Below are 41,201 nucleotides of genomic sequence, written 5' to 3'. Positions count from 1 at the left end.
GGGTCCACGGCCACCGGCCGGGAGCCGTCCCTCCCGGCCGGAGTCCGGCGGTGGCTCAGCCCTGGCCCGCGATGCGTGCCAGGCGCCGGGCCTCGTCCCGCGTGGTGCGGGCGACGGCGTCCTCGTCGACGTGCAGCAGACGGCCGTTCTCGACGACGGGCTCACCGTTCACGAGAGAGAGCGTGACCGGGGCCGCGGCGCCGAGGACCAGCGCGGCGACCGGGTCCGCGATCGAGGCGTGGGCCAGCGTGTCGAGCTTCCACAGCACCAGGTCGGCGAGCTTGCCCGGCTCCAGGGAGCCGATCTCCGCGGCGCGGCCCAGGACCTGGGCACCGCCGTAGGTGCCGAGACGCAGCGCCTGACGAGTGGTCAGGGCCGCCTCGCGATGGGTGCCCAGACGGTTGATCAGGAGCGCGTTGCGCAGTTCGGTGTGGAGCTCGCCGGACTCGTTGGACGCCGTGCCGTCGACGCCGAGGCCGACCGGGACGCCGGCCGCGAGCATGTCCGGGACCCGGGCGATACCGGCCGCCAGGCGGGCGTTGGACGACGGGCAGTGGGCGACGCCCGTCCGCGTACGGGCGAAGGCGGCGATGTCGGAGTCGTTCATGTGGACGCAGTGCGCCATCCAGACGTCCTCGCCGAGCCAACCGGTGGACTCGAAGTAGTCCGTGGGCCCCATCCCGAACAACTCGTGGCAGAACTTCTCCTCCTCCACCGTCTCCGAGCCGTGGGTGTGCAGCCGCACACCCTTGCGTCGCGCCAACTTAGCGCCCTGCCTGAGGAGTTCGGTGGAGACCGAGAACGGGGAGCAGGGGGCCACGGCCACCTGGGTCATGGCTTCGAAGGAGGCGTCGTGGTGCTCGTCGATCGTCGCCTCGGTGGCGGCCAGCGCGCCGTCCAGGGTCTCGACCGCGAAGTCCGGCGGCAGTCCGCCGTCCTTCTTGCTGCGGTCCATGGAGCCGCGCGCCAGGGTGAAGCGGACGCCCGTCTCGCGGGCGGCCCGGACGATGGCGCCGGACAGGTCGCCGGAGCCCTGCGGGTAGACGTAGTGGTGGTCCATGGCACAGGTCACGCCACCGCGGGCCATCATGGCCAGCGAGCCCTGCGCGGCGGCGTACACCATCTCCTCGTCGATGCGCGCCCAGGTCGGGTACAGCGCGACAAGCCAATCGAAGAGGTTGTGGTCCGTGGCGATGCCCCGGGTGATCCACTGGTAGAAGTGGTGGTGCGTGTTGACCAGGCCCGGCGTGACGAGGTGGCCGGAGGCGTCGATACGGCGTACGACGTTCTCCAGGCCCTCGGGGGCTGCTCCCGCGCCGACCGCCTCGATGCGGTTCCCCCCGACGACGACATGGCCCGAGGCGTACTCGGTGTCGTCCGCGTCCACGGTCGCGATCGCACAGTTCTCGATGACGATGCGCCGGTCTGCTGCCATGGTGCGTCCTTTTCGCTCTGTGGAGAGGGCACGGCAGGACCCCGGAGGTTTGAGTGCCGCGGCCCGGCGGCCACGGGTGCCGAAGGAGGACGGGTGCCCCCGGCGGACCGGGAGCACCCGGCGCGTCAGAGGTTGGTGAGGTCGACGGGGATCCGCGCCTCGCACCCGTCCCGCAGCACGGTGGCCTCGATCAGGCCGTACGGGCGGTCGGCGGCGAAGTACACCTCGTTGTCGTTCTTCAGCCCGAACGGCTCGAGGTCGACCAGGAAGTGGTGCTTGTTCGGCAGCGAGAAGCGGACCTCGTCGATCTCGCCACGGTTGTCGATGATACGCGCGCCCATCTCGTAGAGCGTCTGCTGCAGTGACAGGGAGTAGGTCTCGGCGAAGGCCTGCAGCATGTGCTGCTTGGTCTGCTCGTAGGACGTCTCCCAGTCGGGCGCCGGCTGGTCGTCCTCGCTCCAGCCGAACCGCCAGCGGCCGGAGACCTCGGTGGCCAGGATGCGGTCGTACGCCTCCGGGAGCGTCGTGTACTTGTCCTTGACGTAGCCCCAGAACTCGGAGTCGGTCGTGTTCATCACGACGAGGTCCTTGAGGCCCGAGACGACCTCCCACTTCTGCCCGTCGTACGTGATCTGGGTCAGCCGGGTCTCCCGGCCCCTGCGGACGAAGGAGTGCCCGGCCTCACCGGCGGCGGACTTCGAGCCGGCACCGGAGGTCCCGATCCGGTCCCACGCGTACTCCTCGATGCGGATGCGGGCCCGGTGGATGGGTTCCTGCGAGGTCACGAAGTGCCGGGCGAGGTGGATACCGAACTGCTCGGCGCACTCGATGCCGTGCTCCTTGGCGAACGCGTACACCGTGTTCTTCGTGGTGTCGGTCGGCAGGACATGGGCGTTGGAGCCGGAGTAGTGGACCTCGTCCATGTCGCCGGAGAGCGACACCGACACGTTCAGGTCCTTGATGTGGTGGGTGGCGCCGTCCCGCACGATCCTGACGACGCGGTTCTCTGCTTTCCCGTACTGGTTCTGGCCGAGCATCGTGGGCATCTTCTGCTAGCTCCCTCGGTATACGGAGTAGCCGAACGGGTTGAGCAGCAGCGGTACGTGGTAGTGCTCGCCCGGCACGACGGCGAAGGTGACCGCCACCTCCGGGAAGAACGCTCCGGCCGCACCGCTGTCCCGATTCGCGGGGGCGTCCTGCTGCGCCTCGGCTTGTTTCTTCGCAGTGCTTTCGAGGTACGGCTCGACCTCGAAGTCGAGCCGCACATGGGTCGTGCCCTGAGGCGGCACCGGGAGGTCCTTGCACCGGCCGTCCGCGTCGGTCGCCGAGCCGCCGACCGCGTGCCAGTCGGCGCTCCGGCCGGAGCGGGCGGAGAGGCGGACCGGGACGCCTTCGGCGGGGCGGCCGGCGCTGGTGTCCAGGATGTGTGTGGACACGGAGGCGGTGGTCTCGGTGCTCATTAGAGGACCATCCTTTCTGCAGCCCTCATGAGTAGGGTTGTGACCTCTCGGTCCCGGTGGGTGCATGGCCATTGGTGCGCGCCGTTCGACGGCCTGCATGAGTTCCGCCAGCCCCGCCGGGCCGAGGCCGTCTGATCGGCTTCAGGGACACGCCCCGCAGAGGGCCGATTAATGAGCTCCCGGCAGACGACCTCACCACCGGGCAGGTGCTCCTCGAACCGCCTTGGAGTACGACGCACGTGTTCATCGGATGGGACTGGGCGACCGAGACCCATGACGTGACCGTCATGGACGCCACCGCAAAGCGCATCGACCGCTGGGAACTCGCCCACACCGAGGAAGGTTTCGCCAAGACCCTGGCCAGGCAGCGTAAGTACGGAGACCCGGCCGATCTGCCCGTGGCCATCGAGACCAGCCGCGGTCTGGCCGTCGACCGACTGCTGGCAGCCGGCCACCCCGTCGTGCCGGTGCACCCGAACGCCTTCAACGCGATGCGGGCCCGCTGGGGCGCCTCCAAAGCCAAGACCGACGCCGGCGACAGCATGAAGCTCGCCGACTACCTGCGCACGGACGGCCATCTGCTGCCCCGGCTGGAGCCCACCGAGCAAGCCACCCTCGACCTTCAGGCCCTCACCCGGCAGCGGGCAGACCACATCGAGGCCAAGGTGGCCGCCGTCAACCAGCTCGCCGCACTGCTGGATGCGCACTGGCCCGGCGGCAAGACGGTCTTCGCCGATCTCGACAGCGACATCGCCATGGCCTTCCTGGAGCGATACCCCACCCCAGCCTCCGCCGCCAAGCTCACCGCCGGGCGCATCGAAGCCTGGTGCAAGCGCCGGGGCTACTCCGGCAAAAAGTCCGGCAGCACCCTGATCGAGCGCCTGCGTGCCGCCCCGAAGGCGGCCTCCCGGCTCAGCGAGGCCGTCGCCGGACAGCTCGTCCGCGTCCAGGTCCAGCTCGTGCAGGGCATACGCGCGACGATCCGCACGCTGGACAAGGTCATCGCCGAAGCCGCTGCAACCCATCCCTACGCGCCGCTGTTTGCCGCCATGCCACGCATCGGCACGGTCAGCCTCGGCCAGGTCATCGGCGAGATCGGTCCGATCTTGGAACGGGCCCAGACCTGCGAACAGCTCATCGCCGAAGCTGGCGTCGTCCCGGTCACCCGCGCCTCGGGCAAGGCCCGCACGGTCGCCTTCCGCTTCGCGACCAACCGTAGAGCCCGCGTCGCCCTGACCACCTTCGCCGACAACAGCCGGCACGGCAGCGACTGGGCCGCCAAGATCTACAACGACGCCCGGGCCCGCAAGAAGAGACACCCGCACGCCATCCGCATCCTGGCCCGCGCCTGGCTGCGGGTGATGTGGGCCTGCTGGCGCGACGGTGTCTGCTACGACCCCGCCATCCACCAAACCAACAGCAAGATCAACGCGCCCGCCGACGAGCCTGTGGCGGCATAGAGGTTGACTCAGGGAACTCATGCGGTTTCCTCTTCGAGCAGTCGGGCGAGCCGGATGCGGTTGATCTTTCCCAGCTCGGTGCGGACGATCTCCCGCTCCCGCTCCGGCGGGTTGCCGATCCGCTCCTTGACCGCGTCGCGCATCTGCTCGCCGCTCCTCCCGGTCGCGCAGATGAGGAAGACATGGCCGAACTTCTCCTGGTAGGCCAGGTTCAGTTCGAGCATCTCCGCCTTGAGTTCCGCGGAGGCGCCGGCCATGCCGCGCTGTTCCCGGGCCGAGGTGGGGTCCCCGGCCTTGGGCCGGCCAATCGGCGGGTGCCCGGCCATCGCCTCCTGAAGGTCCGCCGTGGTCAGCTCCGCCATGGCGGTGTCGTTGGCGGCGTAGAGCTCCTCGGCGCTGGCGTAGGGGCGCGCGGCGAGCAGCCGTCCGGCCCACGCCGTGGAGGCGCACGCCTCGAGGAGGGCGGCCAGGGCCGCGTGCTCCCCCAGGGCGTTGAACCGGGTGAGGCCCGGCGGCGTGGAAGTCGACGTCACATGGGCCTCCGTGGCCTGTGTGCTGACTGGGCTGCGAACAGCTAACGCCCCCCGCCGAGGCGAGGTCAACACTTTGTTGAAAAATCGGGGTGACGAAATCCTCGTACGGAAGTCCGCCGCCCGAAGGCCGGACGGCGGCTCGTCACGGGAGGCGGAGGAAGGACCTCGGGTCCGGCGGCCACTGCCGGGGAGGCAACGTCCGGGCCGGTCAGGCCCCCTTCTCACGGTTCAGGTAGTTGTAGACGGTGAAGCGGCTCACGCCCAGGGCGCTCGCGACGGTCTCCACCCCATGGCGCACGGAGAAGGCACCGCGCGCCTCCAGTATCCGCACGACCTCCTGCTTGGCCTTGCGGTCCAGTTCGGCCAGCGGCTTGCCCTGCTTGCGCTCCATCGCGGCCAGGATGTGGTCGAGTGAGTCGGCGAGCTGCGGCAGGCGTACGGCGACGACGTCCGCGCCCTCCCAGGCGAGCACGACGTCGTCGGGGCCGGCCTGGTCCGGGGACAGCATCTCGCCCCCCATGGCGTCGACCAGCGGCTTGACGGCCGTGATGAAGGGCTCGTCCCCGACACCGGTCACTTGCCCTCCTCCAGCACGTTGACCTGCAGCGTGACTCGGGTGGCGCCGGCTTCCAGGGTCTTGCGCAGCAGCGCGTCGACGGCGGTGAGCACCGTGTCGGCGCCGCCCTCGGCGGTGTTGCCGAACGGGCCGACGTCCACGGCGTCCAGCTCGGCCGCCCCGATGACCTCACGGGCGACGAGCGCGTGCGCGGGCGCCTCGTCGAGGTCGAAGGGCTCGGTCGTGAACTCCACTCTCAAACGCATCGCGTGCCCCCAGAACGGTCGGCGACGGAGCCGCTCCGATCGCCACGATGCGACCCTAACCGACGCCGCCCCCCCGGCTCCCGAGCGCCTTCCTCGTACCGGAACGCCGGCTGCGGCCGGACCGGGCGCAGCGCCTCCCGTGGAACGGGCCCTCTGTCCCGCGACGGACACGCCGTCCGTCCGCGTAGAGCAGGGGACGGAACGTTCACACGGAGGGACGGCACAGTGGCAGGGCGACAGTTCAAGGTCCGGCTCGCAAGGGCCAGGGGTACGGCCGTCGCGGCGGCGGCCATGGCGGCGCTCACCGCCTCGCAGGCGCCGGGTGTGGTGGCGGCGCGGGCGTCGGAGCCCGCGCGGCCGGGGGTGCCCGCCGAGCTCGGCCCGAGCGTCTCAGGCGACACCCCGTACCGCACCGCGCTCCCGCCGCTGCGGACGGCGGAACCAGAGCGCGGCAGGGTGCCGGAGCCGATGGGTGGCGCCCTGCCCGCTGGCGTGTTCGCCGCGTACCGGCGCGCCGAGGCGCAGCTCGCGCGCACCGCGCCCGGCTGCCGGCTGCGCTGGCAGCTGCTGGCCGCGATCGGCCAGGTGGAGTCCGGGCAGGCACGGGGCGGCCGATTGACCGCGGACGGTACGACCGCGACACCGATCCTCGGGCCCCGGCTGACCGGCGGCGCCTTCGCCGTCGTCCGGGACACCGACGGCGGTGTGTACGACGGGGATACGGTGTACGACCGCGCGGTCGGCCCGATGCAGTTCATCCCCTCGACCTGGGCCCGGTGGGGAGCGGACGGCAACGGCGACGGGCGGGCCGACCCGGACAACGTGTTCGACGCGGCGCTCGCCGCCGGGCGCTATCTGTGCGCGGGCGGACGGGACCTCTCGGACCCCGCCGGCCTGGACCGGGCGATCCTCGGCTACAACCACTCGGACGCCTATCTGCGCACGGTCAGGGCCTGGTACGCGTACTTCCTGGAGGGACACCTGGTGGTGCCGGACCTGCCCGCCTCGTCCCGGGACCGCCCGGCACCGTCCCGCCCGAGCACGCCGAAACCCTCGCCGACGCCATCCCACCGCCGCCCGGGCCTCAACCCGTCCCGTACCCCGAAGCCGACGCCGACGCCTGCCGCGCCCTCCCCCGGTCCGTCCGCCTCGGCGGGCGCCGCGCCGGGCACGCATGCGCCGGCGCTGCCCTTGCCGACCCCGAGCATCGGGCTGCCCACAGGGCTGCTGCCCACCGGTCCGCTGACGGGCGGCGGCAGGAATTCGTCGGGTTCCTCCCCCTCCCCAACCGCGACTACCGGGCGGTAATGTCGCCATCCACCGGGTAGTAGAAGCGGTGGGTAAAGCGCAAAGGGGCCCTCATGGCGACGGAGCCTGCGAAGGCGGAGACGGCCACGCCCGCGGAGATACAGGCGGCCCACGACCGGTGGGAGCGCATGTGGAGCCACCGCGAGCAACTGCTCAAGGTGGCCCGGCGCAGATCGGTGAGCCTCGAGGACGCCGAGGACGCGGTGCACGAGGCGATGCTGCGCGCGGCGGAGCGCCCGGATCTCGACGATGAACGTCTCGGCGCCTGGCTGACGACGGTGACCATGCGGCTGTGCGTCGACCGCCACCGGCAGGTCAACCGGGAGGCCGAGGTGCACCGCAGCCCCACGCTGATCGCCCCGGGCCCCGTGCCCGTCGACGAGGCGGTGTGCGACCGGGCCGAGGCCAAGTGGCTGGCCGTGCGCAGCGGGGAGCTGCCCGGCCGTCAGGCGGAGGCGCTGCGGCTCAAGTCCGAGGACCTGGATGTCGGACAGGTCGCCGTGCGCATGGGGCTGAGCTACCGCACCGTCGAATCGCTGCTGGCCCGCGCCCGCCGGACGCTGCGCGCGTCGCTGGCCGGGACGCTCGGGTTCGTGCTGTTCCTGCTGGGGCGCGGCCGGCACGGCCTGGGCGGCAAGGCGCAGGCGGTGGCCGTCACCTCGACGGCGGCGACTCTGGTGGTGGCCGGATTCGTACTGCCGAACGCACTTGAGTCCAGCGAAGGCACACACGGTCCGGCTCCGCGGCCGTCCCCGTCGATCAGCGCGCAGTCGCCCCGGCCGGGCAGCAGCCACGACTTGCGTACCCCGTGGGTGCGCGGACCCGCCCCCACCGCGGCGCACCCCGCTCGGGGGGCGACGGAACCGCCTTCCGGCGGATCGTCCGCGCCACAGTCCGTCCCGTCCCCGCCGGACGGCACGTCGGTCCCCGCTGCTGAGCTCTCGGCGCCCGAGGTCCCGCAGGTGGCCGGCGTCACCGGGGTGAGACTGCCGGCCGTGCCGGACCTGCCGGTCAAGGTCAGCGTGCCCCCCGTTCCGTCGGTCCCGGCCACCTCCGCCCTGCCGTCCCTCTCCCTCCCCACGCCGGGCACGCCGCCGGTGAAGCTGCCGTAGACCCGCCCGTAAACCCGTCCGAAAAAATCAGGCCAACGCCGCGACGGACGCCCCGTCCCTCCCCGTAGAGCAGGTGTCGGAGCTGCTCACGCGGGCGAAGGGTGAACGGGATGGGTGTCGAGATCTGTGTGGAAGGGCTGACCAAGTCCTTCGGCCACCAGGTCATCTGGCAGGACGTCTCGCTGACGCTGCCCGCCGGCGAGGTCTCGGTCATGCTCGGCCCCTCGGGAACGGGCAAGTCGGTGTTCCTCAAGACGCTCGTGGGGCTGCTCAAGCCTGACCGCGGTTCGGTCAAGGTGGCGGGCCGGGACATAACCAAGCTGCGCGAGCACGACCTGTACGAGGTGCGGAAGCTGTTCGGGGTGCTGTTCCAGGACGGCGCGCTGTTCGGCTCGATGAGCCTGTACGACAACATCGCCTTCCCGCTGCGCGAGCACACCCGCAAGTCCGAGAGCGAGATCCGGCGGATCGTGCTGGAGAAGATGGACATGGTCGGGCTGATCGGCGCCGAGGGGAAGCTGCCCGGCGAGATCTCCGGGGGTATGCGCAAGCGGGCCGGTCTCGCCCGGGCGCTGGTGCTCGACCCGGAGATCATCCTCTTCGACGAGCCGGACTCAGGTCTCGACCCGGTACGCGTGGCGTATCTCAATCAGCTGATCGTCGACCTCAACGCGCAGATCGACGCCACCTTCCTGATCGTCACCCACGACATCGCCTCGGCCCGCCAGGTGCCCGACAACATCGGGCTGCTGTTCCGGCGCGAGCTGGTGATGTTCGGGCCCCGGGAGCAGTTGCTGACCAGTGACGAGCCCGTCGTACGCCAGTTCCTGAACGGGCGGATGCAAGGACCGATCGGCATGGCGGAGGAGAAGGACGCCGCGCAGGTCGAGCAGGAGCTCGCACAGCTCGGCGACGGCGGACACACGAAGAGTCCCGGCAAGCGGGAACTGACTCCCCGCCTGCTACCCGGGCCAGGCATCATCCGCCCGCCCCGCTGGGAGGCGATCGCGAGACGGGAGGCCGAGCTGCGCCGGAAGGAGGTGGCACAGGCATGAGCCTGTCGCCGACCGGAGCGCTGCGGCACTCGGGCAACCTGTTCGCGATGGCGCTGGACGTCGTGCGGACCCTGCCCCGACGGCCGTTCCAGGCGCGGGAGTTCATCCAACAGGCGTGGTTCGTCGCGAGCGTCACGATTCTGCCCACCGCCCTCGTCTCGATCCCCTTCGGGGCGGTCATCGCGCTGCAGATCGGCAGCCTGACGCGGCAGCTCGGTGCCCAGTCGTTCTCCGGTGCCGCCTCAGTGCTCGCGGTGCTGCGCGAGGCGTCGCCGATCGTCACCGCGCTGCTCATCGCGGGCGCCGGCGGCACGGCGATCTGCGCGGACCTCGGGGCGCGCAAGATCCGGGACGAGATCGACGCGATGCAGGTGCTCGGCATCGATCCGATCCACCGGCTCGTCGTACCGCGCGTGCTGGCCTCGATGGTGGTGGCCGTGCTGCTCAACGGCCTGGTGTCGGTCGTCGGCGTCGCCGGCGGCTATTTCTTCAACGTGATCCTCCAGAACGGCACGCCCGGCGCGTACCTGGCCTCCTTCACGACCCTCGCCCAGCTGTCCGACCTGTGGGCGGCCGAGGTGAAGGCGCTGGTGTTCGGAGCGATCGCCGCGATCGTCGCCTCCTACAAGGGGCTGAACGCCAAGGGCGGCCCCAAGGGCGTGGGCGACGCGGTCAACCAGTCAGTGGTGATCACCTTCATGTTGCTGTTCGTGACGAACTTCGTGATGACCGCGGTGTACTTCCAGGTCGTCCCGCAGAGGGGTTAGCCGATGCGACCTCAGAGATTCCTCGACCGCCCACTGCGCTCGCTCGAAGAACTCGGCACCCAACTCTCCTTCTACGGACGCTCGCTGACGTGGACGGGCCGCACCCTGCGCCGCTACAAGAAGGAGATCCTGCGGCTGCTCGCCGAGGTGAGCTTCGGCCGTGGCGCGCTCGCCGTCGTGGGCGGCACGGTCGGTGTGATCGCCTTCCTGTCGTTCTTCACCGGCACCGAGGTCGGCCTCCAGGGCTACGCGGCCCTCAACCAGCTCGGCACCTCCAACTTCGTGGCGTTCCTGTCGGCGTACTTCAACACCCGGGAGATCGCCCCGCTGGTGGCCGGGCTCGCCCTGTCCGCCACGGTCGGCGCCGGCTTCACCGCACAACTCGGTGCGATGCGGATCAGCGAGGAGACCGACGCGCTGGAGGTGATGGGCGTCCCCTCGCTGCCGTTCCTGGTGACGACCCGGATGATCGCCGGGTTCGTCGCGGTGATCCCGCTGTACGTGATCGGGCTGCTGTCGTCGTACCTGGCCGCCCGCACCATCACGACCGGCTACTACGGGCAGTCGACGGGCACCTACGACCACTACTTCCACCAGTACCTGCCGCCCGTCGACGTGCTGTGGTCCTTCGGCAAGGTGATCGTCTTCGCAGTACTGATCATCCTGGTGCACTGCTACTACGGCTACCACGCGAGCGGCGGACCGGCCGGCGTCGGCGTCGCGGTGGGCCGCGCGGTGCGCACCTCGATCGTCGCCGTCAACGTCCTGGACTTCTTCCTGAGCCTCGCGATCTGGGGCGCTAACACGACCGTACGGATCGCGGGATGAGACCTATGAGAGTGCTGAGACTCAGGTTGTACGGCATCGTCTTCCTCGCCGTACTGGCGCTGCTGCTGTCGCTGGCCGTGGCCGTCTACCGGCAGGCGTTCACCCCCGTCGTGCGCATCACGCTCCAGGCCGACAGCCTCGGCAACCAGCTCGATCCGCGTGCCGACGTCAAGTTGCGCGGGCTGCTGGTCGGCGAGGTGCGCGCGGTGCACTCCGACGGCGCGAAGGCGACACTCGACATCGCGCTCAAGCCGGACTACGTCACATACATCCCCTCGGACGTGCACGCCCGGCTGCTGCCCAAGACGCTGTTCGGCGAGAAGTACGTCGACCTCATCGCCCCCGCCCGGTCCACGGCCCGGCCAATCCGTGCCGGGGACGTCATCACCCAGGACCGTACGAGGGTCGGCATTGAGCTTCAGCAGTTGATGAACGACCTGCTTCCGCTGCTGCGCACGGTCAGGCCCGGTGAACTGAACGCCACCCTCTCGGCGTTCGCGACCGCCCTGGAGGGCCGCGGCGACAGGATCGGCGACAACCTCACCCGGGTCGAGGGGTATCTGCGCCGCCTCAACCCGCATCTGCCGTCCCTCAAGGAGGACATCTCACGCTTCGCCGACGTCGCCGAGGTGTACGGCGACGCCGCACCCGACCTCATGCGGACGCTGCGCAACACCGTCACCACCAGCCGCACCATCGTCGAGAAGAAGGACCGGCTGGCCGCTGCGTTGCGCACGACCGCGACGGTCGCGGACACCGGGCGGGACTTCCTCGACAAGAACGGCGACCGGCTGATCACCCTCGGCCGGGTCTCCCGCCCCACGCTGGAGCTCTTCGCCCGCTACTCCCCCGAGTACCCCTGCCTGCTGAACGGCCTGGTCCGGCAGGAACAGGCGTCACAGGACGCGTTCCGCGGCGGCGAGATGCGGATCACCCTCGAGGCCGTCCGCCCGCAAAGCGCGTACCGGCCCGGTGAGGAGCCGCGTTACGCCGAGCGGTCGGGTCCGAGCTGCCGGGGCATGCCCCATCCGCAAGTGCCCGGACCGAAACCAAAACTCAACGACGGTACGTCGTCGGACAGTACGGACGGCGCGCTGCCCGGAGGTGTCGACGTGTCCTCCACCGCGGCCGAACAGCGGGCCGTCGGCTCGCTCGTGGCCCCCGTCCTGGGCGTGTCCGCGGACGACGTGCCGCCCGTCGCGACCCTGTTGTTCGGACCGCTGGCGCGCGGGACGGCGGTGAGCGTCGCGTGAGGACGACACAAGCCCGCCGGACCGCGGCACCGCTGATCAAGTTCAGCCTGTTCGCGCTGGTGACGATCACGGCGACGGCCCTGCTCGCCGCCACCATCGGGGGCGTCTCCCTCACCCCGAAGCACACGTACCACGCGGTGTTCAGCGACGTCACCGGTCTCGAGGACGGCGACGACATCCGGGTGGCGGGGGTGCGGGTCGGCGAGGTCGAAGGCATCCGGATCACGGATCGGACGCTGGCGGAGGTCACCTTCACCGTCGCCGCCGACCGCCCGCTGCTCACCGGCACCCACGCGGTCGTGCGCTACCGCAACCTGGTGGGGCAGCGCTACGTCGCGCTGACCGAGGGCCCGGGCGAGGGCACCCGGCTGCGGCCCGGCGGCACCATCCCACTGTCCCGGACCCAGCCGGCGCTGGACCTGAACGCGCTGCTGAACGGCTTCAAGCCGCTGTTCGCCGCGCTCAGCCCGAACGACGTCAACCAGCTCGCCACCGAGATCATCCGGACCCTGCAGGGCGAGGGCGGAACCGTGAACAGCCTGCTCGCACACACGGCGTCGCTGACCACGACCCTCGCGGGGCGGGACAAGCTGATCGGTTCCGTGATCGACAACCTCAACACCGTGCTGGAGACGCTCGACAAGCGCGGTGCCCGGTTCTCCGGGCTGATCACCCAACTGCGGCGGGTGATCTCCGGGCTGTCCGCCGACCGCAAGCCCATCGGGGAGTCTCTGGTGAGCATCGGCGACCTCACCGACGCCACCTCGGGGCTACTGAAGGACGCACGTCCGCCGCTGAAGGACGACATCGCCGGGCTGACCGATCTGACCGGAACCCTGAACAAGAACGAGAAGACCGTGGAGGGCGTGCTGAAGCGGCTGCCGAACAAGCTCAACGAGCTGACGGGGACGGCGTCCTACGGCTCGTGGTTCAACTTCTACCTGTGCGACTTCGACGGCCGCATCGTGCTGCCGAAGACGAAGCAGGTGCTGACCCCCGAGATGCACGTGGCGCAGGCGAGGTGCGGGGGATGAGCAAGCGCATCGTGCCGGGCAGAACCCGGCGCCGCCGTCCCGAGCCCCTGGTCAAGGTGCGTGTCCTGCCCCCGAAGCTGCCGGGGATCCGGCCGCCGCGCAGGAACGGGCCCCGGCGCCCCGAACCGGGGGTGAAGGTACGGGTCCTGCCGCCGAAGCCGCCGAGGCCAGGGCTCCTTCCGCGCAGAGGCCGCAGCCGCCGCCCCGAACCATTGGTGAAGGTGCATGTCCTGCCGCCGAAGCTGCCCCAGCTCCGCCTGCGCAGGCCTCGGCTGAAGCCGTTCCGGGAGCGGAACCCCGTCGTGGTCGGCGCGGTCGGCCTCACCGTCCTCGCCCTGCTGACCGTCGCCGCGTTCAACGCCGACAGCCTGCCGCTGATCGGCGACGGCCGGACGTACAGCGCCGCCTTCTCGGAGGCGGGAGGACTCAAGCCGGGCGACGAGGTGCGGATCGCCGGCGTCAAGGTCGGCAAGGTCGAGGGTGTCGATCTGGAGGGCGACCACGTGAAGGTCACCTTCAAGGTCAAGGGCGACCCGGAGATGGGCACCACGACCGGCGCCTCGATCCGGGTGAAGACGATCCTCGGCGCCAAGTATCTGGCGCTGCACCCGAAGGGGCCGGGCCGGCTGAAGCCGGGCAGAGAGATCCCGCTGGGGCGGACGGTCTCGGCGTACGACGTCGTCCAGGCGTTCAGCGATCTGACCACCACGACGGAGGAGGTCGACACCCAGCAACTCGCCAAGGCGCTGGACACCATCTCCACCACCTTCCAGGACTCCCCCGAAGAAGTGCGGGCGTCCATCCAGGGGCTGTCGAGGATCTCTCGGACGGTCGCCTCGCGCGACGAGGCCCTGCGCGGGCTCCTGCAGCACGCGAACGGGGTCACCGGGGTGCTGGCCGACCACACGAAGGACGTCTCCGCACTGGTGAAGGACGGCGACGAACTGTTCAAGGAGATCAGCAGGCGGCGCGCGGCGATCCACACCCTGCTCAAGAGCTCCGCCCTGCTGGGCATCGAGCTGTCGGGTCTGGTCGAGGACAACCGCAAGGAGATTGGACCCGCGCTCAGCAACCTCAACACGTTCGTCAGGATGCTGGAACGCAACCAGGCGAGCCTCGACCGGAGCGTCAAGCTGCTCGCGCCCTACATCCGGGTCTTCACCAACACCCTCGGCAACGGACGCTGGTTCGACTCCTACGTCCAGAACCTGGTCGCCGCCCCGGTGGTGCCGCGAACGGGAGGTTCGCGATGACCGGCCGCTTCTCCGTCCGGCGCGCCCTGGTGCTGCTCACCGCGCTCGCCGTCGTCGCCGCGCTCACCGTCGCGCTGTGGCCGCGCTCCCGCACCGTCCGCGTCACGGCGTACTTCCCGCGCACGGTAGGCATCTACCCCGGCTCCGACGTCCGCGTCCTCGGCGTGCGCGTCGGCGAGGTCGAGAAGATCACCCCGGAGGGCGGCCGGGTGCGGGTGGATCTGGAGTTCGACGAGGGCCGCAAGGTACCCGCGGACGCCCGGGCCGCGATCATCAACTCCTCGGTGGTCAGCGACCGCTACGTCCAGCTGCTGCCGGTGTACCGCAAGGGCCCGGTGCTGCGCAGCGGCGACGTGATCCCCGAGTCGCGCACGGCCGTCCCCGTCGAGCTGGACCGCATCTACGACAGCCTGCACACCACGGCCGATGCGCTCGGCCCGAAGGGCGCGAACAAGGACGGCTCCTTGTCTCGGCTGCTCGGGGTGAGCGCGGACAACCTCAAGGGCCAGGGCGCGAACCTCAACCGGGCGGTCGACGACCTCTCACAGGCGCTCACCACGCTCTCCGACGGCCGGGGCGACCTGTTCGGCACCGTGCGCAACCTTCAGGTGTTCACGGCCGCGCTGGCGGCCGACGACAAGAGCGTTCGGTCCTTCAACGACGACCTCGCCCAGGTGGCGGAGCAGCTCGCAGGGGAGCGCGAGGACCTGGCGGTGGCACTGAAGCACCTGGGTACGGCGCTCGGCGACGTGTCCGACTTCGTGAAGAACAACAAGAAATCACTCACGTCGAACGTCGAGGGCCTCAGCAAGGTCACCAAGGTCCTCGTCACCGAACGGGCCGCATTGGAGGAGCTCTTGGACGTCGCTCCCACGGGTCTGTCGAACCTGGAGAACGCCTACAACGCGTCCGCCGGCACCCTCGACACCCGCAACAACGCGCAGAGCCCGCAGGACCCGGCGTCCCTGCTGTGCTCCCTGCTGAGGACGACCGGGGACACGGGTGGCAAGAACCCCGACTGCAAGGAGCTGCACAAGCTCTTCGACTCGCTGCCCGACCTTCCCGCTGCCCCGCCGGCGACGGGCAGCGTCGACCGGACCCTCGGCGGAATCCTGGGGGCGGGGGCATGAGCGTGCTGCGCACGGGCCGGGCGGTCGCCTGGACGGCGGCCGGTTCCCTGCTGCTGTCCGGGTGCGACTTCAACGGCTGGTACGACGTCCCGCTGCCCGGCGGCGCCGCCGCGGACGGTCACGCCTACCACGTCACGGTCGAGTTCAGGGACGTACTCGATCTCGTGCCGCAGTCGGCGGTCAAGGTCAACGACGTCACCGTGGGGGCCGTCGAGAGGGTGGAGCTGGACGGCTGGCACGCGCGGGTGCGGCTGCGCGTGGCCGACTCGGTGAAACTGCCCGCCAACGCGGTCGCCGACCTGCGCCAGACCAGCATGCTCGGCGAGAAGTACGTGGCGCTGTCCGCGCCGGCCGGCACCCCGCCCGTCGGACGGCTCCACGACGGCGATGTGATCCCGCTGTCCCGCAGCGGGCGCAACGCGGAGATCGAGGAGGTGCTGTCCGCGCTGTCCGCCCTTCTCAACGGCGGCGGTGTGGCACAGCTCAAGACGATCACCGTGGAGCTGAACAAGGCCCTGGAGGGCCGCGAGAACCGGGTCGCGTCCCTGCTCAAGGAGCTCGACACGTTCCTCGGCGGCCTGGACGAGCAGCGCGCGCAGATCGTCCGCGCGCTGGAGGGCCTCGACCGGCTGGCGAAGCGGCTCGGGACGGAGAAGAAGACGATCGCGCAGGCCGTCGACGCGATACCGCCCGCCCTGAAGGTCCTCGCCGACCAGCGCCGCGACCTGACGAAGATGCTCACCGCGCTGTCGAAGCTGGGCACGGCCGGCACCAAGGTCGTCAACGCCTCGCGGGACGACACCGTCGCCAACCTGAAGCAGCTGCGGCCGATCCTGCAGCAGTTGAACAAGGCGGGCGACGATCTGCCCAACTCCCTGGAATTGCTGACGACATACCCGTTCCCCCGCAACGCGACGGACGCCGTGAAGGGCGACTACGTCAACCTCAAGATCACCGCCGACCTCGACCTGGCGGGCATCTACGGCAACCTCACCAAGAAGCCCGGCAACGGCAAGGGCGGCGGCGGATCGGGCAAGCCGGGGACCCCGAGCGTTCCCCCGCTTCCCGGTGTGCCGACCATTCCGGTGCCCACGGCACTGCCCAGCGTCCCCGGCCTCCCCAAGGCACCCTCGGCACCCACCCCGCCCTCCCCTCCGGCGGGCGGCGGCGATGTGCTGTGCCCACCGGTGTGCACCGCCGCCTACGGCGCCGAAGGGGACACACGGGGCCTCCCGCCGGGGATCGACCTCGCCCTGGCCGAGCTCATGCTGAAGGGGATACAGCCGTGATCACACGTACGATCAAGGCCCAGCTGCTCGCCTTCGCCACCGTCACCGCCGTCGGGGTGTCGTACGTGGGCGCCGAGTACACCGGCCTTGCCGACGACCTCCTCGGCCGGGGCTACACGGTGACGGCCGACTTCGCGGAGTCCGGGGGCATCTTCCCCGGCGCCGAGGTCACCTATCGCGGGGTCCCGGTGGGCCGCGTGGGCGATCTGCGTCTGAACGGCTCCGGGGTTTCGGTACCTCTGGAGATCGAGGACGGTGCACCACGGATCCCTGCCGACACCCTGGCGGTGGTCGCCGACCGTTCCGCGGTGGGCGAGCAGTACGTCGACCTGCAGCCGCGACGGTCCGACGGCCCCTATCTGATGGACGGCAGCCCCATCCCGCGCAGCCGGACCCGGGTACCGCTGCCCGTCACCGACCTCGTCCTCAGCCTGGACCGGCTGGTGAACTCGGTCGGCAAGGACGATCTGCGCACCACCGTCGACGAGTTGGGCAAGGCCTTCTCCGGCACCGGGCCGCGGCTGAGCCGTCTGGTGGACTCCGGCAACGAGCTCGTGGAGTCGGCGACCGACTCGCTCCCGCAGACGGTGTCGCTGATCGAGGACTCGCGGAAGGTGCTCAAGACGCAAGCCGACGAGGGCTCGGCCATCAAGTCGTTCTCGCGCGATCTGGCCGCGCTCACCGACCGGTTGAAGTCCAGCGACGGTGACCTGCGCCGGCTGATCGGCAACACGGCGCCCGCCGCGCAGCAGGTCGACTCCCTGCTGAAGTCCACCCGGCTGGATCTGCCGGTCCTGCTGGCCAACCTCATCAGCGGCGGCCAGGTCACCGTGGCGCGGCTGCCCGGCGTGGAGCAGGCCCTGGTCACCTTCCCGGTGGTGGTCGCGGGCAGCTACACCGTCGTCCCGGGCGACGGCACCACCCACTTCGGGCTCGTCGTGAACGTGGACGATCCGCCCGCCTGCACCCAGGGCTACGGAACGCGGCGACGTGACCCCGCCGACACCAGCACACGCCCGGCAAACACCGGCGCCCGCTGCACGGCGCCGCGTGGAAGCAAGACCTCGGTGCGCGGCGCGCAGAACGCCCCTGGTGCGTCGTCCGGTTCGGGCAGCGCGAACCAGTCCGCGTACGTCACCCCGTACGACCCGGAGACCGGCACCGCCACCGGCCCGGACGGAACGCCCGTCGAGATCGGCTCGACGGGCGGCGAACAGACCGTCTTCGGAAAGGAGTCGTGGCAATGGCTGCTCGTGGGACCGATGGCATGAGCGGGGGCGGCCGCAGGGCGCTGTCCGCGGGACTCGTCGCCGTGACCGTGCTGACCGTCGCGCTGTCGGCCTGGCTGGGCGTGCGCCTCGCCGACCAGCGCGGGGTGGAGCAGCGCAGACAGGACATCCTGGCGGCGGCCCGCCAGTCGGCGCTGAACTTCACCTCGCTCGACTACCGGCACTACCGCGAGGACAGCGGGAACGTGCTCGACGGCGCCACCGGCGACTTCAAGAAGCAGTTCGCCGCGCAGACGGGGGAATTGACGAAGCTCGTCGCGCAGAACAAGTCGGTGTCCGAGGGGCAGGTCCTCGAGGCGGGGATCGTGCGCTCGGACGACCGCTCGGCCCGGGTCCTGGTCGTCGCCGACAGCAAGGTGACCAACACCGCCGCGCCCCAGGGACAAGCGCGCACCTACCGGCTGCAGCTCGACCTCGTGCGCGAGCGCGGCCGCTGGCTGACCTCCGACGTCGCGTTCGTGGGCTGAGCAGGCCGTCTCGCGATCCGCCAGGCCATATCAGTGAGGAGAGACACCGTGGCGAACCCGAGCTCCCGAGTCCGCGGCGCCGGCTCACCGGCCCGCCGCACCATGTCCGCGGCCGCCCGCGCGGCGGCCAAGCGCGCCGGACGGCCGGCGCGCCCGGAACAGCACGGTGCCCTCGGGGCGGAAGGCCCCGCCGACGAGGCACCGCGGGCCGAGGAGCGGCGCTCCGGGCGCACCCTGCTCATCGAGGCCCCGTCGAACGGCTGGGCGGACCCGCCGGAGCCGTCGCAGGAATCCGCCGAGGAGAGGCCGGAGGAGGGCACGCCCGCCCGGTGGTCCGGTACCGGGCTGCTCACCGTGGCGCTCTGCGTGCTGCTGGTGGCGGGCCTGGTGGCCGCCGCCGTCCTCGGTTGGCAGTACCGGGAGGGCCGACAGGCCGAACGGGCACGCGAGGAGGCTCTCGCGGCCGCGCAGAAGGCGGCACCGGTCGTGCTGTCGTACGACTACCGGCATCTGGACCGGGACTTCGCGCGCGCCCGCGCCTGCCTGACCGGCGCCTTCCGCGACCAGTACCTCAAGACCACGACGACGGTGGTCGGACCGACCGCGACGAAGTACCACGGAGTGGTGAAGGCGACGGTGGCGGCGCCCACGGGCGGTGCCCCCGCGGCCTCCGTGGTGTCGGCCGCACCGGACCGGGTCGTGGTGCTGCTGTTCGTCAACCAGGTCACCCGGAGCACCCAGGTGTCGGGGTCCCGCCTCGACCTGAACCGGGTGCGGATGACGCTCACCCGTACCTCCGGGGGCTGGAAGGTGAGTGCCGTGGACGCGCTCTGACCCACGCCGGCAGGCCCTCGCCTCCGCACACGGCGGTGCCCTCGCGCAGTTCGCGCGGGGGCACTTTTCGTGAGCTCTCTTGACACTTACCCCTCACCGGAGGCAGTCTTCCACTAAGCAGAAATCTTCTTCCGTAATACGGAATAACAGTGATCCTGGGCTTCAGCACGGAAGCACCGCTGGAGGGAAGGGAGCCCCGCCCCGATGGGATTCGCAGACCAGCGCTTCACCGTCAACCTGTCGATCCTCTTCACGGAACTCCCGCTCCTGGAGCGGCCCGCGGCCGCCGCCGCGGCCGGCTTCACCGCGGCCGAGCTGTGGTGGCCCTGGACCGACTCACCCACCCCGGAGCGCTCGGAACTCGACGCCCTGAGGAAGGCGATCGAGGACGCGGGCGTCCTGCTCACGGGCCTCAACTTCTACGCGGGACAGCTGCCGGGCCCCGACCGCGGCGCCCTGTCGGTCCCCGGCGAGGAGTCGGAGAAGTTCCGCGCCAACATCGATGTGGCGGCGGACTTCGCCGAGGCGCTGGGCTGCCGGGCGCTCAACGCGCTGTACGGCAACCGCGTCGACGGCGCCGACCCGGCCGAGCAGGACGCGCTCGCTCTGGAGAACCTGGTCCTCGCGGCCCGCGCCGCCGACCGGATCGGGGCGGTCCTGCTGATCGAGGCGCTGAACAGGCCCGAGTCGCCCCGTTATCCGCTGGTGTCGGCCCCGGCCGCCGTTGCGATCGCCGACCAGGTCGATGAGGCCACAGGCCTCGGCAACGCGCGGTTCCTGATGGACCTTTACCACCTGTCCATGAACGGCGAGGACCTCCCGTCGGTGATCGAGCGGTACGCGTCCAGGACCGGCCACGTCCAGATCGCCGACAACCCCGGTCGCGGCGCCCCCGGCACGGGTTCGCTCCCGCTGGAGGACCTCCTCGACCAGCTCGCGAAGTCCGGCTACACGGGCCGGGTCGGCCTGGAGTACAAGCCGGGGGACAAGCCGAGCACCGAGACCTTCGCGTGGCTGCCGGTCGAGGCCCGCTCCTCCCGCTGAGCGCCACCCCACTGAGACACCAGAGCAGTCAGAGAGGCCCCCTCATGACCAGCACCCTCCCCAAGATCGCCTGGATCGGCCTCGGCATCATGGGCTCCCCCATGTCGGAGAACCTGATCAAGGCGGGTTACCACGTCACCGGCTACACCCTGGAACAGGAGAAGCTTGACCGGCTGACCGCCGCCGGCGGCACCGCGGCGGGTTCGATCGCCGAGGCCGTGCGGGACGCCGACGTGGTGATCACGATGGTGCCCGCCTCGCCACAGGTCGAGGCCGTCGCGTACGGCCCGGACGGCATCCTCGAGAACGCGCGGCCCGGCGCCCTGCTGATCGACATGTCCTCGATCACTCCGCAGACCTCGATCGACCTCGCCGCGGCCGCCCGGGACAAGAACATCCGTGTCCTCGACGCCCCGGTCTCCGGTGGCGAGGCCGGCGCGGTCGAGGCCGTGCTGTCCATCATGGTCGGCGGTGAACAGGCCGACTTCGACGCGGCCCGGCCGGTCTTCGAGGCGCTCGGCAAGACTGTCGTCCTGTGCGGACCGCACGGCTCGGGCCAGACGGTGAAGGCCGCGAACCAGCTGATCGTCGCCGTCAACATCCAGGCGTGCGCCGAGGCCGTGGTGTTCCTGGAGAAGTCGGGCGTGGACCTGAGGGCCGCCCTGGAGGTCCTGGGCGGCGGGCTGGCGGGCTCCACTGTGCTGGCCCGGAAGAAGGACAACTTCCTGAACCGCGACTTCAAGCCGGGCTTCCGTATCGACCTGCACCACAAGGACATGGGCATCGTCACGGACGCGGCCCGCTCCGTGGGTGCGGTCCTGCCGGTGGGCGCCGTGGTCGCCCAGCTGGTCGCCGCTCTGCGTGCACAGGGCGACGGCGGGCTCGACCACTCGGCCCTGCTGCGGGCGGTGGAACGTCTCTCCGGCACACAGGCCTGATCCCTCCAAGACCCCGGGCCGCGCCGGCGCCGACACCTGTCCTGTCGCGCCCAGGCGCCGCCGCGGCCCGGAACCAGCCGCCGCACGGCACGACCGTCGCCGGCGGCCCCACGCAGGCCGCCCGCGACCACGGCCGTCTCCTGACGAGGGGTCAGGAGACGGGTGCGAGACCCGCCACCACCGAGCGACCCGGATGAGGGGTGGTCGCCCGGATCGGCGGAGAGCGGGACCGGGACCGCGGTGGCGTGCGAGCCAGTGCGGTGGCGAAGGCCCCGGGCGTCTTGCTCCCGACCAGAGGGAGGCAGGCCCCCGGGACCGTCGCGCCCGCCGCGGTCCCGGCCCGCGTACGACCGAGAGCGCCGGATGCACGATGTCCCGTATCCGGCGCTCTCGGTGTGCCCGGGTGCGGATCCGGCCCGGTGGCAGGAGGCTGAAGGCATGGAGCAGCCAACGGAATTTCCGCACATCGTGGTGCACCCCCCGGCCCTCGACGGATCGCGGCGGGTCACCGAGGGCGACGTGACGCTCGGGATCGCCAGCCACCTGGACGACGTCGTCGAGATCCTGCGCATGGCCGATCTGGACCGCATCGAGGTCGAGGAGGGCGACCTCATCGACTGGCAGGGCGGAGGACCCGACGACTGGCCGGGACTGTCGGACCTCGACGCCGAATGAGAGCGCTTACGCCTGCGTGCGTACTCCGGCTACGCAATCCTCAAATCAACCTCTGAACACTGTTCAAAAGGCTTCAACTACCCCAGTCCGAGGGCACATTCTCGGCACACGGGGCCCGCCGGCACGGGGGCGGCGGGCCCCGACTCGTTCGGGGGACCCTATGGACACCACGTCGACGATCCGGTTGGAGCCGCACGAGATCGCGTTTCTACGGGGTGGTCCCCGCGCCGCCGTCACGGTCGCCGTGCTCACGCTGCACCTGCGGGGCGCCGTCGGACCCGGGCGGCCCGCGACGATGCGGACCACGGGGGCCCTCAACGACCCGGAGCAGGCCGTTCCGGCACTGACGAAGGCCGTGCACTCCGCGCTCTACCGGACCGCGGGGATGGGGCAGTTGCTGGACCGGCGGGGCGTGCGAAGCGCGCTGACCGAGGTGCGCCGCGGACTCAGGGAAGCCGGACTGCTGCGCGCCTTCCCGCCCGGCCCCACATGGACGGCACGGCGCACTCTGCGGTCCCTGCGCGCCCGGGACCCGCTTCCCGAGTCCAGGACGGGGCTCACGAACGACGAACTGCTGCTCGCCGTCGCGCTGTACGGCGACCAGGCACTGACCTCGCTCGTGCCGCGCTTCGCCCGTGCGGCAGGGCTCGTCGGGCGCGCCGGGACCACCGAGCTGGAGCTCCGGCCGGGATGGGGCTCAACGGGCGGCAGCGGGGACAGCGGCGGCTGCGGGATGGCATGAGGACAGCCGTGCGGGGCGGCCGGTCGTACACCCCGGCCGCCCCTTGCGGCGATCCGATCAGACCTTCAGCGTCTTGATGGAGGTCGGCGCGTGGCCGGGCTCGGTCGCGATCTCCTCGAACTCGACCACCTGGCTGATGTCGTTGGTGGTCGACATCGAGATGTTGGTGACGCGCTCGAGGATCGCCTCGACGACGACCGGCACCCGGTACTCGGCGGCGAGCTTCTTGGCGTGCTCGAAGGCGGCACCCAGTTCGTTCGGGTCGGTCACCCGGATCGCCTTGCAGCCGAGGCCCTCGGCGACCTTCACATGATCGACGCCGTAGACGCCCAACTCCGGCGCATTGACGTTCTCGAACTCCAGGCTCACCTGGAAGTCGATCTCGAACGCCCGCTGCGCCTGGCGGATCAGGCCGAGGTAGGCGTTGTTCACCAGGACATGGATGTACGGGATCCTGTGCTGGGCCCCGACGGCGAGCTCCTCGATCATGAACTGGAAGTCGTAGTCGCCGGAGAGGGCGACCACGGACGCTTCCGGGTCGGCCTTGGCGACGCCGAGGGCGGCGGGGACGGTCCAGCCGAGGGGGCCCGCCTGACCGCAGTTGATCCAGTGGCGCGGCCGGAAGACGTGCAGCATCTGGGCGCCGGCGATCTGTGAGAGACCGATGGTGGAGACATACCGGGTCTCGGGGCCGAAGGCCTTGTTCATCTCCTCGTAGACGCGCTGCGGTTTGATCGGGATGTCGTCGAAGTGCGTACGGCGCTGGAGCCTTGCCCTCTTCTCCTGCGCGGCGGCCGCCCAGGCCGAGCGGTCGGGCAGTTCGCCAGCGGCCTTCGACTCCCGGGCCGCCACGACGAACAGCTCCAGGGCCGCCTTGGCGTCGGAGGCGATGCCGTAGTCGGGGGCGAAGATCCTGCCGATCTGGGTGGGCTCGATGTCGACGTGGACGAACGTACGGCCCGCCGTGTAGACGTCGAGCCGGCCGGTGTGCCGGTTGGCCCAGCGGTTGCCGATGCCGAGGACGAAGTCGGACTCCAGGAACGTCGCGTTGCCGTAGCGGTGCGAGGTCTGCAGGCCGACCATTCCGGCGTTCAGGTCGTGGTCGTCGGGGATGACGCCCCATCCCATCAGGGTCGGCACGACCGGAACACCCGTCAGTTCCGCGAACTCGACGAGCAGTTCGGCGGCGTCGGCGTTGATGACCCCGCCACCGGCCACGACGAGCGGGCGCTCGGAGGCGTTGAGCAGCGCCATCGCCTTCTCGATCTGGGCGCGGGTCGCCGCGGGCTTGTAGACCGGCAGCGGCTCGTACGTCTCCGGGTCGAACTCGATCTCGGTGAGCTGGACATCGAGCGGGAGGTCGATGAGGACGGGGCCCGGCCGGCCCGAGCGCATCAGATGGAAGGCCTGCTGGAAGACGCCCGGGACCTGCGCCGCCTCCAGGACGGTGACGGCCATCTTCGTGACCGGCGCCGCGATCGACGCGATGTCGACGGCCTGGAAGTCCTCCTTGTGGATGACGGCGGTCGGCGCCTGCCCGGTGATGCAGAGGATCGGGATCGAGTCACCGGTCGCGGAGTACAGGCCGGTGATCATGTCGGTCCCGGCCGGACCCGAAGTGCCGACGCAGACGCCGATGTTGCCCGGGCGCGTCCGGGTGTAGCCCTCCGCCATGTGGGAGGCGCCCTCGACATGGCGGGCCAGGGTGTGGCGGATGCCGTCGGAAGCCTTGAGGGCCGCGTAGAAGGGGTTGATCGCCGCACCCGGGACCCCGAAGGCGTCGCTGACGCCCTCGCGCTTGAGGATCTCGACTGCCGCTCGGGCAGCGGTCATACGAGCCATTGAGTACTCCTGCTTCGGCTGTCGGACTCGCGCTCCCGTCACGCCCCGCGGTGAGCACTTCCGTAATGCGGAAATTTAATTCTACTATCTGGAATCAATGTAGGTGGGAGGCAGAAGACCGTCAAGAGAGGGTGACCGGGACGGTCACCGACCCGGCGAAGCGGCCGAAGCCCAGGACAAAAAGGGCTGTGCAGGAGCACGATGGGAGCGCTGTCCCGATCGCCTTGGAGTGGGCCATGCCCGAGAGCGTGCCGGTGCACTGTCCGGCCTGCCGACGCGAGCACCTCTACACCGCGCCGGCCTATCCCTGCCCCTGCGGCGCACCCGTGGCACCGCCGCTGAGCCGCTGTTCCACGCCCTTCGTGATCACTCACCGCACATGGGACGAGGAATGGGTCACGGTCCGCTGCGCCAGGTGCGCCCGCGAGGACCAGTGGCCGCAGCCGGAACTGGGCTGCCCGTGCGGAGCGGTCCTGCGGATTCCGCTGCACGGGGGGCCGCGACCGGCCGACCCCTCGGCCCGGTCGCATCCGGACGACGTCCCGGACCCGGGTCTTCGGTCCCAGAGGAGCAGCATCACAACGCAACACGGCACCGGGCGGGAGTCGTCCCCGACCGGCTTCCGGCCCGTCGCCATCCGCACCCCGCGGGACGCCGTCACCGCCACCGCGCTCTATCTGCGCAGGCTCGGCTACCGGGACGTCCGGCGCGCCGCCCAGCGGCCGCCCAACGGGATAGGACTCGCGGCACGCGGAATCCTGGCGCAGGTGGACCCGACGCCGCGCCCGGCCGCACCGCGGGACGTGGAGTGCCTGTGGCTGACCGCCATGTCGGAGTCGGTCCGCTGCGCGTACTTCTCCCTCGCCGGATACGACGACGACGCGCGCAGCGTCGCGAACCGCCTCGGCGTAGCCCTGTTCGTCCTCGATCTCACGGGCACGCCGCAGCCGGTGAACAGCCCGGCCGACGAACTGGCCGCCGGCCGCGGCTGATCACCCCGAGGCCGGCCGCACATCCGGCGCGCCGAGCGCCGGCTCACTCGCCGTAGGTCTCGCGCAGCTCGATCTTGCGCACCTTGCCCGAGACCGTCATCGGGAAGGAGTCGAGGATCTGCACCCTGCTCGGGATCTTGTAGTGCGCGAGCTGTTCGTCGCAGTAGGCCCGCAGCTCCTCCAGAGTGGGCGGATCGGCCGGGTCGCGCGGGATGACACAGGCGAGGACCTCCTCCCCGTACCGCTCGTGGGGGACACCGACCACCTGGACGTCGGCGATCTTCGGATGCGCGTACAGGAACTCCTCGATCTCACGCGGGTAGATGTTCTCCCCACCACGAATGATCATGTCCTTGATGCGGCCGACGATCTCGACGTAGCCGTCCTCGCGCATCATCGCGAGGTCACCGGTGTGCATCCAGCGGCCGGAGTCGACGGCCTCCGCGGTCTTCTCGGGCTCGTTCCAGTAGCCGAGCATCACGCTGTAGCCGCGGGTGCACAGTTCGCCCGCCGAGCCGCGCGGCAGGGTCACACCGGTCACCGGGTCGACGATCTTGACTTCGATGTGCGGCAGGACCCGGCCGACCGTTCCGGTGCGGTGCTCCAGGTCGTCGTCCATCCGCGTCTGCAGGGACACCGGCGAGGTCTCCGTCATGCCGTAGCAGATGGACACCTCCTCCATGTGCATCTCGGCGACCACCCGCTTCATCACCTCGACCGGGCACGGGGAGCCCGCCATGATGCCGGTGCGCAGGGACGACAGGTCGTACGACGTGAAGTCGGGCAGGTTCAGCTCCGCGATGAACATCGTCGGCACCCCGTACAGAGACGTGCAGCGCTCCTGCTGCACCGCCCGCAGCGTGGCCGCCGGCTCGAAGGACGGCGCCGGGATGACGATGCACGCGCCGTGCGAGGTGGCGCCGAGGTTGCCCATCACCATGCCGAAGCAGTGGTAGAAGGGCACGGGAAGACACACCCGGTCCTGCTCGGTGTAGCCGACCGTACGGCCCACCCAGTAGCCGTTGTTCAGGATGTTGTGGTGCGAGAGCGTGGCGCCCTTGGGGAACCCGGTGGTGCCCGAGGTGTACTGGATGTTGACCGGCTCGTCGCAGCTCAACCCGTCCGCCGCGGACACGAGTCGTTCGCGCGGCACCGAAGCCGCGCCGGCGGTCAGCACCTCCCAGGACGGGTCGTCGATGTAGACCGTCTCGCGCAACTCGGGGCAGCGGCCGCGGACCTGGTCCACCAGGACGCGGTAGTCGCTGGTGCGGTGGGCCAGGGAGGCGACCAGCAGCGAGACCCCGGACTGCCTGAGCACATACTCCAGCTCGTGGGCCCGGTAGGCGGGGTTGATGTTCACCATGATCGCGCCTATGCGCGCGGTGGCGTACTGGACCAGCACCCACTCGGGGCAGTTGACCGCCCATATGCCGACCCGGTCCCCCTTGCCGACACCCTTGGCGAGCAGCCCGAGGGCCACCTCGTCGACGGCGGCGCCGAACTCCGCGTAAGTCCAGCGACGTCCGGACGGCACGTCCACAAGGGCCTCGCGGTCGGGGTGGGCGGCGATCGCACGGTCGAGGTTGGCGCCGATGGTGTTGCCGAGCAGCGGCGTGGTGCTGGTCCCGTGCGTGTACGACAGCTCCGTCACCGGAAGTCCTCCTCGCGGTACTCGTGTGCCGAGCCCGCCGCGGTGGCCTCGCGCAGCTCGATCCGGCGGATCTTGCCGGAGACGGTCTTGGGCAGTTCTCCGAACTCCAGACGCCGGATGCGCTTGTAGGGGGCGAGGACCTCACGCGAGTGCTCGAAGAGGACCTTCGCGGCGTCCGGGCCCGCCTCCCAGCCGGCGGCGAGCACGACGTAGGCCTTGGGAACGGCGAGCCGCAGCTCGTCCGGCGCGGGCACCACGGCCGCCTCGGCCACCGCCTCGTGCTCGAGCAGCGCGCTCTCCAGCTCGAAGGGGGAGATCTTGTAGTCGGAGGCCTTGAAGACATCGTCCGCGCGCCCGATATAGGTGATGTACCCTTCTTCGTCCCGCGAGCCGATGTCCCCCGTCCGGTAGAAGCCGCCCGCCATGGCCTCCGCCGTGCGGTCGGGGTCGCCGTGGTAGCCGGTCATCACACCGACGGGATCGGCGGACAGGTCGATCGCGATCTCGCCCTCCTGCGCGCCCGGCACCCCGGTCACCGGGTCCAGCAGTTCCACGCGGAATCCCGGGCTGGGACGGCCCATGGAGCCGGTCTTCAGCGCCTGGCCGGGGCTGTTGGACACCTGCACGGCCGTCTCCGTCTGGCCGAAGCCGTCCCGGATGGTCACGTCCCAGGCGCGCCGCACCTGCTCGATGACCTCGGGGTTGAGCGGCTCTCCTGCGGCGACCGCCTCGCGCGGCGGGGTGCGCAGCTGGGTGAGGTCGGCCTGGATGAGCATGCGCCACACGGTCGGCGGGGCACAGAAGGTCGTCACGCCCGCGCGGTCCATCTCGGCCATCAGCCGGGGGGCGTCGAAGCGGGTGTAGTTGTGCAGGAAGACCGTCGCCTCCGCGTTCCACGGCGCGAAGAGATTGGACCAGGCGTGCTTGGCCCAGCCCGGCGAGGAGATGTTGAGGTGCACGTCCCCGGGCTTGAGGCCGATCCAGTACATCGTGGCCAGGTGGCCGATCGGGTACGAGACATGGGTGTGCTCGACCAGCTTGGGGCGGGCGGTGGTGCCCGAGGTGAAGTAGAGCATCAGCGGGTCGTCGGCATGGGTGGGGCCGTCCGGCTCGAACCGGGCGTCGGCCGCGTATGCCTCCTCGTACGCCCGCCAGCCCTCGGGCGCGCCCCCCACCGCGATCCGGCCGTAGTCGCCCGGCACCTCGTCGAACTTCGCGGTGTCCTCGGCGCGTACGAGCACATGCCGGACCCGGCCGCGCTCGACGCGGTCGCGCAGGTCCGCCGGTCCGAGCAGCGGGGTGGCCGGGATGACCACCGCGCGCAGCTTCATCGCGGCCAGCGCGGTCTCCCACAGCTCGGCCTGGTTGCCGAGCATGACGAGGACGCGGTCCTCGGCCCGCACTCCCCACGCGCGCAGCCGGTTCGCCACCCGGTCGGAGCGCTCGGACATCTCGGCGAAGGTGAGCCGGGTGCTGGTGCCGTCCTCCTCCACGATGTGCAGGGCCGTGCGGTCGTTGCCGTCCGCGATGACGTCGAACCAGTCGAGCGCCCAGTTGAAGTTCGCCGGACGCGGCCAGCGGAAGCCCTCATAGGCCGTGGCGTAGTCATCCCGGTGAGCGAGCAGAAAGTCCCGCGCGGTCCGGAACGCTTCCGTCGCGTCGGTGTTCGCCGTCATGTGTCCTCCTCATTGCCGGACAGCCACCTAGCATCGTGTAATCCGTGATGGAGGTCCCACCACCCCCGAACGGGGGTGCGCCGCGATGAAGGGTTGAGCACGTGGCAGCTGACGCAGCCGAGGCGGTGGAGGTACGGGGCGCGCTGGTGCGGCTGCGGCGCGCCACGGGGCTGCCGGTCGCCTTCGGGGGCCTGGTGGAGTCCGGGCGGCCGCAGATACGGATCAGCGAACTCAGCGGCACCGCCACCACGGCGCTCAGCTCGCTCGCCGTGGTCTCCGGCAACGGCCTGGGCGGCAAGGTGGTCGCCCTGTCCCGGCCGTGCGCGGTGACCGACTACTCGGCCTCCCGGCAGATCACTCACGAGTACGACGTGGCGGTGGCGACGGAAGGCCTCAAGTCCGTGCTGGCGATCCCGGTCGTCGTACGGCGCCGGGTGCGCGGTGTGCTGTACGGCGCCCTGCGGACCGCGCAGCCGCTGGGCGACCGCACACTGAACGCGGCCGTGGAGGCGGCACGGGACGTGGAGCAGGCTCTGGTCGCACGGGACGAGGCACAGGCCGTGCTGGCGGCCGTACGGGAGCCGTCGGCGCCGGCGGGCGCGGCCTGGGAGCAGGTCCGTGAGGCCCACGGCGTGCTGCGGACGCTGGCCGGGCGCATCGAGGACCCGGCGCTGCGGGCCGAGATCCTCGAGGTCTGCGGGCGCCTGGCGGGCGCGGCGTCACCCGGCTCCGGGGCGCGGACCGCGGGTCTGTCCCCGCGGGAGGTGGACGTCCTGTCGTGCCTGGCGGTCGGGTCGACCAATGCGATGGCCGCGGAACGGCTGGGGCTGCGCCCGGAGACCGTGAAGGGCTATCTGCGGTCCGCGATGCGGAAGCTGGGTGCGCACACCAGGTGGGAGGCGGTGGTGGCGGCGCGCCGGGCCGGAGTCCTGCCGTAGGCCCCGGGCCGGCTTGCGGCAGCTCCTCCCCCGTGACTCCCGGTGGACCGGCACCCACCCGCGCTTCGTGCCCTCGCCCGGATTGTCGGCTCTCCATTCGTTCAAGACCGAACTGAATTCCCTTGTACTGGCCCGCTGTTATTTCCCTCACCACATCGTCCGTCCGAATTTCAAAGACCCACTGCCTAATATTGGCCAGGACACGACACACGGAGGGAGCGGTGACCGTGCGACGGGACTTCAAGGAGCCTGCCCGACCCCGCCCCGACCTGGTCATCGGCCGGGAGGAGCTGTTCGCCGGAGCGCGCGAGCAGCTCGCCGCCGGGGGCAGTGTGCTGGTGCACGGCCCGGCCGGAATAGGAAAGTCGACGGTGCTGCGCGCGCTGGCCGCCGAATACGGTGAAACCGTGCGCACCGTCCTGCGCTGCTCGGCGACCCAGTCCGAATCCCATCTCCCCTTCCTGGCCCTCGCCGACCTGCTCGGTCTCGTGGTGGACGAGGTCGCCTCTCAGCTCCCCGCCCCTCAGCGCACCGCCCTGGAATCCGCACTCACCGGCCGCGGCGAGTCCACGCTGCAACGGGACGGACTCGCGCTGCGGCTCGCGGTCCTGTCCACTCTGCGCGCGCTCGCCGCCCGCGGCCCCGTACTGATCGTCGCCGACGACCTGCAGTGGCTGGATCCGGCAAGCACCGAGCTGCTGGGCTTCGCCGCCCGGCGCCTGGGCGGCACGCCGGTGCAACTGCTGTGCGCGGTGCGCACGCACAACGAACCGCAGGCCCAGGAGCACGACCGCTACCTGGGCACGTCCCCGCCGGACACGCTCGCGGTCCGGGTCAACCCGCTCTCCCGCACCCACGTCGCCGAACTGCTCGACCATCGCGGCTACACCGGCCTGCCCCGCTCCACCGTCAGGGACATCCACCGCACCAGCGGCGGCAATCCGCTGTTCGCGCTGGAGCTCGGTCGTGCCCTCGCCGAGAGCTCGAGGCCCCCGAGACCCGGTGAGCCGCTGCCGGTGCCGACCTCGCTGCGTGCCCTGGTCCTGAGCCGGCTGGAGGCGCTGTCCGCGGAGGCGCGCTGCACCCTGCTCGTGGCGAGCGCCGGGGCACGGCCCACCCTCGCCCTGCTGCGCGCGGCCGGCCGACAGAACGCCGAGGCGGAGACCGCGCAGGCCGCCGCGCTCGGGCTGCTGGGGACGGAGCGGGACACGCCGGGAGTACGGTTCGCGCACCCGCTGATATCGGCGGCGCTGTACGCCCAGGCGAGCCCGGAGGAGCGGCGCGGCGCGCACGCCGCGCTGGCCACGGCGGCCGCCGATCCGATCGAGCGGGCCCGGCATCTCGCGCTGGCCACCACCGGCACCGACCCCCATGTGGCCGAACGCCTCGGCGAGGCCGCGGCCGCCGCCCGGGACCGGGGCGCCCCCTCGGTGGCGGCGGGGCTCGGACTGCTCGCGGCCCGGCACACTCCCGGCGACGCCGTCCCGGGCCCGGACACACGGCGGTTGCAGGCCGCCGAGGACGCGCTGACCGCGGGAGAGACGGACTTCGCCCGGGACATCGCCCACGAGGTGCTGGCCCAAGCGACCGAACCGGCGGACCGGGTACGGGCCTGGATGGTCGTGATCGACGCCGCCGGACACGCGATGGCCGAGGTCGACTCGGTCTTCCCGCAGGCGCTCGCGGACGCGGGCGACGACCCGCGCCTGCTCACCCTGGTGCACTACCAACTCGCCTGGCGTGCACTCCTCGTGGAGGGCGACTTCGAGCGAGCGCGGGAGGAGGGCGCGCTCGCCGCGGATCTGGCGGCGCGGGCCGGGGATCGGCGCAACGAGCTGCTGGGGCTGGCCTTCCAGGCCCAGGCGGAGACGCTGATGGGGCATCCGGACGCCCCGGCGACGATCAAGCGGGCGCTGAAGGAACCCCAGGACCCCCGGGTGGCGTGCGACCACAACGGCGCGGGCGCCGTACGGTTCCGCTGGCTGGTCATGAGCGACCAGCTGGGCGAGGCCCGCAAGACGGTCAGCGCCCTGCTGCGCGAGGCACGGCGGCGCGGCATGGTCGAGGCCGAGGTCCACTTCCTGCGCGGGCTCGCCGAGACCGAGCTGCGGGCCGGGCACTGCGGGCGGGCCCTCGACCTGGCGCGGGAGAGCCTCCGGCTGGCGCGGGACACCGGGATCGGGGAGGCCGCGAGCGCGATGCTCACCTCGCTCGCGGAGGCCGCCGGCGGCGAGGTGGACCGGGCGCTGACGCTGGCCCGCGAGGCGGTGGGGCGCGCCGAGGAGGACGGCGACGTGATCTATCTGTCGCGGGCGCTGGCCGCGCTGGGGCACGCCCAGTTGGTGGCCGGCGACGCGGCGGGCACGGTGCATTCCCTGCGCCGGGTGAGGGAGTTGGAGGAGGGCCTCGGGGTCACCGACCCGGCCCGGGGGCGCTGGCAGGGCGACCTCGCCGAGGCGCTGGTCCGCATCGGGGAGCCGGCCGAGGCGCAGGACGTCGTCGACGCCACCCGCACCCGGGCGCTGCGGCTCGGCCGGGAGAGCGTACTGGCCGTACTGGACCGGGCCGAGGCTCTGATCCGGGCGGGGCGCGGCGAAGTCGAGGAAGCGGAGCAGCAGTTGACGTCGGCTCAGGACCGGCTGGCGGCTCTGGGCTACTGCCTCGAGGGGGCGCGGGCGGCCTATGCGCTCGCGCGCCTGCGCACCCAGCGGCCTGGTCCGGCGTCGTACGACGAGGCGGCCCGGCTCTTCCGCCGCTGCCGCGCCATGCCGTGGCTGCGCCAGGTGGAGACCGCCTCCGTCACCGGCCCCGCCCAGCCGCCCCTGGCCGCGGCGGCCCTCGACACCCTCGCCGCGACGGAGCGTCAGGTGGCCGCGCTGGTCATGGAGGGTGCGACGAACCGCGAGATCGCGGCGCGCCTGTTCATCAGCGTGAAGACGGTGGAGGCGACGCTGACGCGCGTCTACCGCAAGCTGGGCATCCGGTCCCGGGTGGACATCGTGCGGCTGGCGGCGGGGCAGCGTCCCGGCTGAACAACCCTTGCTGGAAGCCAAGTTGACGGTTATACGCGCTCAGACCGAGGGTTAACCCTGCCCAACTGCCCTTAGGGGGTTCCCTCATTGGGGCAGGACCCCTCCGGCTCCTAGCGTAAGGGCGTGCCGCTCGCCCGGGCACACGGGCGTCCCTCCCGCCACTCGGCTTCCGTCGGGTGTGACGGGGTCCCGACCTCCGTGCACCACCCCCACCCGCGCGAACCCCCCACCGGCATTCCGCTGAGGAGATCCATGTTCGGCCTCAACCGCGCCAGGAGAACGGTCGCCTCCGCCGACCAGCTGCGCACCGCCACGGTGCCGATCGTGTCCGACTCCAGCTGCCGCGGCTCGTACGGCTCCGACTTCGTCGCGAGCGACATGGTGTGCGCCGGATACTCGTCCGGCGGCATGGACACCTGCCAGGGCGACAGCGGCGGTCCCCTGCCCATCGGGGGCGTCCTGGCAGGCACCACTTCCTGGGGCAACGGCTGCGCGGAGGCCGGTCACCCGGGTGTCCACACCCGGCTGACCACCTTCTCGAACCTGGTCACGGCGCAGGTCACCTCGTAGCCGGCCCCGAAGGCTCCTGAGTACCACTCAGGTAGATACCAGGGGGCGTTGCGGGCCTCCACGAGCGGCCCGCAACGCCCCCTTTCCACTGTCCGCACCGGGGCCGGCGCCGGTGCAGCCCGTTGGAGGCTGCCGCCCTGTTCGCGGACAGTCACGGTCCGCAACTCTCACCGGATCCTGGTCGCACTCCCCGCTCCCGCGCTGTTTGCCCCGTATATCCTGCAACGTGATCACGCAGACGCACGTTCGACACGGGAGGCAGCCGCGATGTCCGAGCGTCGTGCCCGTCCGACCCCGAGGGGCGGCAGGAAGTCCGTCTGGCGCCGCGGTCTCACCCAGCCACCGGCACCGCCCGCCGTCCCGGCCGCGCCCGGTTCGGACCAGCCGCCGACCGAACCGGCCGAGGCGGGCAGCATCGTCCAGGCGGCCCTGTACCGGGACGGCGTCCGCGTCTCGTCGCCGGCTTCCCTGGCGGACACCTTCCGCGAACTGCGCGACGAACCGCACGGCATGGCATGGATCGGTCTCGCCCGTCCGACCGAGTCGGAACTCCTCTCCCTGGCCGACGAGTTCGACCTGCACCCGCTCGCGGTGGAGGACGCGATGGAGGCGCATCAGCGGCCCAAGCTGGAGCGGTACGGCGACACGCTGTTCGTGGTGCTGCGCGCCGCCCGCTATCTGGACGCTCCCGAGGAGGTCGACTTCGGCGAACTGCACGTGTTCGTCGGCCCGGACTTCGTCATCACGGTCCGGCACGGAGCGGCACCGGACCTGTCGGCGGTCCGCCGCCGTATGGAGGAGACGCCCGAGCTGCTGAAACTGGGCCCGGAGGCGGTGCTGTACGCGATCCTGGACGCGGTCGTGGACGGGTACGCCCCGGTGGTGGCCGGGGTGCAGATCGACGTCGACGAGATCGAGACCGAGGTCTTCCGCGGCGACCCGGAGGTCTCCCGCCGCATCTACGAACTCTCCCGCGAAATGGTGGAGTTCCAGCGCGCCACCCGCCCCCTGGTGGGCATGCTGCACGGCCTGATGGCCGGTTTCGCGAAGTACGGCACGGACGAGGAACTCCAGCGGTATCTGCGCGACGTCGCCGACCACGTCACCCACATCAGCGAACGCGTCGACGGCTTCCGCCAGGCCCTGACGGACATCCTGACGGTGAACGCCACACTCGTCACCCAGGAGCAGAACGCGGAGATGCGGGCGCTGGCCGAGGCGGGCTTCGAGCAGAACGAGGAGATCAAGAAGATCTCCAGCTGGGCGGCGATCCTGTTCGCCCCGACGCTCGTCGGAACCATCTACGGCATGAACTTCTCGCGCATGCCCGAGCTGCACTGGGCCCTCGGATACCCCTTCGCCCTCGTCCTGATGGCAGTCGTGTGCACCAGTCTGTACCTCATCTTCAAGCGGAAGGACTGGCTCTAGCGTCGGGCGGTCACTGCTCGCGCCTCCACACCCAGGGGGCGCTATACATTGCGTGTATACACGATATGTATAGTCAACGCATGATCTCCACTTGGAAGACGAACAAACGAGCGGCCGGGTTGCCGGCCGTGCCGGCCCTGCTCGCGGCCGGCGTCTTCGCGCTCTCGGGTTGCACCACCCTGCACACCACCGCACCAGCGACAGCCCGTGCCCAGGCGGCGCCGGGCGCGCCGGCCCGGTTCGGGACCGTGGACTGCCGCGAGGCCAAGTGCATCGCGCTGACGTTCGACGCCGGGCCGAGCGAGAACTCGGCGCGCCTGCTCGACATCCTCAAGGAGAAGGAGGTCCCCGCGACCTTCTTCCTGCTCGGCAAGCGGCACATCGAGAAGTACCCGGACCTGGTCCGGCGGATGGCCGCCGAGGGACACGAAGTCGCCAGCCACACCTGGGACCACCAGATCCTGACCCGGATCCCACCGCAGCGGATACGTGAGGAACTGGAGAGACCGAACGAGGCGATAGAGAGTCTCACCGGGCACCGGCCCTCCCTGATGCGACCGCCGCAGGGGCGCACCGACGACACCGTGCACCGGATCAGCCGGGAGCTGGGGCTCGCCGAGGTGCTGTGGAGTGTGACGGCCAAGGACTACACGACCGATGACTCCGCACTGATCCGGAAGAGGGTGCTGGAGCAGGCGTCCCGGGACGGGATCATCCTGCTCCACGACATCTACCCGGGCACCGTGCCCGCGGTGCCCGGGATCATCGACGCGCTCAAGGAACGGGGGTACGTGTTCGTGACCGTGCCCCAGCTCCTCGCACCGGGGAAGGCGGAACCGGGCACGGTCTACCGGCCCTGAGCAGGGCACGGTCCACCGGCCCCGGCCCGGCTTCGCTCAGAACACCACCGTCCACCCCTCACGTGCCGCCTGTGCCGCGGTGTACGAGACGCCGTGCACCTTGAGGCCCTCGGCATCGAGCAGAGTGATCTCACCGCCGTGGTTGCCCAGTTGGGCACCGCCCGTGAGGGCGACGGTCAGACAGGCGCCGGCCGCCAGGGCGCCCGGCGGCAACGGGCAGGCGTGGCCGAGGCGGTCCACGAGGCGCCAGCCCCCGAGGTCGACGGGGCCCGGCGAGACGTTGATGAGGGTGACGTTCTCCGGCTCGGGGTCGGGCCCCACCGGGTTGACCAGGGCCGCGACGATCCGCACGGAGCCGCCGCCGGCTTCGGGGACCGTCCCGCCCGCCGGCACGAGGACATGCCCGGTGACATCGTCCGTGTGCCACTGCTGGCTCTGGAAGGCGAGGAAGACGCCGACCCAGCGGGACTGCGCGGGAAAGTGGATCAGCAGACCGCCGTCCTGCCAGACGCCGTCGTCCCGGGCGAATCGCGAACTGTTGCCCTGGTTCATATGGACGTCGTGAACGCCGTTGCCGGGCAGGAAGCCGAAGACCTTGTCGGGGACGTTCGTCTCGGGACCCCAGCGCTCACCGAAGACGTAGAGCCGGGCGGAGGCGTCGTCGACCGCGCGGCGCACATAGTGGTCGAGCAGGTCCGCGAGGTCGTTGTCGGGGCCCGACACCTCGGGCGGAAGCGCACGCATCAGCGCGTGGTCGAAGAGGTTGCCGCGGATGAAGTCGAGGTTGGGCCCGCCGGGGTCCGGCGGCAGGGTGTTCCAGCCGTCCGCGAGCCCCTCGAGACGGGCGGTGACCGGATGCCGGAAGTCCTCGCTGACGAGGTAGAGCAGATCGGAGGGCTTCTCCTGGGACTTCACGTTGACGGACGCGCGGTAGTGCGTGCCTTGATCGTCCGTCAGATGGATCTGGTAATGCGGTGTGTCGGCCGCTCCCTCGCGGCGGGTGCCGACGGCACGTCCGATCAGTACGCCATAGGCCTTCAACGGCATGGTGACCAACTCCCCCTGGGGGCAGGCGCGTCGCCCGCCCGTGCTGGGCATGCTAGTGAGACTGCGCCCTTTGTCACCCCTCCTACCGGGAATTCACACTCCGTCCGTCTGTGCGTGGCTGGTCAGGGTCTCACTGTGCGTGGCTGATCGGGGAAGGACGGCTCCGCTGCCTACGATCCCCCGGTGGCCCTCTTCCTTCTCGAACGCCTCACCCCCCTCCCCGTCGAGCAGGCCTGGCTCCGCCTCACGGACTGGCCGCGTCACGGGGACGTCGTACCGCTGACCCGTGTCACGGTGCCCACTCCACCGCCGACGGGTGTGGGCACCGTGTTCGTGGCCCGGACCGGCATCGGCCCGCTCGCCTTCGAGGACCCGATGGAGGTCACCGTGTGGCGACCGCCGGCGCTGTGCCGGCTGGAGAAACGGGGCGGCCTCGTGACCGGCTGGGCGGAGATCGAGGTGCATCCGCACGGCGAAGGGCACTCGCGTGTGGTGTGGCGGGAGGACCTGGCGGTGCGCCTGCTGCCGGCACTCTTCGACCGCCAGGTCGGCTGGGCGGCCCGGTGGATGTTCGGGCGCGCGGTGGACGGGTTGCTGAAGCGGGGCCCGGCTGTCGATGGCGGCGTCTAGAGTCCTCGTCCATGACCGAGACCACGCACCTTCAGACGACCAGGGCCTCGTACGACACGGTGGCCGTGGACTACGACCGGTTGCTCAGGGACCAGCTCGCGAACATGCCCTTCGACCGGGCCATGCTGGGCGTGTTCGCGGAGCGCGTGCTGGAAGGCGGAGGCGGGCTCGTCGGGGATCTCGGTTGCGGGCCCGGACGGGTGACGACCCATCTGGACAAACTCGGCCTCGATGTGTTCGGTGTCGATCTGTCGCCGAGGATGGTGGCCGTGGCCCGGCGGGCGTACCCCGCGCTGCGCTTCGACGTCGGTTCGATGACCGGCCTCGACCTCGAGGACGGGTCGCTGGCCGGAGCCGTCGCCTGGTACTCGACCGTGCACACCCCGCCCGGTGAACTCCCCGTGATCTTCGCGGAGTTCCAGCGCGTCCTCGCTCCCGGCGGACACCTCCTCATGGCCTTCAAGGTCGGCGACGGATGCGTGCACCTCGACCACGCCTACGGCCATGATCTGTCCCTGGACGTCTACCGCTTCCCGCCGGAGCAGATCTCCGAACTGCTCGGGAGTGCGGGCTTCGTCGAGGTCGCCCGGCTGGTGAGGGCCGCCGACGAGAAGCACGAGAAGACTGCGCAGGCGTATCTGCTGGCGCGCAGGGCCCAGTAGCCCCGGTCAGGCCACCGACCCGATCCGCCGCTCCGTGACCGGTGCCGCGTCGTGGTGGATCGGCGTGTGCGCCCCCGCCAGCGAAACGCCGGTTCCGCCGCGCCGGCTCGCGACGATCTCCGCCGCGATGGACAGGGCGGTCTCCTCCGGCGTCCGGGCGCCGAGGTCGAGGCCGATCGGGGACCTCAGGCGCGCCAGTTCCACGTCGGTGACACCGGCCTCGCGCAGGCGCTCGTTGCGGTCCAGATGGGTGCGGCGCGATCCCATGGCGCCGACGTACGCGACCGGGAGCCCGAGCGCCAGCTTCAGCAGCGGTATGTCGAACTTGGCGTCGTGGGTCAGGACGCACAGCACCGTGCGGCCGTCGACATCCGTGCGCTCCAGGTACCGGTGCGGCCACTCGACGACGATCTCGTCGGCCTCGGGGAAGCGAGCGGGTGTGGCGAACACCGGGCGCGCGTCGCACACCGTGACATGGAAGCCGAGGAACTTTCCGACCCGGACCAGCGCGGAGGCGAAGTCGATCGCACCGAACACGATCATCCGCGGTGCCGGGACGGACGACTCGACCAGGGCCGTGAGCGGTGCCCCGCAGCGCGAGCCCTGCTCTCCGATCTCCACGGTGCCGGTGCGGCCCGCGTCCAGCAGGGCGCCCGCCTCGGCCGCCACCGTACGGTCGAGTTCGGGATCGGCACCGAAGCCGCCCTCGTAGGTGCCGTCGGGACGTACGAGGAGGGCCCTGCCGAGCAGTTCGGCCGGTCCGGTCACGATCCGGGCCAGGGCCGCGGCCGAGCCGGAGGCCGCGGCGGCGAGCGCTGACGCCAGCACCGGGCGGGCGCCGTCGGCCTCCCGGCTGGGAGCGACGAGGATGTCGATGACGCCACCACAGGTCAGACCGACGGCGAAGGCGTCCTCGTCGCTGTACCCGAAGCGCTCCAGCACGGTCTCCCCGTCCTCGAGCGCCTGCCGGCACAGGTCGTAGACCGCGCCCTCCACACAGCCGCCGGAGACCGAGCCGATGGCCGTGCCATCGGCGTCCACCGCGAGGGCGGCGCCCACGTGGCGGGGCGCGCTGCCGCCGACGGCCACCACCGTGGCGACGGCGAAGTCACGTCCCTGCTCGACCCACCGGTGCAGCTCGTCGGCGATGTCCAGCATCTCTCGGTCTCCTTAACGGCGTCGGCGTGCGGAGGGCTCGGGGGTCTAGTGGACGCCCAGCCAGCTCTCGATCGGGTCGAGGGCGAAGTAGATCAGGAAGACGGCCGCCAGACCCCACATGAAGACGCCGATCTCCCGCGCCTTGCCCTGGGCCGACTTGACGGTGACGTACGATACGACGCCCGCCGCGACCCCCGTGGTGATCGTGTAGGTGAACGGCATCAGGACCACGGTCAGGAAGACCGGAATCGCGGTGGCGCGGTCGGACCAGTCCACATGGCGGGCGTTCATCAGCATCATCGCGCCGATGACCACCAGGGCGGCCGAGGCGACCTCCTGGGGCACGATCGCGGTGAGCGGGGTGAAGAACAGGCAGGCCGCGAAGAACAGTCCGGTGACGACGGAGGCGAGTCCCGTGCGGGCGCCCTCGCCGACACCGGTGGCGGACTCGATGAAGACGGTCTGACCGGAGCCGCCCGCCACACCGCCGATCGCGCCGCCCGCGCCGTCGATGAACAGCGCCTTGGACAGGCCCGGCATCCGGCCCTTGTCGTCGGCGAGTCCCGCTTCGGTGCCGACGCCGATGATGGTGGCCATCGCGTCGAAGAACCCGGCGAGCACTAGCGTGAAGACGATCACGCCGACGGTCATCGCGCCGACCTTGCCCCAGCCGCCGAACGCGACATGCCCGAAGAGCGAGAAGTCGGGCATCGACACGGCGCTGCCGTGCAGTTCGGGGGCGCCGCTCGCCCAGGCGCCCGCCTTCACGACGCCCGCGGTGTTCAGGACGGCGGCGACGACGGTGCCGCTGACGATGCCGATCAGAATGGCGCCGGGGACGTTGCGGACCTGCAGCATGAAAATCAGCAGCAGGGTGCCGGCGAAGAGCAGGACAGGCCATCCGGTGAGCTCGCCCGCGGGGCCGAGGGTGACCGGGGTCGCCTTGCCCTGGTGCACGAAGCCGGACTTGTAGAAGCCGATGAGGGCGATGAACAGGCCGATGCCCATGGTGATCCCGTGCTTGAGCGCCGCCGGGATCGCGTTCATGATCATCTCGCGTAGGCCGGTGACGACCAGGAGCATGATGACCGCGCCGTAGATCACGCACATGCCCATCGCCTGCGGCCAGGTCATCTGCGGGGCGACCTGCGAGGAGATGACACCGGAGACGGAGAGGCCTGCGGCGAGCGCGAGCGGCACCTTGCCGACGAAACCCATCAGCAGCGTCGTGACGGCCGCGGCGAACGCGGTCGCGGTGATCACCGCCTGCGGGCCGAGCGTGTCCCCGGCCACGTCCTTGCCGGACAGGATCAGGGGGTTGAGCAACAGGATGTACGCCATCGCCATGAAGGTGGTGACGCCGCCGCGCACTTCACGCGCGAGCGTGGATCCCCGCCGGGATATGTGGAAGTACCGGTCGAGCCAGGACCGGCCGGCCGGGACGCGGGTTCCCGCGCCCGCGTCCTCGGCGGTGGTCCTGGGCTCCACTGACTGCTGGGTCATGGTGCCATCTCCCAAGGTTCATAGGGACTCCCGTGCAACCGCCCTGACGGGCACGGAATTTGGGATGTGCACGACCCGGGGGACGGCCCGAGACGAACATCGGGGGGCCTGGGGGACGCGGTCCCCCAGGTGCATTTCACCTGCGCAGCACCGCAGGGGTCACCTGCCCGTGAGGTGCTCGGGCCGTACAGGCGTCCTGTTCAGCTCCAGGCCCGTCGCGTCGCGGATCGCCGCGAGCACGGCCGGAGTCGAGGACAGGGTGGGTGCCTCGCCGACACCGCGCAGGCCGTACGGGGCGTGCTCGTCGGCGAGTTCGAGCACGTCGACCGGCATGGTCGGCGTGTCGAGGATGGTGGGGATCAGATAGTCCGTGAAGGAGGGGTTCTTGACCTTCGCGGTCTTGGGGTCGACGACGATCTCCTCCATGACCGCGATGCCCAGGCCCTGGGTCGTACCGCCCTGGATCTGGCCGAGGACGGACAGC

The 41,201-nt window shown here is 70.9% G+C and carries 39 protein-coding genes (1 of these 39 running past the window's edge); 26 read left to right on the top strand and 13 right to left on the bottom strand.

The window, feature by feature from the left end; genetic code table 11:
- Window positions 1–55: 55 nt before the first annotated feature.
- The 3 genes from ACWDA7_RS02265 to uraH all read right to left on the bottom strand — a co-directional run bounded on the left by ACWDA7_RS02265 (window position 56) and on the right by uraH (window position 2,895).
- Window positions 56–1,435, bottom strand: a complete 1,380-nt coding sequence (locus tag ACWDA7_RS02265) for an 8-oxoguanine deaminase (RefSeq protein ID WP_450602340.1) — start codon at window positions 1,433–1,435, stop codon at window positions 56–58.
- A 125-nt stretch (window positions 1,436–1,560) separates the two neighbouring features.
- Window positions 1,561–2,481: a factor-independent urate hydroxylase gene (gene pucL, locus ACWDA7_RS02260; RefSeq protein ID WP_450602339.1), complete on the bottom strand. Its 921-nt coding sequence runs from the start codon at window positions 2,479–2,481 to the stop codon at window positions 1,561–1,563.
- A gap of 6 nt (window positions 2,482–2,487) precedes the next feature.
- Window positions 2,488–2,895 carry a hydroxyisourate hydrolase gene (gene uraH, locus ACWDA7_RS02255; RefSeq protein WP_450602338.1) on the bottom strand — a complete coding sequence of 136 codons (408 nt, stop codon included), beginning with the start codon at window positions 2,893–2,895 and terminating at the stop codon, window positions 2,488–2,490.
- 239 nt (window positions 2,896–3,134) lie between these two features.
- Between uraH and ACWDA7_RS02250 the strand changes: the two genes are divergently transcribed.
- On the top strand, window positions 3,135–4,355 hold the full coding sequence (locus ACWDA7_RS02250) for an IS110 family transposase (RefSeq protein ID WP_450602337.1): 1,221 nt from the start codon (window positions 3,135–3,137) through the stop codon (window positions 4,353–4,355).
- Between the two features lie 17 nt (window positions 4,356–4,372).
- Here ACWDA7_RS02250 and uraD read toward each other — a convergent pair whose 3' ends face one another.
- The 3 genes from uraD to ACWDA7_RS02235 all read right to left on the bottom strand — a co-directional run bounded on the left by uraD (window position 4,373) and on the right by ACWDA7_RS02235 (window position 5,710).
- Window positions 4,373–4,888: a 2-oxo-4-hydroxy-4-carboxy-5-ureidoimidazoline decarboxylase gene (gene uraD, locus ACWDA7_RS02245; protein ID WP_450602336.1), complete on the bottom strand. Its 516-nt coding sequence runs from the start codon at window positions 4,886–4,888 to the stop codon at window positions 4,373–4,375.
- 208 nt (window positions 4,889–5,096) lie between these two features.
- Window positions 5,097–5,465 (bottom strand): helix-turn-helix domain-containing protein, encoded by a 369-nt coding sequence (locus ACWDA7_RS02240; RefSeq protein WP_450602335.1) that lies wholly within the window; start codon window positions 5,463–5,465, stop codon window positions 5,097–5,099.
- On the bottom strand, window positions 5,462–5,710 hold the full coding sequence (locus ACWDA7_RS02235; protein ID WP_450602334.1) for a hypothetical protein: 249 nt from the start codon (window positions 5,708–5,710) through the stop codon (window positions 5,462–5,464). Before ACWDA7_RS02235 ends, ACWDA7_RS02240 begins: the two co-directional genes overlap by 4 nt.
- 291 nt (window positions 5,711–6,001) lie before the next feature.
- Between ACWDA7_RS02235 and ACWDA7_RS02230 the strand changes: the two genes are divergently transcribed.
- The 17 genes from ACWDA7_RS02230 to ACWDA7_RS02150 all read left to right on the top strand — a co-directional run bounded on the left by ACWDA7_RS02230 (window position 6,002) and on the right by ACWDA7_RS02150 (window position 22,728).
- Window positions 6,002–7,018 (top strand): lytic transglycosylase domain-containing protein, encoded by a 1,017-nt coding sequence (locus tag ACWDA7_RS02230; protein WP_450602347.1) that lies wholly within the window; start codon window positions 6,002–6,004, stop codon window positions 7,016–7,018.
- A 53-nt stretch (window positions 7,019–7,071) separates the two neighbouring features.
- Window positions 7,072–8,130, top strand: a complete 1,059-nt coding sequence (locus ACWDA7_RS02225) for a sigma-70 family RNA polymerase sigma factor (RefSeq protein ID WP_450602333.1) — start codon at window positions 7,072–7,074, stop codon at window positions 8,128–8,130.
- 110 nt (window positions 8,131–8,240) lie between these two features.
- The gene (locus ACWDA7_RS02220) at window positions 8,241–9,185 is read left to right on the top strand and encodes an ABC transporter ATP-binding protein (protein WP_450602332.1); all 945 of its coding nucleotides are present in this window, start codon (window positions 8,241–8,243) and stop codon (window positions 9,183–9,185) included.
- Window positions 9,182–9,952: an MlaE family ABC transporter permease gene (locus ACWDA7_RS02215; protein ID WP_450602331.1), complete on the top strand. Its 771-nt coding sequence runs from the start codon at window positions 9,182–9,184 to the stop codon at window positions 9,950–9,952. Before ACWDA7_RS02220 ends, ACWDA7_RS02215 begins: the two co-directional genes overlap by 4 nt.
- 3 nt (window positions 9,953–9,955) lie before the next feature.
- On the top strand, window positions 9,956–10,780 hold the full coding sequence (locus tag ACWDA7_RS02210) for an MlaE family ABC transporter permease (RefSeq protein ID WP_450602330.1): 825 nt from the start codon (window positions 9,956–9,958) through the stop codon (window positions 10,778–10,780).
- A gap of 5 nt (window positions 10,781–10,785) precedes the next feature.
- Window positions 10,786–12,033, top strand: coding sequence for an MCE family protein (locus ACWDA7_RS02205; protein ID WP_450602346.1), 1,248 nt, complete (start codon window positions 10,786–10,788; stop codon window positions 12,031–12,033).
- On the top strand, window positions 12,030–13,067 hold the full coding sequence (locus ACWDA7_RS02200; RefSeq protein ID WP_450602329.1) for an MCE family protein: 1,038 nt from the start codon (window positions 12,030–12,032) through the stop codon (window positions 13,065–13,067). Before ACWDA7_RS02205 ends, ACWDA7_RS02200 begins: the two co-directional genes overlap by 4 nt.
- 272 nt (window positions 13,068–13,339) lie before the next feature.
- Window positions 13,340–14,320: an MCE family protein gene (locus tag ACWDA7_RS02195; protein WP_450602345.1), complete on the top strand. Its 981-nt coding sequence runs from the start codon at window positions 13,340–13,342 to the stop codon at window positions 14,318–14,320.
- A complete protein-coding gene (locus ACWDA7_RS02190) occupies window positions 14,317–15,450 on the top strand; it encodes an MCE family protein (protein WP_450602328.1) in 1,134 nt (377 codons plus the stop codon). The genes ACWDA7_RS02195 and ACWDA7_RS02190 overlap by 4 nt, the downstream gene beginning before the upstream one ends.
- Window positions 15,447–16,739, top strand: a complete 1,293-nt coding sequence (locus ACWDA7_RS02185) for an MCE family protein (RefSeq protein ID WP_450602327.1) — start codon at window positions 15,447–15,449, stop codon at window positions 16,737–16,739. The genes ACWDA7_RS02190 and ACWDA7_RS02185 overlap by 4 nt, the downstream gene beginning before the upstream one ends.
- Entirely contained in the window at window positions 16,736–18,010 is a 1,275-nt protein-coding gene (locus tag ACWDA7_RS02180; RefSeq protein WP_450602326.1) for an MCE family protein, read from the top strand. The genes ACWDA7_RS02185 and ACWDA7_RS02180 overlap by 4 nt, the downstream gene beginning before the upstream one ends.
- Window positions 17,983–18,495 carry a hypothetical protein gene (locus ACWDA7_RS02175; RefSeq protein ID WP_450602325.1) on the top strand — a complete coding sequence of 171 codons (513 nt, stop codon included), beginning with the start codon at window positions 17,983–17,985 and terminating at the stop codon, window positions 18,493–18,495. The genes ACWDA7_RS02180 and ACWDA7_RS02175 overlap by 28 nt, the downstream gene beginning before the upstream one ends.
- A gap of 48 nt (window positions 18,496–18,543) precedes the next feature.
- Entirely contained in the window at window positions 18,544–19,329 is a 786-nt protein-coding gene (locus tag ACWDA7_RS02170) for a hypothetical protein (RefSeq protein ID WP_450602324.1), read from the top strand.
- 204 nt (window positions 19,330–19,533) lie between these two features.
- Entirely contained in the window at window positions 19,534–20,373 is an 840-nt protein-coding gene (locus tag ACWDA7_RS02165) for a TIM barrel protein (RefSeq protein ID WP_450602323.1), read from the top strand.
- Between the two features lie 44 nt (window positions 20,374–20,417).
- Window positions 20,418–21,311 carry a 2-hydroxy-3-oxopropionate reductase gene (locus tag ACWDA7_RS02160; protein ID WP_450602322.1) on the top strand — a complete coding sequence of 298 codons (894 nt, stop codon included), beginning with the start codon at window positions 20,418–20,420 and terminating at the stop codon, window positions 21,309–21,311.
- Between the two features lie 438 nt (window positions 21,312–21,749).
- Window positions 21,750–21,986, top strand: a complete 237-nt coding sequence (locus ACWDA7_RS02155) for a hypothetical protein (protein WP_432934207.1) — start codon at window positions 21,750–21,752, stop codon at window positions 21,984–21,986.
- A gap of 160 nt (window positions 21,987–22,146) precedes the next feature.
- Window positions 22,147–22,728 carry a TIGR04222 domain-containing membrane protein gene (locus ACWDA7_RS02150; RefSeq protein WP_450602321.1) on the top strand — a complete coding sequence of 194 codons (582 nt, stop codon included), beginning with the start codon at window positions 22,147–22,149 and terminating at the stop codon, window positions 22,726–22,728.
- A 57-nt stretch (window positions 22,729–22,785) separates the two neighbouring features.
- Here the strand turns inward: ACWDA7_RS02150 and gcl are convergent, their stop codons facing one another.
- Complete coding sequence (gcl, locus tag ACWDA7_RS02145) at window positions 22,786–24,570, bottom strand: glyoxylate carboligase (protein ID WP_450602320.1); 1,785 nt, start codon at window positions 24,568–24,570, stop codon at window positions 22,786–22,788.
- A 236-nt stretch (window positions 24,571–24,806) separates the two neighbouring features.
- Here gcl and ACWDA7_RS02140 point away from each other — a divergent pair, with 236 nt between their 5' ends.
- Window positions 24,807–25,562 carry a hypothetical protein gene (locus tag ACWDA7_RS02140; RefSeq protein WP_450602319.1) on the top strand — a complete coding sequence of 252 codons (756 nt, stop codon included), beginning with the start codon at window positions 24,807–24,809 and terminating at the stop codon, window positions 25,560–25,562.
- A 43-nt stretch (window positions 25,563–25,605) separates the two neighbouring features.
- Here ACWDA7_RS02140 and ACWDA7_RS02135 read toward each other — a convergent pair whose 3' ends face one another.
- Window positions 25,606–27,213 carry an AMP-binding protein gene (locus tag ACWDA7_RS02135; RefSeq protein WP_450602318.1) on the bottom strand — a complete coding sequence of 536 codons (1,608 nt, stop codon included), beginning with the start codon at window positions 27,211–27,213 and terminating at the stop codon, window positions 25,606–25,608.
- Entirely contained in the window at window positions 27,210–28,889 is a 1,680-nt protein-coding gene (locus ACWDA7_RS02130; RefSeq protein ID WP_450602317.1) for an AMP-binding protein, read from the bottom strand. The genes ACWDA7_RS02135 and ACWDA7_RS02130 overlap by 4 nt, the downstream gene beginning before the upstream one ends.
- 101 nt (window positions 28,890–28,990) lie before the next feature.
- Here ACWDA7_RS02130 and ACWDA7_RS02125 point away from each other — a divergent pair, with 101 nt between their 5' ends.
- From ACWDA7_RS02125 to ACWDA7_RS02105, 5 genes are all read left to right on the top strand, one after another.
- Window positions 28,991–29,827, top strand: a complete 837-nt coding sequence (locus ACWDA7_RS02125; RefSeq protein ID WP_450602316.1) for a response regulator transcription factor — start codon at window positions 28,991–28,993, stop codon at window positions 29,825–29,827.
- A gap of 221 nt (window positions 29,828–30,048) precedes the next feature.
- Complete coding sequence (locus ACWDA7_RS02120; RefSeq protein WP_450602314.1) at window positions 30,049–32,859, top strand: helix-turn-helix transcriptional regulator; 2,811 nt, start codon at window positions 30,049–30,051, stop codon at window positions 32,857–32,859.
- 123 nt (window positions 32,860–32,982) lie between these two features.
- On the top strand, window positions 32,983–33,429 hold the full coding sequence (locus ACWDA7_RS02115; RefSeq protein WP_450602313.1) for a trypsin-like serine protease: 447 nt from the start codon (window positions 32,983–32,985) through the stop codon (window positions 33,427–33,429).
- 267 nt (window positions 33,430–33,696) lie between these two features.
- Complete coding sequence (locus ACWDA7_RS02110; RefSeq protein ID WP_450602312.1) at window positions 33,697–34,857, top strand: magnesium and cobalt transport protein CorA; 1,161 nt, start codon at window positions 33,697–33,699, stop codon at window positions 34,855–34,857.
- A gap of 80 nt (window positions 34,858–34,937) precedes the next feature.
- Window positions 34,938–35,717, top strand: a complete 780-nt coding sequence (locus ACWDA7_RS02105; RefSeq protein WP_450602311.1) for a polysaccharide deacetylase family protein — start codon at window positions 34,938–34,940, stop codon at window positions 35,715–35,717.
- Window positions 35,718–35,753: 36 nt separating this feature from the next.
- Here ACWDA7_RS02105 and ACWDA7_RS02100 read toward each other — a convergent pair whose 3' ends face one another.
- Window positions 35,754–36,764 carry a DUF2278 family protein gene (locus ACWDA7_RS02100; RefSeq protein WP_450602343.1) on the bottom strand — a complete coding sequence of 337 codons (1,011 nt, stop codon included), beginning with the start codon at window positions 36,762–36,764 and terminating at the stop codon, window positions 35,754–35,756.
- A 183-nt stretch (window positions 36,765–36,947) separates the two neighbouring features.
- Here ACWDA7_RS02100 and ACWDA7_RS02095 point away from each other — a divergent pair, with 183 nt between their 5' ends.
- The gene (locus ACWDA7_RS02095) at window positions 36,948–37,394 is read left to right on the top strand and encodes an SRPBCC family protein (RefSeq protein ID WP_450602310.1); all 447 of its coding nucleotides are present in this window, start codon (window positions 36,948–36,950) and stop codon (window positions 37,392–37,394) included.
- A gap of 11 nt (window positions 37,395–37,405) precedes the next feature.
- Window positions 37,406–38,056: a class I SAM-dependent methyltransferase gene (locus ACWDA7_RS02090; RefSeq protein ID WP_450602309.1), complete on the top strand. Its 651-nt coding sequence runs from the start codon at window positions 37,406–37,408 to the stop codon at window positions 38,054–38,056.
- 6 nt (window positions 38,057–38,062) lie between these two features.
- On the opposite strand, the gene ACWDA7_RS02085 is transcribed toward ACWDA7_RS02090, so the two are convergent.
- The 3 genes from ACWDA7_RS02085 to ACWDA7_RS02075 form a co-directional block, all read right to left on the bottom strand.
- Entirely contained in the window at window positions 38,063–39,214 is a 1,152-nt protein-coding gene (locus ACWDA7_RS02085) for an XdhC family protein (protein ID WP_450602308.1), read from the bottom strand.
- A 45-nt stretch (window positions 39,215–39,259) separates the two neighbouring features.
- On the bottom strand, window positions 39,260–40,717 hold the full coding sequence (locus ACWDA7_RS02080; RefSeq protein ID WP_450602307.1) for an NCS2 family permease: 1,458 nt from the start codon (window positions 40,715–40,717) through the stop codon (window positions 39,260–39,262).
- A gap of 159 nt (window positions 40,718–40,876) precedes the next feature.
- A protein-coding gene (locus ACWDA7_RS02075) for a xanthine dehydrogenase family protein molybdopterin-binding subunit (RefSeq protein WP_450602306.1) crosses the window boundary here: on the bottom strand, window positions 40,877–41,201 show its 3' portion. It continues 2,054 nt past the right edge of the window; 325 of the gene's 2,379 nt are visible here — the last part of the coding sequence; the start codon falls outside the window, past its right edge; it ends in the stop codon at window positions 40,877–40,879.

The organism is Streptomyces sp. NPDC001156 (genome assembly GCF_053598275.1).
This window is presented reverse-complemented; position numbering and strand designations above follow the sequence as displayed.

Coding starts and splice junctions, on each gene's coding strand:
- ACWDA7_RS02150 (WP_450602321.1), top strand. CDS start 22,147: ATGGACACCACGTCGACGATCCGGTTGGAGCCGCACGAGATCGCGTTT.
- ACWDA7_RS02190 (WP_450602328.1), top strand. CDS start 14,317: ATGACCGGCCGCTTCTCCGTCCGGCGCGCCCTGGTGCTGCTCACCGCG.
- gcl (WP_450602320.1), bottom strand. CDS start 24,570: ATGGCTCGTATGACCGCTGCCCGAGCGGCAGTCGAGATCCTCAAGCGC.
- ACWDA7_RS02130 (WP_450602317.1), bottom strand. CDS start 28,889: ATGACGGCGAACACCGACGCGACGGAAGCGTTCCGGACCGCGCGGGAC.
- ACWDA7_RS02105 (WP_450602311.1), top strand. CDS start 34,938: ATGATCTCCACTTGGAAGACGAACAAACGAGCGGCCGGGTTGCCGGCC.
- pucL (WP_450602339.1), bottom strand. CDS start 2,481: ATGCCCACGATGCTCGGCCAGAACCAGTACGGGAAAGCAGAGAACCGC.
- ACWDA7_RS02155 (WP_432934207.1), top strand. CDS start 21,750: ATGGAGCAGCCAACGGAATTTCCGCACATCGTGGTGCACCCCCCGGCC.
- ACWDA7_RS02110 (WP_450602312.1), top strand. CDS start 33,697: ATGTCCGAGCGTCGTGCCCGTCCGACCCCGAGGGGCGGCAGGAAGTCC.
- ACWDA7_RS02185 (WP_450602327.1), top strand. CDS start 15,447: ATGAGCGTGCTGCGCACGGGCCGGGCGGTCGCCTGGACGGCGGCCGGT.
- ACWDA7_RS02220 (WP_450602332.1), top strand. CDS start 8,241: ATGGGTGTCGAGATCTGTGTGGAAGGGCTGACCAAGTCCTTCGGCCAC.
- ACWDA7_RS02235 (WP_450602334.1), bottom strand. CDS start 5,710: ATGCGTTTGAGAGTGGAGTTCACGACCGAGCCCTTCGACCTCGACGAG.
- ACWDA7_RS02160 (WP_450602322.1), top strand. CDS start 20,418: ATGACCAGCACCCTCCCCAAGATCGCCTGGATCGGCCTCGGCATCATG.
- ACWDA7_RS02080 (WP_450602307.1), bottom strand. CDS start 40,717: ATGACCCAGCAGTCAGTGGAGCCCAGGACCACCGCCGAGGACGCGGGC.
- ACWDA7_RS02225 (WP_450602333.1), top strand. CDS start 7,072: ATGGCGACGGAGCCTGCGAAGGCGGAGACGGCCACGCCCGCGGAGATA.
- ACWDA7_RS02215 (WP_450602331.1), top strand. CDS start 9,182: ATGAGCCTGTCGCCGACCGGAGCGCTGCGGCACTCGGGCAACCTGTTC.
- ACWDA7_RS02100 (WP_450602343.1), bottom strand. CDS start 36,764: ATGCCGTTGAAGGCCTATGGCGTACTGATCGGACGTGCCGTCGGCACC.
- ACWDA7_RS02175 (WP_450602325.1), top strand. CDS start 17,983: ATGGCTGCTCGTGGGACCGATGGCATGAGCGGGGGCGGCCGCAGGGCG.
- uraH (WP_450602338.1), bottom strand. CDS start 2,895: ATGAGCACCGAGACCACCGCCTCCGTGTCCACACACATCCTGGACACC.
- ACWDA7_RS02140 (WP_450602319.1), top strand. CDS start 24,807: ATGCCCGAGAGCGTGCCGGTGCACTGTCCGGCCTGCCGACGCGAGCAC.
- ACWDA7_RS02085 (WP_450602308.1), bottom strand. CDS start 39,214: ATGCTGGACATCGCCGACGAGCTGCACCGGTGGGTCGAGCAGGGACGT.
- ACWDA7_RS02205 (WP_450602346.1), top strand. CDS start 10,786: ATGAGAGTGCTGAGACTCAGGTTGTACGGCATCGTCTTCCTCGCCGTA.
- ACWDA7_RS02230 (WP_450602347.1), top strand. CDS start 6,002: ATGGCGGCGCTCACCGCCTCGCAGGCGCCGGGTGTGGTGGCGGCGCGG.
- ACWDA7_RS02210 (WP_450602330.1), top strand. CDS start 9,956: ATGCGACCTCAGAGATTCCTCGACCGCCCACTGCGCTCGCTCGAAGAA.
- ACWDA7_RS02265 (WP_450602340.1), bottom strand. CDS start 1,435: ATGGCAGCAGACCGGCGCATCGTCATCGAGAACTGTGCGATCGCGACC.
- ACWDA7_RS02165 (WP_450602323.1), top strand. CDS start 19,534: ATGGGATTCGCAGACCAGCGCTTCACCGTCAACCTGTCGATCCTCTTC.
- ACWDA7_RS02090 (WP_450602309.1), top strand. CDS start 37,406: ATGACCGAGACCACGCACCTTCAGACGACCAGGGCCTCGTACGACACG.